Consider the following 56,978-nt stretch of genomic DNA (forward strand, 5'->3'; position numbering starts at 1 on the left):
AATCGGTGCAGCGCGCAATTGCCGACGCGAAGCTCGACGCCGAAGTCACCGGCCGCGAGAAAACCATCTTCAGTATCTACAAGAAGATGCGCGACAAGCAGTTGTCGTTCTCGCAGGTGCTCGACGTGTACGGCTTCCGCGTCGTGGTGGAAAGCGCGCTCGAGTGCTACACCTGCATCGGTGCGCTGCATGCGCTGTACAAACCCGTGCCGGGCAAGTTCAAGGATTACATCGCGATCCCAAAGGTGAACGGCTATCAGTCGTTGCACACCACGCTGGTTGGCCCGTTCGGCGCGCCGATCGAGTTTCAGGTGCGCACGCGCAAGATGCACGAGATCGCCGAAGCAGGCGTGGCCGCGCACTGGCTGTACAAGAACGGCGGCGCGGACTTGAATGACGTGCAGAAGCGCGCGCACCAGTGGCTGAAATCGCTGCTCGACATTCAGAGCGAAGCCGGCGACTCGAGCGAATTCCTCGAGCACGTCAAGATCGACCTGTTCCCGGACGCGGTCTACGTGTTTACGCCCAAGTCGAAGATCATGGCGCTGCCGCGCGGCGCCACGGCGCTCGACTTCGCGTATTCGATCCATAGCGACCTGGGCAACCAGTGCGTCGCGGTGAAGATTAACAATGAACTGCTGCCGCTGCGTACCGAGTTGAAGAGCGGCGATATCGTCGAAGTCATCACCGCACCGTATTCAAAGCCGAATCCAGCGTGGCTCGGATTCGTGCGCACTGGCAAGGCGCGCTCGGCGATCCGCCATTATCTGAAGACCATGCGTCTGAACGAGTCTGTCCAGCTCGGCGAGCGTCTGGTCGACCAGGCGTTGAAGGGCTATGGGCTGGCGCTCTCGGATGTGACGCCGGAAGCGTGGGAAAAGCTCGTGCAATGGACGGGCAACAAGAACCGTCAGGAAATTTTCGCGGACATCGGTCTCGGCCGGCGTGTCGCGGCGGTCATGGCCAAGCGCATCGAAGTGCTGATGAGCGGCCGCGACGCCGACGACGACGGCTCGCGCTCCCACTCCGATTTGCCGCCTGCGCCGCCGGTCGTCATCACCGGCACGGAGGGCATGTCGGTGCAACTGTCCGCGTGTTGCCGTCCGATTCCGGGCGACGACATCATGGGCTATATCGGCATCGGCCTCGGTATGGCGATCCACACCACGGATTGCCGTGTTGCGCAGCGAATCCACCGGCGCGATCCGGGCCGCTGGATCGACGTCGCATGGGCACCGCAACCGGGGCGTCTGTTCGACGTCGCGGTGAAGGTGCTGGTCAAGAACACCAAGGGCGTGTTCGCCCGCGTGGCGGCGGATATCACCTCGGCGGATGCCAACATCGTCCACATTGCAATGGACGAAGACCTGTCGCAGGAATCCACGGTGCTGCGCTTCGTGATCCAGGTGAGCGACCGTGTCCATCTGGCCAACGTCATGCGCCGGGTTCGCACGAACCCGGACGTCATGCGCATTGCGCGCGAACGGCCGAGCGAGGAAGGCCATCACCGTCACGACGGCGGGATGCGAATCGACCGCGAGCGGGCGGATTACTGATTGCCGGCGGTTGCCCCGAGCGGGTCTCGGGGCGCGTCCAATCTCCTTCATTCGAATCTGAACGCACCGGCTACGCGCGAGTCTCACCTGAAACTCAGGGAGAACGCTTGTGAACGTAGCTGACCTCACCGGACTGGCACTCGATTATTGGGTCGCCCGCAGCCTGCACGACTTCGTGCGCGAAATCCACTTTACCGATAGCGGCGAGACCGTCTCGATTCGCGGCAATGACCGTGGTCGTCCGTGGGATGGCCGTTTTACGCCGTCTACCTCATGGGAAGCCGCGGCGGCGGTGCTGGAGCGCGCGCAGCGGCTGGAAGTGCGTGAGCGGACTGCGCTAGGCGCGGCACACTGCGTCGCGGAATTCGAAGGCGGACACCGAACCGTGGAAGGGCGGGGCGACTCGTTGCGGGTCGCGTTGCTGCGGGCGTTCGTCGAAAGTCGTTTTGGCGATACCGTGGGCGATGTGCTGCGCGAGGCGCAGGCGGTGAGCGGTGAAGACGCGCAGCCGATCGGCGAGCAGACGGCGGGCAGTTCATTCGTCGACTTGCCGAGCCCGGACGGGCAGATCGGGGATATTCAGTCGGCGCCGCGATAAAAGGGCGTGCTTGGTTGCCGCCGAGGCCTTTGGGTGCAGAGAGACCCAGCGAAGCCGGAATCGACGGACAAAAAACAAAGGGCCTTCCGATCGGAAGGCCCTTTGTAGGTGGTGCGGCTGGCAGGATTCGAACCCACGACCCCTTGGTTCGTAGCCAAGTACTCTATCCAACTGAGCTACAGCCGCACGCTAAACGGTGATGCTTACTGCACTGAAACTGGGGCAAAACGTAAGGGCCTCCCCGGAGGGAGGCCCTCGAATAAGTGGTGCGGCTGGCAGGATTCGAACCCACGACCCCTTGGTTCGTAGCCAAGTACTCTATCCAACTGAGCTACAGCCGCACGCAGAAACGAGATTATAGCAAAGGTTTTGAAAAAGGGAAGCATGTAACTGCGATTTGTCTCATAGTCGTGATCGTGTACCCTTGATAGGCAGTCGCTTGCTGCAGTTACCGGACCATCATGAACAAGGCCTTTGTCAAAGAGTCGAGCGAAGAGAATGACGACGACCTCGACGTCGCCCAGCCGGACGTTCCCGCTGGTACGAAAAACTACATCACGCCCGCCGGCTACCGGCGCATGCGCGATGAACTACTGCATCTGATCGACGTCGATCGGCCGGAAGTGGTCAAGCTGGTGTCGTGGGCGGCCTCGAACGGCGATCGCTCCGAGAATGGTGATTACATCTATGGCAAGCGCCGGTTGCGCGAAATCGATCGGCGCATCCGTTTTCTGACCAAACGCCTGGATCTCGCGGAAATTGTCGACAGCAGCAAGCAGGAGAATGTCGACCAGGTTTTCTTCGGCGCGGCTGTCGAATATGCGACGGAAGATGGCGAGGAGCATATCGTCACGATTGTCGGCATCGACGAGGTCGATCTGGATATCGGCCACGTGAGCTGGATCTCGCCGATTGCGCGCGCGCTGCTCAAGGCGAAAGTCGGCGATACGGTTACGTTGTACACACCGGCCGGCCCGCAGCCGATCGACATACTCGACGTCAAATATCCGCCGCCTGATACGGGCGGTTGAGTCACGTCTGACAGGCGGCCCGATGTGCTCGCCTGTCGCCTCCCGCGCCATGGCATAAAAAAGGCGCCGCGAACGGCGCCTTTGAGACCGCGGATACTACCCGCAGCTTTAGAAGCGGTGACGCAGACCTGCGGTCACAGCGACTTGCTTGTTGTTGCCCGAAGCGGCCAGACCGTTGATGTCGGCATCGACCACAGCGTTTTCGTTGACTTGCTGATACTCGCCTTGCAGGTACACGTCGGTACGCTTGGACAGGGCGTACGCGGTTTGCAGGTTGAACTGGTTCCAGTGCGGACGCGTGCCAGCGAGGCTCGCGCGGGTGTACGTGTACGAACCGGCAATGCTGACCGCCGGCGTCAGCGCATAGCGAGCGTTCGCTTCAAAGTTCTGGAAGTGAGCGCTGTTGTTGCCGAAGGCAATACCTGCCGTTTGACCCGATGCACCAGCGCCGATACCGGCCAGGCTCGACAGGTTGGTTTGCGAGTACACGAGGCCGACCGTTGCCGGGCCGAACGCGTAGTTAGCACCCGCGCCCCACGTTTGCTGGCGGCCGGCGAAGAACGTGTTGTCGCTCGACACTGCGCCACCCGAATTGAATGCAGCAGCCGCGCCGGTTGCGCCGTTGCTGTTCAGTTGCAGGTAAGCAGCGGCGACGTTCAGGCCGCCCCAGTTGTACGACGCGCCTGCGCTGTACGCGCGGTTGTTCGCGAAGCCGTCAGCCTGGTTCGAGAAGCCATACAACGCGCCGAACTTGAAGCCGCCGTAGTTGGCGCTCTGGTATTTGACTGAGTTGTTGACGCGGAACGAGTTGTTCAGGTTGTCGTTGTCGAACGGATGCGCGAACTGCGTGCCGCCGTATTGCGTGCCGGTCAGTGCCAGCGGGCCAACGTAGTCAACCATGCTGTCATATTGACGGCCGAGAGTGACGGCGCCGAACTGGTCGCTCGTCAGACCCACGAACGCTTGACGGCCGAATTCGCGGCCACCTTGCTTGAGCGTGCCGTCATTGATGCCGAAGCCGTTTTCCAACGTGAAGATGGCCTTGAGACCGCCGCCCAGATCTTCAGATCCACGCAGGCCCCAGCGGCTGCCGTTCACCGAACCGCTCGTTTCCTGCCAGTTGCTGTGACCGTGCTGGTTGTTGGTATAGGTGATGCCGGCGTCGATCAAGCCGTACAACGTCACGCTGCTTTGCGCATGCGCGGCCGTTGCGAAAACGCCCGTGAGGGCGGCGACCATGAGTGTCTTTTTCATCTTGTAACTCCGAGAGCGAGAGTGGGCGTTGAACCCAGGCTTAGGGAGACCTTTCACGCGGGCGCTGCGAGAGGCGTAATCCGAGTGAGATGCGCGGTGAACAAAATCGCGCTGGTTTCCGGTTAGGCAGAGTGTAGAGAGACACTTCGCACAGTGGACATTCCGATTTCCGCAATAAAGTATTACGCGTTCGGAAACGATATACGAATGTCATTCAAGCCTTATGAATAAAGGCTTCCAGCGATTTTAGCGAGATCGGAGCGATGCGATGATGCAGTGGCGTTGCTGATTCGCGACACTAATCGATGCAAAAAAACAACGTAATAAAACGTAAAAAAGAGATTGTTGTCGTTACTGAAACAGATGATTGTTAATTATGTGAATAATCGAAATGGCACTGAGCCGGTATACTGAAATTTCTGCTTTCCGAAGCAGACTTTTTCGTTGACGAAAAAGATCTCCAAACCTTTGTCGGCGCGACTTCCCAGTCGCGCTTTTTTTTGCCTGTGTTCCGCCGATTGATGGCGGAGTCAGTGCGCAGGCGCTGCGCCATCCACCTCGTCCCAGTCGTCCGCTACCGAGACGCTCCAGTCTTCCATGACGTAGCGACGCGCGTCCATGGGTGACGACAGCAGGTTCTGCCAATGATCTCCGTGCCACATGGGATCGATTTCGAAGATGGACGGCGTGTCCGCGACCGGTGCGGATTGTTCGGAAGCCGTGTTTGCGTGCGAGTGGGTCAGCCCGGTAAAGAGGCGGCGGATTTGGTTGAACAGCATGGCAATCTCCCTAATGCGCGTTGCTACCACTACTGAATTCAATCTTCCGGCCGTGAACGCGGTGCAGCAAGTCGGACAAACACTTACGGAAAACATCTTTTGTTACATATTTTCAGCAACGTACTGAAAATTTTCCCACTATCAGGCATCTCATGGTCACGTGGGTAATATTGACTTGGTCTGATTATTTAGATCGGACTGAATATGCGCTTGAGATTTTTAAGCCAATAGCGGAGCCTTATCGTATAGCGTGATAAACGCATATCGAGAATTCGCTTGACGGAAATTCTTCGTTCCCCGTATAACGGCAATGCTGAATTTTGCCCGCTTGTTCGATTGGATGGCGTGACCGTGGTATTCGGCTTTGAGGGCAATGACCGATTTTGATAATCCTCTAGGGAAACTGAAAAATGGAAATTGGTATCGTCAAATGGTTCAACGATGCTAAGGGCTTTGGCTTCATCACGTCGGATTCGGGCGGTGAAGATCTGTTCGCGCACTTTTCGGAGATTCGCGCGGAAGGCTTCAAGTCGCTGAAAGAAAACCAACGCGTCTCGTTCGACGTCAAGGCCGGCCCGAAGGGTAAGCAAGCGGCGAACATCCAGCCGTTGTAAGCCCGTCAACGCGGCGCGGCGCTTGGCCGGGCGGCAGAACGCACGAAAGCCTTCGCAAAACGCGAGGGCTTTTTTATGCTGAATTGATATTGGTCGCAGCAATCGGTTTTAACTATCCGGTTCGGAATGTTTTGAACGGGCGGCCAAAATCTCCCGAATGGCTTCTCTGTCATTTCCCGGTGTCTGCCGTGAAAACATAATGATTTTCTGGTTTTGCGAGAGGCTTGCTGCTCACGCCAAAACAGGAACATTGCGCCTCCAAGTCAGTTGACGTAATGCGATGCGATCCGGGTACTCGGCCGCCAACTGGTGCATACTTGCCGCAAAGCCACGCGTCCAAAGTCTCCTTTTCCATGTCTGAACAGTTTTTGCCGCAACCGGCCCTGGATGGTCCGATCGTCTTCGTCGACCTTGAAACCACTGGCGGCTCGACTGCCGAGCATCGCATCACCGAGGTCGGTGTGGTCGAAATAGGGCCTGCCGGCGTATCGCGCTGGAGCAGTCTGGTCGACCCGCAGCAGCCGATTCCCTCGTTCATCCAGCAGCTCACCGGCATCACGAATGCGATGGTGCGGGGCGCGCCGACGTTCGACGCGATCGCGCCGGCTCTGTTCGAGCGTCTGAACGGCAAACTGTTCGTCGCGCATAACGCCAGTTTCGATCGCGGTTTTCTGCGCGGCGAGTTTCGCCGGGTGGGGCTGGCGTTCGATCCGGACGTACTGTGCACCGTGCGCCTGTCGCGCGCGCTGTTTCCAGCGGAAAAGCGTCACGGTCTCGACGCTCTGGTCGAGCGTCATGCGCTCGTGCCGTCCGATCGCCACCGCGCGCTCGCCGACGCCGATCTGATCTGGCAGTTCTGGCAGCGTCTGCACGGCCTCGTGCCGCTCGACGTATTGCGCACGCAGATCGAGCGCACCACGCGGCGCTACCGGCTTGCGGGCGACATCACGGAAGATCTGCTCGACACTGCGCCGGCGGGTTGCGGCGTCTACGCGTTCTATGGGGAAGAGGATTTGCCGCTGTATGTCGGGCGAAGCGTGCGCGTGCGCCAGCGGCTGCGTTCACATTTGACCGGCGAGCGGCGCTCGTCCAAAGATATCCGGCTTGCGCAGCAGGTGCGGCGTGTCGAGTGGCGCGCGACCGGCGGCGAGTTGGGCGCCATGCTCGCGGAGGCGCAGTGGATCGCGACGCTGCGCCCCGGCCATAACCGGGTGCCGCGTGTCGCGAAGAGCGATCCAGCGGACGCGCCCTGGCCGTTCGAGGGGCCGATCGTGTTCGAGGAGCGCGAGGAGGCGTCGCAGGCGCGCGCGTTTCATGTCGTCGACCGTTGGTGTTACGTGGGCCATGCGGCGTCGCTTGCGCAGGCGGCGGAATTGCATGCGTCGAGCGCGGCGGGGCCGTTCGAGCTGTCGACGTATCGCATCTTGCAGAGCCATCTTGCCCGCGGTTTGCGTGTGATGCCCTTGAGTGTGTCGAGTGGAACGGCGGTGGCGAGTCTTGCGTGAAGGCGTTCGGCAACTCAGTTTTTAGCGGTTTCGTTTTCAGCGGCTTGATTTTCAACCGATAGCCCGCCGTTCAAAGCGGGTTCAATCGCGCGCGCCGTCACCGCAGCCAACAACCAGCGTCAAACCGCGCGCTTCGTCTCGTCCAGAACTAACCTGTCGCGCCCACGCCACCCGTTTCGCACACGTGCCCAAGCGCGCGAGTCAACGCGCTCGAATGAGCCGAATCGTAGCGAGTCAGTGATTTCCAGTTAGCCAGCGATTGCGCGACGCGCGACGGACAATCCGGCGCTGCACGCAGCGGCTGCACGCGTGCAAGGCCGGCCACGAGTGATTGCGTCAATCGGTCCAACTGCGGTCTCGTGCTGGTCGCCAGATCGGGCGCGGGTCCTTGCGGCGCCTGGTTGCTACGCCATGTGGCGAACAGCGCGTTTTGCACATCCTTGCTGGCGTCGATCTGATCCTGAAAGAAAGCACGGGCGAACGCCGGGTCGACGTTCGCCGCGGCGGCGCGCTTTTCGACATCGGCGAGGAGGGCGTTCTCGCGCGGCGTGTCGGTGATGTCCTGGTGATTGGCCCACTTCCAGCGCGCCACGGGTTCCGCGAGCGCGAGGCGCTGCGAGGCCAGCGCGATCAGATTGGTGAGCGCGGTATCGTCACCATCCGCGATGGCGGGAGCGGGCGCGAATGCAAGAGCAGTCAGGAGCGCGAGCGCGCATGACGCCCCGAAGCGGTACGAACGGTTCATGGGAGATGGCAGTGGCCGAGCGGCCAACGAAGAAAAACCAGAAGAATAGACGATGCGCCGAACGTGCGTCTGTGTTCCGGCCGGAAACCGCGGACGTACACCTGAACAGGCGAGCAAAACCGGACGCCGGGCCGCACGGCCAGGCGTCGTCCGAATCAGACGGACTTACCCCGCGTTACGAATCGAGCAGAAAACGAGCGGTTAAACGTGTGCACGCACCCGCCACGCGCCGGACGCGCGGACATCGATGCTGCATCGCGCCACTGCACCGTTACTTCGAGTCGCACGACTTGCGTTGTTCGTCGAAAAAGGCGCGAACGTGCTCCGGCAGTTCAGCACCCAGAAACTCGACGCCAGCGGGTTCCGGATCCGGGCAAAAGACTTTATCCGGGGTCGGAACTTTCGGTGGTTTGGCATCCATGATCTTTCTCCTTTACAAACCGATTATCGGCCTCGGTCCCCGTTTTGCACCAGCGCCCGATGCGGGTCACATGTTGTTTGTTGCTTTAACGGCACAGGCCAACAATGGAACGGAATGTTTGAATAGAATTTATCGGTTGACTGCTAATGCACTGATTTCGCCGCCATCGGTCCAGTCAGTCCGATACTCCCCGCCATTCCCTTCCTCGCCTTGTCTCTCGGGCTGTTCAGCAAATAGCCCTCGTTTTTGCGCACTCCACATTCATATTGTGGCGATATCAAACCGATCGTCGCGGATTTTTGTGCACTGCCGCATCGCGAGGATTTTCTTCTTAAGAGGCCGAACGTTCGTTAATTACCATTCCTTCAGTACGAGCCATTCGGCCCCCTAATCTTTTGTAAACGAACGATTCTCAAGTTTCGTTGACGACTAAAAACACTTTTTAAGATTTTTTGCCTGAATAAGAAAACCCAACGTTCGGCAGCGAACGCTGGGCATTCGTCAGACGCTATTTCTACGCTGTCGGCGCGGGGATTTTCACCGACGCGGAGTATGCGGCCGGTTTATCAGTCACTTCGACCTGTCCGTGAATCCGCGCCTGATGACCGTCCGCAAACATGTAGTACGGGAACGGGCGGGCCGGTTCCGAGACGGCGTCGAGCCGCGCGACCAGTTCCGGCGCCAGCGTGAAGTCAAGCGAGCCGAGCGACTCCTGCAACTGCTCCGGCCTTGTCGCGCCGACGATGATGCTCGACACGCCGCGCTTCTGATGCAGCCAGTTCAGCGCGACTTGCGCCATCGAGCGGCCGGCGAGATTGGCGACGGACTCCAGTTCCGCCACGATGCGAAAGTTGCGCTCGGTCAGCTTGTCGAATCCCGGCGGCGGCGCGCTGGCCATGCTCGCGAGACGCCCATCGCCGGAAAAACCGCCTGCCGCGCCGCTTTGCGAAGGCCGGTACTTGCCGGACAACACGCCCATGCCGAGCGGACTCCACGGTACGAGCCCCATGCCCAGATTGGTGGCGAGATCGGCAAATTCATTTTCCGCGTTGCGTTCGATCATCGAGTATTCGAGCTGCATGGCCGCGACCGGTTCGAAGCCGCGCCAGTCGGCGAGCGTCTGCGCGCGTCCGGCGAACCAGGCGGGCGTATCCGACAAACCGACATAGCGGATCTTGCCGGCGCGGACGGCGTCGTCCATCGCGCGCATGACTTCGTCCACCGGCGTGACGCGATCCCACGTGTGCAGGTAGTACAGGTCGATGTAGTCGGTGCCGAGCCGCTTGAGCGAGCCGTCGAGCGCGCGCAGCAGATTCTTGCGATGATTGCCGCCAGCGTTCGGGTTGCCGGACTCGGCGTTGTAGCCGTACTTGGTCGCGATCACGAGCCGTTCGCGCAGGCCGCGTGCCGCGACGAACTTGCCCAGCCATTTTTCGCTGGTGCCTTCCGTGTACAGATCCGCGGTGTCGATGAAATTGCCGCCGGCGTCCACATACAGATCGAACAGCCGTTGCGCGGATTTTTCCTCGGCGCCCCAGCCCCATTCGGTGCCGAAGGTCATCGTGCCGAGCGCGATCGGGCTGACGCGCAAGCCTGAGCGGCCGAGCAGGGTATAGCGGTTCATCGTCATGTCAGTCTCCTTGGGCGGTGTCGTGGAAAAAATTGAATCGATGGCGTTATCCTGCGCCGATTCTTTTCGTGGAAAAATGCCGCTTGTCTGCAAGGATTGTGAAGTTTGGCTAAATAATGGAGATGGCGATGGATCCTGCCCAGTTGCCGGCTTTGATGGCGTTCGCGAGCGTGGCGCGTCACGGCAGCTTCACGCATGCGGCGGCCGAGACGGGCGTGACGGCTTCGGCGCTATCGCAAAGCATCCGCTCGCTCGAAACGCAATTGAGTGTGCGTCTGTTCAACCGGACGACGCGGCGCGTGGCGCTGACCGAAGCCGGCGCGCAGTTTCTCGCTCGCGTGCGACCAGCGCTGGGCGAACTCGAGGCCGCCTTCGAAGCGCTGGACGAAACCCGCGACCAGCCCGCCGGCAATTTGCGTATCAACTTGCCGCGGGTCGCGAGCGAACTATTGGTGCTGCCGCATCTCGCGGAATTCACGCGACGCTATCCGCAGATCCGTCTCGACGTGACGCTCGACGATGGTCTGGCCGATGTCGTCGGCGAAGGCTTCGATGCCGGTATCCGGCTCGGCGAACGGGTCGCGCAGGACATGGTGGCGGTGCCATTGGGCGGCGAGATTCGCATCGCGGTGGCAGGCTCGCCGGCCTATTTCGAGCGCTATGCGCCGCCCGCGACGCCAGCCGATCTCGCCGTGCATGACTGCCTGCGCTACCGGTTTGCATCGAGCGGCGGGATCTATCGATGGGAGTTCGCGCCACCCGATGATCCGGCGCGCGTGTTCGAAGTCGAGACGCGCGGCGCGCTCGTGACCAACGACCTGCGCACGATGGTGCAAGCGGCGGAGCAGCGCGTCGGTTTGCTGCACGTCATCGAGGACTACGTGCGCGAGCCACTCAACGACGGCCGCCTCGTGCGCGTGCTCGACGCATGGTGTCCGAGCTTTCCCGGTTTCTATCTCTACACGGCGAGCCGCGCGCAGATGCCGCTCAAACTGCGCGCGCTGATCGATTTCCTGAAAGAGAAGCGCGGCGCTCGCTAGCGCACACGCTCCCTTCGCCTTCAGGCTGCAAGTTGCTGCCGCAGATACTCGGCGGTGCGGCTTTCCTTCACGCGCACGATCTCGGCTGGTGTGCCGCTCGCCACGATCTTGCCGCCTGCGTCGCCGGCGCCCGGGCCGACATCGATGACCCAGTCGCTCTGCGCGGCCACCCGCATGTCGTGTTCGACCACTACCACCGTATTGCCGGCATCGACGAGTCCCTGGAGTTGCACCATCAGCCGGTCGACATCGGCGGGATGCAGGCCGGTGGTCGGCTCGTCGAGGATATACAGTGTGTCGCCGCGTTGCGCGCGTTGCAGTTCGGTGGCGAGTTTGATGCGCTGCGCTTCGCCGCCGGACAATTCGGTGGCCGGCTGACCGAGCCGCAGATAGCCGAGGCCGATGTCGCGCAGCACTTTCAGCGCGCGCATCACGCTGGTTTCGTCGGCGAAGAAATCGCAGGCGGCGTCGACGGTCAGGCCGAGCACCTCGGCGACATTTTTATCGCGCCACGTGACTTCCAGCGTCTGCGTGTTGTAGCGCGTGCCGTGGCACGTCGAGCAGGGCGCATAGACGCTCGGCAGAAACAGCAGTTCGACGCTGACGAAACCTTCGCCTTCGCACGTCGGGCAACGGCCTTGCGCCACGTTGAACGAGAAGCGGCCCGCGCCGTAGCGGCGCTTGCGGGCGAGGGGCGTGTCGGCGAACAGCTTGCGCACGTGGTCGAAGAGGCCCGTGTAGGTGGCGAGGTTGGAGCGCGGCGTGCGGCCGATCGGTCTCTGATCGACGCGCACGAGCCGCCGAAGCGCGTCCATGCCTTCGACGATGTGGCCGCCAGTCGGCGCGGTTGCGGTGGCGAGCAACGGGTCTTGCTCGTCGTCGTCCGGGTTTTCGAAAACGCGGCCGAGGTGGCTCGCGACCAGTTCCGGCAGCGCCTGGCTCACGAGGCTCGATTTGCCGGAGCCCGACACGCCGGTGACGGCGGTCAGGCAGCCGAGGGGAAATGCGGCGTCCAGCCCGTGCAGATTATTGCGCGTGATGCCGGCGAGCCGCAGCCAGCCGGCGGGTTCGCGCGACGCGCGCTCGACGGGCGCTGGCGGCGCGAACAGGTGCCGGCGCGTTTGCGACGCTTCGACCTTCGCGAGTCCGGCGGGCGGCCCGCTATAGACGACGTGGCCGCCTGCTTCGCCGGCCGCGGGACCGACGTCGACGAGCCAGTCGGCGCGCCGCATCATCTGCAAATCGTGTTCGACGACGAACAGCGAATTGCCCGCCGCCTTCAATCCCTGCAACGCGCTGAAGAGCGCTTCGCCATCGGCGGGATGCAGGCCGGCCGATGGCTCGTCGAGCACGTACACGACGCCGAATAACTGCGACGACAACTGGGTGGCGAGCCGCAAGCGCTGCAATTCGCCGGATGACAGCGTGGGCGTACTGCGCTCGAGTGCGAGATAGCCCAGACCCAGATCGACCAATGTCGTCAGGCGTTCGAGCAGTTCGGCTGATATGCGTTGCGCGGCGACGCGTTTTTCCTCGGACAGGTTGGGCGTGCGCCGCACATCGGGCGAGGCTTTGTGCGCCGAGCCGCCGGCGGCGATCCTTCTATCGACGGCATCGCGCATGGCGCTCTTGCTGAGCACGCTGCCTTTGGCGGCGGCGGTTTGGCCCGAGTGTGTTGCATCGGCCTGCGGCCATTCGCCGCGCGCAATCGGTTCGAGCATCTCGGCAAGTCTGGCCAGCGGCAACTGGGCGAACTCGCCGATATCGAGTCCCGCGAACCTCACCGACAGCGCTTCTTTCTTGAGCCGCTTGCCATGACACGTCGGGCAGACGCTGCCGACCATGAACTGCGACACGCGTTTTTTCATCAGCGCGCTTTGGGTGTTCGCGAACGTGTGCAACACGTAGCGGCGCGCGCCGGTGAAGGTGCCCTGATAGCTCGGCTCGTCCTTTCGCTTGAGCGCGGCGCGGGTTTCCTTCGGCGTGAGGCCGGCGTAGACGGGCGCGGTCGGCTGTTCGTCGGTGAAGAGAATCCAGTCGCGGTCTTTCTTCGGCAAGTCGCGCCACGGCTTATCGACGTCGTAGCCGAGCGTCACCAGAATGTCGCGCAGATTTTGTCCGTGCCAGGCGGGCGGCCATGCGGCGATCGCGCGCTCGCGAATGGTCAGCGAGTCGTCGGGCACCATCGATTTTTCGGTGACCTCGTACACGCGGCCAAGTCCGTGGCAAGTCGGGCAGGCGCCTTGCACGGTGTTCGGCGAGAAATCTTCGGCGAACAGCATGGCTTGCTTCGGCGGATAGTCGCCGGTGCGCGAATACAGCATGCGTACGAGACTCGACAACGTGGTCACGCTGCCCACCGACGAGCGCGCGCTCGGCGTGCCGCGTTGCTGCTGCAAGGCGACCGCGGGCGGCAGGCCCTCGATGGCGTCGACTTCGGGCACGCCGACCTGCTCGATCAGGCGCCTGGCATACGGCGCGACCGATTCGAAATAGCGCCGCTGCGCCTCGGCGTACAACGTGCCGAATGCCAGCGACGATTTGCCCGAGCCGGACACGCCGGTAAAGACGACCAGCGCATCACGCGGAATCTGCACGTCGACGTTTTTCAGATTGTGTTCGCGAGCGCCGCGCACGCGCACGAAGCCGGCGAATGCGGGGGCGTCGGAGGGCGGTGTCGAGCGAGATTTGTTGCGGATGGCGTCCATATCGATGAATAGCGGATAAGCGTGGCCCGGCGGATCGGGCGCACGATTGTGAGGCTGCACGGAACATGCCCGACGATGAAGTGGCGATGATGCCAGTGAAGGCGAGGCGCGCACACCCCGTCAACCCAGCAATCACCGCCTATCATTGAAGCGACTATCCGCGCCCAGAGTGCGGTGGATAACGGACGCGCCACGACTGGCGCGGAAGATGGCAGTCTTCGCCCTTCAAAGAGTTCGCCATGGAAAACGCTGTGTACTGGAAAGGTCGTCAGGTCGGAATCGAGTGTGACGGCCGGATTTTGTGGTTCTCTTCGGCGCCGCAGGAAGCGGTCGTGGCCTATGGCACTCAGCAGCCAGAGCCGGCGTGTGTGGAAGATTCCGTTGTGGCACGCAACCTCGGCATGACGGCGCAATTCGATCGGCCGGGTTTTCGTGGTTGAGCGGTAGCGCGGTTTGCTTGCGCCGTGGCGTTGCGCGGACTCGGGAAAGCACACGCAGAAAAACAAAAAGCCCAGTCGCAAGGACTGGGCTTTTTGCTTGAATCTTGTGGTGCCGGAAAGAGGAATCGAACCCCCGACCTTCGCATTACGAATGCGCTGCTCTACCGTCTGAGCTATTCCGGCATCAGGAGAAACGAGATTATAGGGACTTCTTTATCAGCTTGGCAAGCCCCTGAACTCACTTTTTTGTTTCGAGATGGTAGCGGGTAACCCGGTCCACCTCGTTCTTCGAGCCGAGGAACACCGCCACGCGCTCGTGCAGGCTTTTCGGCTGGATGTCCAGAATGCGCTTCTCGCCGTTGGTCGCGGCGCCGCCCGCCTGCTCGACGATGAACGCCATCGGATTCGCTTCGTACATCAGACGCAGCTTGCCCGGTTTGTCCGGCGTGCGCTTGTCGGCCGGATACATGAAGATGCCGCCGCGATTCAGGATACGGTGCACGTCCGCCACCATCGACGCGATCCAGCGCATGTTGAAGTCGCTTTGGCGCGAACCGTCCTTGCCAGCCTTCAACTCGCCAATGTACTGCTCGACCGGCGGATACCAGTGACGCTCGTTCGAAGCGTTGATCGCGTATTCGCGCGTTTCGACCGGAATGCGCATGTCGCTTTGCGTGAGCACCCACGAGCCGAGTTCGCGGTCGAGCGTGAAGCAGTTCACGCCGTTGCCCGTAGTCAGCACCAGCACGGTTTGCGGACCGTAGACCGCATAGCCCGCGGCGACCTGTTGCGTGCCCGGTTGCAGGAACGACTGCTCGGTGGGCTGCTGGCCGTCCGGGCATCGCAGCACGGAGAAGATGGTGCCGATCGACACATTGACGTCGATATTCGACGAGCCGTCGAGCGGATCGAACACGAGCAGGTATTCGCCCTTCGGATAGTTCGCCGGGATCGGGAAGAACTGTTCCATTTCCTCGGACGCCATGCCGGCGAGATTGCCGCCCCATTCATTCGCTTCGAGCAGGATTTCATTCGACAGGATGTCGAGCTTCTTCTGCACTTCGCCTTGAACGTTCTCGCTGCCCGCCGTGCCGAGCGCATCGCCCAGCGCGCCCTTGCTGACGTGGTAGCTGATCGCTTTGCACGCGCGCGCGACGACTTCGATCAAAAGGCGCAGATCGGCCGGCAGGTTGTTGGTTTCGCGCTGCTGCTCGATCAGGTACTTCGTGAGAGTGGTACGACGTTGCAAAGCCATGCTGTACTCCGGGAAGGCTTGAGGAATATTCCGATTTTAACCGTTCGTTGTGCCGCTTCCGTGCTTTTACGCGAGAACCGTGCAGGGCGACGCCGCCGGGCACGCCGGTGCGGCTGAAATTCAGGCTTTGCGGCGCGCCTTGCCGGCCGTGAGCTTGCCGCTCACGCTCGCCGCAAGCGCTGCGGCACGGGCGTGTTCGGTCGAAACCTTCGGCATTTTCGGGCGATCCGCCTTCGGCATGGGTTCGATCTCCCGTTCGATCTGTTCGCCCGCGGCCGCGGTGGCGACACGCAGGTCGTAGGCGATTTGCAGGTTGAGCCAGAACTGCGCGCTCGCGCCGAAGTAGCGCTCGAGCCGCAGCGCGGTATCGGCCGAGACGGCGCGCTTGCCGCGCACGACGTCGTTGATGCGCGGCGCCGGTACGCGCAGCGCGAGCGCGAGCGCGTTGACGGACATGCCGAGCGGTTCGAGGAACTCGCTGCGCAGAATCTCGCCCGGATGGATTTCCGGGATGCTCTCGCCGGTGTCGATGTCCGAGAAATCGATGCTGCCCAGATCGGAGCGTTTGATGACCATGCCGGTCTCCCAATAATCAGTGATAGTCGACAATTTCGACATTCAGCGCCTCCCCGTCGACGAAATGAAAACAGATGCGCCATTGCGCATTGATCCGAATACTCCATTGCCCGCTGCGCTGGCCTTGCAGCGCTTCTAGCCGGTTGCCCGGCGGCGCATGCAGGTCGCGGATCGATTCCGCGGCGTCGATCATGAACAGCTTGCGGCGCGCGAGCGCCTGCATGTGAAGCGGCAATGAGTACACGAACTTGCCCTGAAAGATTCTCGCCGTAGCTTTGTCGCCGAATGTCGTGATCATGGGATGATATAACGCATCGCGTTAAACGTAAACCGTTAAGTGAATGCGTTTACTTTCACCCCGCCGACGCGAGTCGAACAGTCGTCCAGATGGCTAATGTGATTGCCGCGCGCAGTCGCGCCGGCGAACGCAGGGCAAAAAAAAGCCGGCAACATGTGCCGGCTTTTCGATGCGACAGGGCTGCTCAGACGGGCATCACGCCAATGCTTTCTCCACGATCTCGCGCACATCGCGCGATTTCACCTGGGACGCCACTTTTTCCAGCGCCGCGCGCATGCCGTCGCGCAGCGTCGGCGTGAAGCGGCGCCACAGTTCCAGCGAGCGGGCGAGGCGAGCGGCCACTTGCGGATTGATGGCGTCGAGCGCGATCACCTGATCAGCCCAGAACGCGTAGCCCGAGCCGTCTTCCGCATGGAACTGCGCCGGATTCGCCGCGCAGAAGCTGAAAATCAGCGAGCGCGCGCGGTTCGGGTTCTTCAGGTTGAAAGCCGGATGCGCCATCAGCTTGCGCACGATGTCGATCACCGGACGTTGCGCGCTGCCTCGCTGCGTGGCCTGCAAGGCGAACCACTTGTCGATCACGAGCGGCTCCTTTTCGAAGCGCCGATAGAAGTCGTCCAGCGCCTGCTGCGCCTCGGCGCTGCCGCCCTTGGCCGCCGACGCATTGAGCAACGCGGAGAGTGCCGCCGAGCGGTCGGTCATGTTGTTCGCCGCATCGTATTGCGCGGACGCGAGACGTACCGCTTCAGCCGGATCGTCGAGCTCGGCGAGATACGACAGCGCGAGATTCTTCAGCGCGCGATGACCCGACGCTTCGGGCGTGGCTTCGTACTCGCCCGGCGTGCGATGCTGCTCGTATACCTTGAGCCAGTCGCTCTTGAGCGCGTTAGCGAGACGCTTGCGCACGAACTGCCGCGCGGCGTGCACGGCGGCCGGATTCGATTCGGCCATCTGCTCGGCCAGGTAGGCTTCCGAAGGCAGCATCAACGCGAGTTCGCGGAACGAAGGCGAGAGCGTTTCGTCGGTCAGCACGCGGGCGAACGCGGCGACCACGGAGTCGTCGACTTGCAGCGGCACGCCGGTGGCGGCGCGTCCGGCGAGCGTCAGCAGTTCGCGCGTGGCGAGCCGCTGGCCGGCTTCCCAGCGGTTGAACGGATCGCTGTCGTGGGCGAGCAGGAACGCCAACTGTTCCGCCGAGTAGTCGTATTCGACGATCACCGGCGCCGAGAAATTGCGCAGCAGCGAAGGCAGCGGTTCCTGCGCCACGTTGACGAACGTAAAGGTCTGTTCGGTCTGCGTGAATTCGAGCACGCGCGTGGTGAAGGCCGAGGCCGTGTTTTCGCCTTGCAATTGCAGCGGCAGGTCGCGGCCGTCCTTGCCGATCAAACCGATCGCGAACGGAATCAGCAGCGGACCCTTTTGCGTTTCGCGCGCGGCCGGCGCGCCTTCGCCGTAGCCTTGCGTGAGCGTCACGCTGTAGCGTTGCTGCGCGGCGTCGTAGTGCGTGCGCACGGACACGCGCGGCGTACCCGCCTGGCTATACCAGCGCTCGAACTGCGTGAGATCGCGGCCGTTCGCATCAGCAAGCGCGTGACGGAAATCGTCGCAGGTCACGGCCTGGCCGTCGTGACGCTTGAAGTACAGGTCCATGCCCTTGCGGAAACCGTCGCGGCCGAACAGCGTCTGATACATCCGCACGACTTCCGAGCCTTTCTCGTAGACGGTCATCGTGTAGAAGTTGTTGATCTCGACGTAGCTTTCCGGGCGCACCGGATGCGCCATCGGACCCGCGTCTTCGGCGAACTGCATCTGGCGCAGCACGCGAACGTCTTCGATACGCTTGGTGGCGCGCGCGGCTTCGTCGGTTGCACCGCCTGCCATGTCGGCCGAGAACTCCTGATCGCGGAACACGGTCAGCCCTTCCTTCAGGCTCAACTGGAACCAGTCGCGGCACGTCACGCGGTTGCCGGTCCAGTTGTGGAAATATTCGTGGCCGACCACGGCCTCGATGTTCGCGAAGTCGGTGTCGGTTGCCGTTTCGGGGTTCGCCAGCACGTACTTCGTGTTGAAGATGTTGAGCCCCTTGTTCTCCATCGCGCCCATGTTGAAGTCGCTCACCGCGACGATCATGAAGCGGTCCAGATCGAGTTCGAGTCCGAAGCGTTCCTCGTCCCAGCGGATCGAATGAATCAACGAATCCATCGCATGACGGGTCTTGTCGAGGTCGTGCGGTTCGACCCAAACCTGCAGCAGCTTTTCCTTGCCCGAGCCGCTCTTCACGCGCTCTTCCAGCGCGACCAGCTTGCCGGCGACCAGCGCGAACAGATAGCTCGGCTTTCTGAACGGATCCTCCCAGCGCGCGAAGTGGCGGCCGTCCGGCAAATCGCCTTCTTCGAGCAGGTTGCCGTTCGACAACAGCACCGGATAATCGGCCTTACTGGCGCGCAACGTGACCGTGAAGGTCGCCATCACGTCCGGACGGTCGAGGAAGTAAGTGATGCGGCGAAAGCCCTCGGCCTCGCACTGCGTGAAGAAGTTGCCGCCCGACACATAGAGGCCCGACAGCGTGGTGTTCGCAGCCGGATTACAGAGGCTCGTGAGCGTCAGTTCGAACTGATCCGGCACGTTGTCGAGCCGCAGGCCGTGTTCGTGCGCGTGGGCGTTGGCGAACGGCTGGCCGTCGATCTCAGCGCTGACGAACTCCAGTTGTTCGCCCATCAGTTCCAGGTGCGCGGCGCGTGACGCCTCCGGATTGCGGCGCACGCGCATCGTGTTCCGCACAACCGTGCGTTCGGGGACCAGATCGAACTCCAGTGCGACGGTGTCGATCAGGAAGGCGGGCGGCGCGTAGTCGGCGCGGCGAATCACATTGGGCGTTGCGGTATCGGCCATGGCGTTCTGTAGTGTTGGAACTCGAGTCGGCGAGCGCGCTTCTGGCGTGCGGGCCGGGCATGTCGAGCCATTGTACAAAGCCTCGGCGAATTGTGCGGAGCGAACTTTTTACCGAGTTGCCTGGTCAGCGTATTATCGGGCGCCCGCGTGCGGGAAAGCCTGTGCGTCGACGAGGCCGGGTTTGACGGACAATACAGAGGCAACTCAGAAGCTTCACGAGGTAGACCATGAAAATCGATCGATGGACCCGCCGCGCCGCGCTGCTGATAGCCGCGCTGACGGTGCTGCTTTCCGGCTGCACGACCTACGTCACCACCCAGGTCACGGCCTTCTCTGACTGGAGCGGTAACGACGCCACGCGAACCTATGCGTTCACGCGAGCGGCGGACCAGCAGAATAATCTCGAACTCAGCACCTACGAGCGCTTTGTCGCGAACGAACTCGCCACGCATTCGTTCCGCCAGGTCGACGCCGCACAGGCGCGCTATCTGGTCGGGCTCTCGTATGGAATCCGTTCGGACATGGTGACGGTCTCAGAGCCCGTTTATTACAACCCGTGGCCGGCGCCGTACTGGGGCTATGGCCGGCCGTTCGATCCGTGGGGCCCGTGGGGCGCATTCCCAACCACTTACGTGAACCAGAGCTATCCGATCTTCACGCACCTGCTGGGTGTGCGGATTACGGAGCGGGCAAGCGGCAAGGAGGTCTACAACGTGACGGCGCGCAATACGGGCGGCGAGTCGTCGCTGGTTCGGGCCATGCCGTACCTGGCGCGTAGCGCGCTGGCCGATTTCCCGCTTGGCAACGGCGTGGTTCATACGGTGAAGATTCCGGTCGATAAGAGTGGCGGGCCATCGAACGAAATGGTGGCGACCGGTACGGCGCCCGCCGCCGCGCCGATGCCGGCGTCCGGTGCGAAAGTCGTTCAGTAGATAGTACCTGGCTGGCGGCGCGTGGAAACCGCGACGTCGGCGGCAAGCAAACGGCCCCACAGGTCATCCTGCCGGGCCGTTCTGTTTTTCAGCGCCAGAAAAGTGCGGAGCTCCGCGTCTGATAGCGGATCCCGGCATCCGCGCTACCGCAATTGGATCCATAAATGGCGGACTCGACCCGGCCATGCATCGCGCATTTCGGGATGAGGCCGGCTAACAACGCGAGCGCCTTCCAATGTGAAACACTTTTTAAGAAAGTAAATTGAAAGCATTAGTGCATTTCGGCGGAATATTTCCGTGGGCGGACCGCCGGTAAGCGGCGCTGCTGATGGGCGGGGGGTCCGTCCGCAGCGCGCAAAATGGTGCCTGTGGCCCGTGCCATCGCAGTTCAGCCGGGCGTCGCATGAGAGATACGGATACAGATGGATACGTCTTTTGTGGCTGATTTATCCCAGAATATTCAGTATGATTCCGGCGACCATAGGGAGCCTGAGACAATCCTTCAGACTAATTCGCAGAGGCGCCTAAATAATCGGGGCCAAGTGCCGTTAATTCGCTGAACCCTATATAAGAAGATTGGATTGACCCCGGCTGAAGAATTGCCGGTCCGCGCGGCGCGTACACGCTGTGACGGTGCCGTATTCCGTCAGGCGCTTCAGCCTCTCCTCGCTTCTACGCGCGAACACCGATATGCCCGATCTGCACTGGACCATTCCGGTCGCTCGCTGGTCTAGCTGGCCTGCTGCCGCATCTGCCGCACCCGATATCGGCTTCATCGAGCCGATCGTGCGGCGTCGTCTGAGCACTCTGTCCAGAGTGGCGCTGAAGGTTGCGCACGATTGTGTCGCCAAAGACGCGGTGCGGGTCGTGTTCGCCTCGCGCCACGGGGAGTTGCGGCGCACGACGGATATTCTGCGCGCCATCAGCGCGGGCGAGCCGGTGTCGCCGACCGCCTTCAGCCTCTCGGTGCTCAATGCCATGACCGGCGTGTTCGGCATTGCGCGCGGCGACCGCTCCGCGGCGAGCGCGATCTCGGCCGGCGCGGAAACGCTGGGTTACGCGCTGCTGGAAGCGCACGCGCAATACGCCACGCAGCCGGATTCGCCGATGCTGCTGGTGTACGCCGACGAAGCAGCCGACCCGGCGTACGGCATGATCGAAGACGAAGTACAGGGTGGCGCGATCGCGATCCTGCTCGATAGCGAAACGGCGACGGGCGAGTTGGTGTGCACGGTGTCTCGCGCGGACCAGTCAGAATCCGAGCCGGCGAACGAAACGAGCGCGAGCGCCGCCGCCTCGGAAACCCTCTTCGCGACCCAGAGCCAGGCCCTGCAGCACTGCCTGGAAACCGGCCTGCCCGCCGCCTGGCAAAACGCCGGCGCCACCTGGCATTGGAGTTGGCATGGCCGCGCGGCTTGATTACTTCTGGCGATTTTGCGCCACCGGCATGGCTTTCGTGGTCTTCGGCGTGTGCGGCGTGCTGTTCTCGGTGGTGGTATTTCCGCTCGCCTGGGTGTGGCCGCACCGCGCCTCGCGCCAATTCGCGGTGACGAGCGTGATTCACTGGTTTTTCCGCGCGCTGGTCGCGGTATTGCAACGAATCGGCGTGATGGAACTGGAAGTCTCGGGCGTGCAGGCGTTGCGCGCGGGCGGCCCGGCGATCGTGGTCGCGAATCACCCGACCTATCTCGACGTGATGGTGCTACTGTCGCTCACGCCACATGCCTGCTGCGTGGTGAAAAACGCGCACTGGAGCAACCCGTGTTTCTGGGGCATCGTGCGCTCGGCGGAGTACGTCAGCAATGCCGATCCCGCGGAACTCGTCGAGGCCGGCGCGAAGCAACTGGCCGCAGGCTATACCATGATCATTTTTCCGGAAGGCACGCGCAGCCCCGCGCCGAACCGGCTGCATGCGTTTTCGCGCGGTTTCGCGCACATGGCGCTGAAGGTCGGCGCGCCGATCGTCCCAGTGCTGATGGATTGCGACCCGCCCGCATTCACCAAGCAGATGCGCTGGTACGACGTGCCGGCGCGCGCGTTCAGAATACGCGTGAACGTACTCGAGCCGCTCGGCGTCGACCAGCTCACGGCCCATGACACTCCACCGGCTCTCGCGGCGCGCAGCGTGACGAGCGCCGTCGAAGCACACATTACTCAGCACCTGTTCGATTATGGATTCTTTAAAACTGGAAATTAAACAGCTCCTGATCGAAGCTCTCGATCTGGAAGACCTGAGCCCGGCCGATATCGACGACGATGCCCCGTTGTTCGATACCGACGGCATCGGTCTCGATTCGATCGATGCGCTCGAAATCGGCATCGTGCTGCGCAAACAATACCAACTCACCATAGCGGCGAACGACGAGCGCACGCGCGAACACTTCCGCTCGATCAGCACGCTGGCGGCGCTGGTGGCGAGCCAGCGCGAAGCGGTGCACGCTGTGAACGAAACAACCAGAAAGGGGGAGTAAATCGTGTCCGAGGCAGAGATTCTGGAGCGCATTCGCGCCATCTTCAAAGAGAACTTCGCAATCGAGCCCGAGCGAGTCACGCCGGAGGCGCATCTGTTCGAAGACCTCGATCTCGACAGCATCGACGCCGTCGACCTCGCGATCAAACTGCAGGAAATGACCGGGCGCCGCATCAAGCCGGAAGAGTTCAAGTCGGTGCGCACCGTCGGCGACGTGATCGGTGCGGTCGAATCGCTGCTGGCGGCTCAAGGCTGATGCCCGCCGTGCGCTCGCGAACGCAAGCGGCGGCGGATCGGGCCGCCGATGCCTCGCCCGGCACTGAGCGCCACCTGGGCAAAACCGCCGTGCAGGTGCTGTTGAAGCTCGCGTACCCCGCGCTGATTCTGTGCGCGTGGAAATGGGACACGCCGCGCTACGTCGGCTGCATGCTGTTTGCGATCCTGTGGCTGCAGCGCTGGGCCGGCAGCGGCCCGGTCGCGACCTCGCTCCGGCGGCTCTCCACGATCGACTGGACCGTGGTGGGTTTGCTGAGCTGCGCGTCGGCGGCGATCGTGTTGACCAATAGCGAGCTGCTGCTGCGTCTTTACCCGTCGCTCGTCAATGTGGGGTTGTTGATCGCGTTCGGGGCGACGCTCGTGCACGGCCCGTCGATGATCGAAAAATTCGCGCGCCTCGGCAATCCGAATTTGCCGCCGGGCGCGGTGCGTCATACGCTGCGCGTGACCCAGGTGTGGTGCGCGTTCTTCGCGCTGAACGGCGTGTTTTCCGCTTATACGGCGTTGTACTGGAGCCGCGCGAGCTGGTCGCTCTACAACGGCGCGATCGCCTATGTGCTGATCGGCGTGCTGCTGGTGGCCGAGATCATCTGGCGTTATCTGGTCGTGCTGCCGCGCGCCGCGCGTTCGGAGGCGGCATGATCGCGTTGCATGATCTGTTGTCGGTGGCCGGTGAGGCTTCTGCGGTGTCCGTACCGGTATGCCGTGACGGCGCCACGGTGCTCGATCGCGCGGCGTTTCGCGCGCGCGTCGCCGCGCTGATCGCGCTCGTGCAAACCCAGGATGCGCAACGTTACGCGTTGTGCATCGACGATCCGTTCGATTTCGCCTGCGCGCTCTTTGCGCTATTCGCGTGCGGCAAGGAGCCGGTGATTCCGGCCAACTCGACGCCGGGTTATCTCGCCGATCTCGCCGACGCGTATGAAGTCGTGCTGACTGATGCGGATTTGCCGCCGTTCGCGTTCGCCGCCGGAGCCAACGTCGGTGTCAACGCCGAAGCTGAAGTCAACGCCGAAGCTGAAGTCAACGCCGAAGCTGAAGTCAACGCCGAAGCTGAAGTCAACGCCGTAACCAATGCCGACGCCGACCTCAACACGGGAGCCGACGTTAACGCAGGAGCGGCAGACAACACAGCGGCGGCAGACAACGCCGGAGCCCACACCAACGCCGCCAACGCCGAGGCCGCTTCCGCGCACACGTCCCGCGCCGCTTACCTAATCGACCCCCAAGCCCCGCTCACGCTCTACACTTCTGGCAGCAGTGGCCGCCCCAAGCCGATCCGTAAGACGCTCGCGCAATTCAACGCCGAAGTGCACACGCTGGAAAAGCAGTGGGGCGCGCTAGTCGGCGACGCGACGATGCTCGCGAGTGTCCCGCATCACCACATCTACGGTTTGCTGTTCCGCGTGCTGTGGCCGCTCGCAGCCGGCCGCGCGTTCGACCGCGCGGTCAGCATCGAGCCTTTGCATCTGCAAGCTCAGATCGAACGATGCGGCGCAGCGGTGATCGTTTCAACACCCGCACAACTGTCGCGCTGGCCCGCGTTGCCCGGCTTCGCCGATCTGACGCCGGCGCCGCGCGCGTTCTTTTCATCGGGCGGCCCGCTCGCGCTCGAAGCCGCGCAGGAATACGCCGCGGCCTACGGCGCCGCGCCGCTCGAAATCTACGGGAGCACGGAAACCGGCGGCATCGCGTGGCGGCGCCAGGATCGGACCGATGCCTGGCAACCGGTGTCGGGCATCGAAGTGCGCTGCGACGAAGACGGCGCGTTGAACGTCCGCTCGCCGCATCTCGATCACGCCGGCTGGCATCGCACCGACGACAAAATCGCCTTCGACACCGAGGGCCGTTTCCGTCTGCAAGGCCGGCTCGACCGCGTGCTCAAGCTCGACGGCAAACGCGTCTCGCTGCCGGAACTGGAAGCGCGCCTCGCGCTGCATCCGTATGTTGCGCAAGCGGCGCTCGTGCCGCTGGAAGGCGCCTCGCGCGAGCGCGTCGGCGCCGTCGTGGCGCTGACCGAAGCGGGCGGCGCGGCCTTGCGCGACGAAGGCCGCGTGACGCTCGCGAAAGTCCTGCGCCGGCATCTCGCCGAATATTTCGACGTCGTGGTGCTGCCGCGCCACTGGCGTTTTCGCGTCACGCTGCCGTTCGACGCGCGCGGCAAACTGCCGGTGGCCGCGGTGGCGGCCGCGTTCGAACCGCGCGTCGAAGGCATGGAAGTGCTGGCCGAAGCGCGCAGCGGCGACACGCTGCACTACGAGTTGCGCGTGCCGCCGACGCTCGTGCATTTCGCCGGCCACTTTCCCGGGCTGCCGATTCTGCCGGGCGTCATCCAAATCGACTGGGCGATGCGTCTGGCCGCTGAGCACGTGCCGGCCGTGCGCGCGGTGGCGTCGATCGATCGTCTGAAGTTCATGGCGCCGGTATCGCCGGGCGCGGTGCTCAAGCTCACGCTCGCGCACGATGCGGCGCGTCGGCGCGTGCAGTTCGCGTACCGCGTGAACGGCCGTGAATGCGCGTCCGGCGTGATCGTCTACGGGGAGGCAGCGTGATGAGCTTCTCCCCGTGCATCGTCATTCCGATCTACAACCATAAGGCCGCGATCGGCGCGACCGTGGCGCATCTGGCGGTTCACGGCCTGCCGTTTTTCGTCGTCGACGACGGCAGCGACGAGGCCACCCAGCAGGTGCTCGCCGCGCTCGCGCAGCAGTACGCGGGACAGCTCACGCTGCTGCGCCTGCCGGTCAACGGCGGCAAAGGCGCGGCGGTGATGGCGGGGCTGCGCGCCGCGCGCAAGGCGGGCTACACGCACGCGTTGCAGATCGACGCCGACGGCCAGCACGACGCCGCCGACGTGCCGCGTTTCATCGAAGCGTCCCACGCCGAACCGGGCGCGGTGATTCTCGGCCGCCCGGTCTACGACGAGAGCGTGCCGAAAGCGCGTCTCTACGGCCGTTATTTGACGCACGTGTGGGTGTGGGTCGAAACGCTTTCGCTGACGATCCGCGACTCGATGTGCGGCTTTCGCCTCTATCCGCTGGCGCTGGCCTGCAATCTGATCGACAGCGTGCAACTGCCCACGCGCATGGACTTCGACATTGAGATCCTCGTGCGTCTGTATTGGTGGCGCGCGGCGTTCCGCTCGATTCCAACGCGTGTCACCTATGCGAGCGACGGCGTCTCGCATTTCGACGTGCTGTGGGACAACGTGCGCATCAGCCGCAGTCATACGCGGCTCGTGTTCGGCATGCTGTGGCGTCTGCCGATGCTACTCGCGCACAAGGTAATGCCGCGTCGCTCCGCACTTGCAGATGCGCCGGCCAAAGAAAGCGAACAGGACTGGTGGCGTATCGCCGAACGAGGCAGCCACCTCGGCATGTCGCTGCTTGCGCTCAGTTGCAAGCTGTTCGGCCGACGCTTCACCGCGCTGTGGCTGCATCCGATCGTCGCGTATTTTCTGCTGACGGGCCGTGCCGCACGCGAGGCCTCCAGCAACTACTTCAAGCATCTCGGCGCGGCTGCGCCGCACGGCGACACGCCGCGTCCAGGCTGGCTGTCCGCGTATCGTCATATGCTGGCGTTTGCACAGTCGGGGTTCGACAAGCTCGCGGCATGGTCGGGCCGCGTGAACAACGCCGACGTCAAATTCGAAGATCCTTCGGCATTCGAGGCGTTGGTGGCGAGCGGCAAGGGCGCGCTCGTGATCGGCGCGCATCTCGGCAATCTGGAAATGACCCGCGCGCTCGCCGCGCAGGGCGCTTATGCGAAGGTCACGGCGGTCGTCTATACGGAGCACGCGCGCCGTTTCAATAGCGTGCTGGCCTCGGCGAATAGCGAGTTCGCGAAGCATCTGCTCGAAGTCAGCGACTTCGGCCCCGAGACCGCGATGATGATGCAGGAGCGCGTCGATGGCGGCGAGCTGCTGGTGATTGTCGGTGACCGCGTGCCCGCGCATGAAGCGGGCCGCACGACCGAGGCGCAATTCCTCGGCTCGACCGCGCCGTTCGCGCAAGGTCCGTATGTGCTCGCGCATGCGCTGGGCTGTCCCGTCTACCTGTTCTTCTGTCTGAAAGAGCGCGACGGCTACCGTCTGTATTTCGAACCGTTCGCCGAGCGCATCGAACTGCCGCGCCGCGAACGCGCGCAGCATCTCGCCGCGTGGGCGCAGCGCTATGCCGCGCGTCTCGAACATTATTGCCGCAAGGCACCTTACCAATGGTTCAACTTCTTCGATTTCTGGGCCAGCCCCAAGCGAGGCGCGAATGGCCGAACATGATCTGATCGATGTGCCGAATGCCGGCGCGAACGCAAACACAGCGGCAGTCGTGATCGGCGGCCGCAAGCTGACGATCGAAGAGGTCGTCGCGATTGCGCAGCATGGCGCGCCGGTCGCCTTGAGCGCCGACCCGGCGTGGCGCGCGCGTATCCAGCGCGGCGCGGATTTTCTGCGCCGCCACCTGGCCGCGGGCGCGACTGTGTACGGCGTCAACACCGGTTACGGCGACGCCTGCGTGGTCGACGTGCCGATGGAACTCGTCGAAGCCTTGCCGCTGCAACTCACGCGCTATCACGGCTGCGGCATGGGCCAATATCTCGACGACGCGCAAACGCTCGCGGTGATCGCCGCGCGACTCAACTCGCTTGCTTACGGTTTTTCCGGCGTGCGTCCCGTGTTGCTCGAACGTCTGGCCGATCTGGTCAATCATCGCGTGTTGCCGCGTATTCCGTCGGAAGGCTCGGTCGGCGCGAGCGGCGATCTCACGCCGCTCTCGTATGTGGCCGCCGCGCTCGCGGGCGAACGCGAGGTGATGTTCGAAGGACATCTGCGTGACGTGCGCGAAGTGTGGACCGAACTCGGTCACGTGCCGCTCACGCTCGCGCCGAAAGAAGGGCTCGCGCTGATGAACGGCACGGCGGTGATGACGGGTCTCGCCTGTCTCGCGTTTGCGCGCGCCGATCATCTGACGCGGCTCACCGCGCGCCTGACGGCGCTATGCACGGTCGCGCTCGACGGCCGCGCCGCGCACTTCGACGCGATGCTGTTCGAAGTGAAGCCGCACGCCGGTCAGGCGCAAGCCGCGGCATGGATTCGCGATGATCTGTCCGGCCGCGACGACACGCCGGGCCACCGTCTACAGGACCGTTATTCGATTCGCTGCGCGCCACACGTGATCGGTGTGGCGCGCGATGCGCTTTCGTGGGTGCGTCGCGATGTCGAGAACGAACTGAACAGCGCGAACGACAACCCGCTGATTGATCCGGACAACGAACGCGTGCTGCACGGCGGCAACTTCTACGGCGGGCATATCGCCTTCGCGATGGACTCGCTGAAGGTCGCGGTCGCCAATCTGGCCGATCTGATGGACCGGCAACTCGCGCTGTTGGTCGACGTGAACTTCAACAATGGCTTGCCGCGTAATCTGTCGGGCGCGGCGCCCGCGCGCGCTGCGATCAATCACGGTTTCAAGGCGGTGCAGATTTCGTCGTCCGCATGGACCGCTGAAGCGTTGAAGAACACGATGCCCGCCAGCGTCTTTTCGCGTTCCACCGAGGCGCACAATCAGGACAAGGTCAGCATGGGCACGATCGCCGCGCGCGACTGCCTGCGCGTGCTGGAACTGACCGAGCAGGTCGCCGCCGCGCATACGCTCGCGACGGTGCAAGCCGCGCGTCTGCGCTTGAAGATCGACAGCGCCACGCCGGTGCCGGCGCCGCTGCAGGCGTTCATCGACAGCGTGAGCGCGCAGTCGCCGTTCGTCGACGAAGACCGCGCGCTCGAACACGAACTGCGTGCACTGACCGCGCGCATTGCCGCGTGCGATCTGGCGAGCGACTATCGCGGAGGATCGAGCGCATGACCGGTTCCCGCAAAGTGCTGAGCGCGAGCGCGACGGTGGAAGTGCCGTTCCACGATGTCGACGCGATGAACGTGTGCTGGCACGGCCATTATCTGAAGTACTTCGAGATCGGCCGCGCGGCGCTGTTGCGCGCTTTCGACTACGACTATCGCGAGATGCAGGCTTCGGGTTATCTGTGGCCGATCGTGGAAGCGCATCTCAAGTACGTGAAGCCGGCCACCTACGGTCAGCAGATCGAAGTGCGCACGCAACTGCTCGAACACGAAAACCGCCTGAAAATAGGCTATGAAATCGTCGATTGCGCGACCGGCGCGCGGCTGACCAAGGGTTATACGATCCAGGTCGCGGTCGATGCCGCCACTCAGGAGTTGCAGTTCGTCTCGCCGCCGGTCGTGTTCGACAAGCTGGAGCGCGTATGGGGGCGATGAATTTCCGTGCCGTTGTCGTGGGCACGCTGAGCGCATTGAGCGTGTTTGCCGCGACAGTCGTATCGACGGAACCCGCATCGGCCGCATCGACGAAAGAAGTCACGCCCGGCAATCCCGCGCTCGTCTCGCAGATCGCCGCGCATCTCGCGCAAGCCAAGGGCGTGCGCGCGCAATTCGCGCAGACGCAAACACTCGCCGCGATGAAGCAGCCGTTGGTGAGCACCGGCTCGCTGCTGTTCTTCCGCGAACGCGGCGTGATCTGGCGGATCGACACGCCCTACAAAGCCACCTATGTGATCACCGATGCCGGCGTCGCCGAAGTCAACGCCAACGGCCAGCGCGTCACGGCTCACAGTGCGCAGGGCGCGCGCGGCGTCGCGCAGGTCTCGAAGATGATGCGCGCGATGCTCGGCGGCGATCTGTCGGCGCTGTACTCGCAATTCGACGTGCAGGCCGAAGGCAGCGCCGCGCAATGGCGCATGCAACTCACGCCGAACCAGCCGCAGATCGCGCAGTCGATCAAAGGTCTGGAGATGAACGGCGGCGACTATCTGCAGCGCTTACGCATCACGCTCGCGAACGGCGACGTCACCCAACTCGACTTCACGAAGAGCGCGGCCGTCACCGAACTCAGCGCGGCTGAACGCGGTCTGCTCGGGGCGCCGTGATGGAGATGCTGCAACAGCGATCCGCGAAACAGACGTGGGGCATGCGCGCCGCGTGGCTGCTGCTCGCGCTCGTTGCTGCGCTCTATTGCGGCTGGCGGTTCGCGGGACCGTCGCCCCTGCAAACCAATCTGCTCGCGCTGTTGCCGGCGACCGAGGCCGACCCTGTCGCCGAAAAGGCAGTCGATACGTTGGCGAGCGCGCTCGGCGATCGCACGGTTTTCTTGGTCACCAGCAATGACGACGCGCACGCGAAAGCCGCGGCGAAACAACTCGGCGCGTCGTTGCAAAAGAGCGGCGCGTTTGGTTCGGTGACGGCGGAATTGCCGCCGTTCGATCTGTCGCAGATCGCATCGCTGTACATGCCGTATCGCTTCGGCTTGCTGGCGCCTGCGGATCGCGTCGCGCTCGCGGGCGGTGCTGCTGGCACCACGTTACATGACGCGCTCGCCCAGCGCATCTACAGCCCATTACGCGGCGGACTCACCACGCCGCTCGTCGACGATCCGTTCGGCTGGCTCGAACACTGGCTCGGCGGCCTGCCGCTTGCGACGTCGAATCTCGAAGTCGAAGACAACATGCTGGTTGCGCATCAAGGTGCGGCCACCAGCGTGCTGATTGTCGCGACGCTGCCGGGCTCCGCGTACGAAACGAAGACGCAGCACGCGGTACTTGCAGCGCTCGCTCAAGGCGAAAGCACACTGAGGCAGTCGTTTCCCGATGTATCGGTCGCGCGAACCGGCGCCGTGTTTTACGCGGAATCGGCGCGCAGCGCATCGGAACATGAAGTGCATCTGATCGGCGTCGCGTCGCTGTGCGGCATCGCGCTTCTGATGATGTGGGTGTTCCGCTCACCGCGTCTGCTACTGCTCGGCTTCGTATCGACTGCGCTTGGCATTGTCTGCGCACTTGCGGTGACGATGCTGGTGTTCGGCAAGCTGCATTTGCTGACGCTCGTGTTCGGCGCCAGTCTGATCGGCGAGGCCGTGGACTATTCGATTCAGTACTTCGTGGTGTATCTCGGCGCGCAGCGCGACTGGGACGCGCGGCGCGGCGCGCGCGCGGTGCGTCCCGCGTTGAGCGTGGCGCTCGCCACGAGCCTGCTCGGCTATGCGATTCTCACGTGGGTGCCGTTTCCCGCGCTCAAGCAGATCGCCTGCTTCGCGATTGCCGGTATTACGACGGCGTTCGCCTCCGTGCTGTGGCTGCTGCCCGCGCTGCTCACGCGCGCGCCCAAACGCAGCCCCAAGCGTGTGTTTGCAGGCGCGGCGCGCCTGCTGACGGTGTGGCGTCGCACGATCGGCGGCAGGCGGACATGGTTCGTCGCGGCGCTGTTGCTGCTGTTAGCGATTCCCGGCTGGCTGCGTCTGACCAGCGACGACGATATCCATCTGCTGATCCAGCGCGATCCGGCGCTCGTCGCGCAGGAAGACAAGGTGCGCGCGGCGGTCGGCGTGGATAACAGCGCGCAGTTTTTCGTCGTGCGCGGCGAGACGCCGGAACTCGTGCTGCAACGCGCGGAAGCATTGGGCACGAATCTGGATGCGTTGAACGGCACCGCGAACAAGGTCGGCAGCTATCAATCGGTCGCGCAGTTCGTGCCGTCCGCGAAACAACAGGATGAAGATCGCGCGTTGCTCGCGCAACACGTGTTCAACGACCGCGCGGCGTTGCGCGCCACGCTCCTGCAAGCCGGCTTCAAGGACGAAGTCGCCGACGCCTGGCTCGCCGCGTACGCCAAACCGCAAGCGCCGCTCACGATCGATACGTGGCTCGCGGCGCCGTGGTCGCAACCGTACAAACATCTCTGGCTCGGCGAAGTCGATTCGTCGACGAAAGCCTACGCAGCGGTCGTCATTCCGCAGGGCGTCACGCCGCAGAATGAACCCGCGCTGATCGCGACCGCGCAGGGCTTGCCCGGCGTCGTGTTCGTCGACAAGGCCGCCAGCGTGTCGAAGCTGTTCGGCGCGTATCGCGTGGATAGCGGATGGTGGCTCGGCGGCGCGCTCGCCCTTGTACTCGTCCTGCTAATGTTGCGGTACAAGGTGCGCGGCGGTATCGCCGTGACCTTGCCGGTGCTGCTCGCCGTGGGCGTCACGCTCGCCGTATTCGGCTATGCGCACGTGCCGCTCAATCTGTTCAACTGGCTCGCGCTGATGCTCGTGCTCGGCGTGGGCGCAAACTATGCCGTGTTCCTGCGCGAAGGCTGCCTGCGCGCGGACGCGGATCTCGGCGCGGTGTGGACGGGCGTGTTGTTGTCCGCGGCCACCACGTTGTTGTCGTTCGGCATGCTCGGCATGAGCGCAATGCCCGCGCTGAAGAGTTTCGGCGCGACGCTCGCGCTCGGTATCGCTGTATCGGTATTGCTCGCGCCGATCGGCATGCCATCGGAATCAAGGAGGGCCGAATGAAAGCGCCATCAGTTTATTTGCACGCGCCCGGCATGATCAACGCGCTCGGCGGCGACCTCGAGAGCATTGTCCCGGCGCTCGCCGCTGGTCGTTCGCCCGGTATGGCGAACGCGCATACGGGGATCGGTGAAGCGTTCGTCGGCAGCGTGCTCACGCCGCTGGACCTTGCGCCGCCCACCGAACTCTCCCGTTACGACTGCCGCAATAACCGCCTGTTGCTCGCCGCGCTGACGCAGATCGCGCCCGCTGTGGACGCGGCACGGGAGCGCTACGGCGCGCATCGCATCGGCGTGGTGCTCGGCACCAGCACGTCGGGCATCGAGGCCGCCGAAGCGGCGTTCGTCTATCAGGCGCAAGCGGGCGATCTGCCCGCGAACTTCAACTACCGGCAAATGGAAATCGGCACGGCCGCGCCGTTCGCCGCCGCCGTGCTCGGCTTGCATGGTCCGGCGTTCACCATCTCGACCGCGTGCACGTCGAGTGCGAAGGCGTTCGCGTCCGCGCGCCGGCTGCTGCAATTGCAACTGTGCGACGCCGTCGTGGTGGGCGGCGTCGATTCGTTGTGCGAGCTGACGGTGCAGGGTTTCGCATCGCTCGAATCGACCAGCAATGTGCGCAGCAATCCGATGAGCCGCAACCGGTGCGGGATCAACGTCGGTGAAGGCGCAGCCGTGTTCCTCATGAGCCGCGACGAAGCGGCGGTGCGGCTCGCGGGCGTCGGCGAATCGAGCGACGCGCATCACATTTCGTCGCCGGACCCGCAAGGCGTGGGCGGTGAACTCGCTTTGCGCGCGGCGCTTACCGATGCGGGCATCGAGTCGTCGGCGATCGGCTATGTGAATCTGCACGCCACCGCCACGCGCAAGAACGATGAAATGGAAGCGGGTTTGATGTCGCGAGTGTTTCCGCAAGGCGTGGCGACGAGCGGCACCAAGCCGTTGACCGGCCACCAGCTCGGCGCGGCGGGCGCCACCGAACTCGGCTTCACGTGGCTTTCGCTGGCGCATGACAACGTGCCGTTGCCGCGTCATCTGTGGGACGGCGAAGCCGACCCCGCGTTGCCGGCGCTGGACCTGGTCGTTAGCGAACGCTTCATGCCGCAAAGCGGCGCGCAATACGCGATGAGCAACTCATTTGCTTTCGGCGGCAGCAATGTCAGCCTGATCCTCGCCCGATGAGCCACGCGATGAACCCGACGCCCACCGTTGACGAACTGGTCCAGCAGCCGATCGAAGCGATCATCCCGCATCGCGGCACCATGCTGCTGATCGACGCCGTGGACACGTTCAGCGAAGAAACGCTAAGCGCGCGCGCCACGGTGCGCGCCGACGCCTGGTATGCCGACGCCGACGGCGCCATGCCCGCGTGGATCGGCATCGAACTGATGGCGCAGGCGATCGCCGCGCACGTCGCGTTGCTGGCCATGCGCAGCGGCGGCCGCGCGCGGCCCGGCGTGCTGCTCGGCTCGCGCAGCTACAAGGCATTGCAGCCGTCGTTCGCGGGCGGCGCGCAGTTGTCGATCCACGTCATGGAACTGCTGCGCAGCGAAGAAGGCCACGGCGCCTACGAATGCACGATCCGGCACGGCGACGCGGGTTGTGCCGAAGCCGTCATCAAGGTGTTTCAACCGCGCGATTTTCAGTCATTCATCGAAGGGAGTTTCAGTTCATGAGCCGGCGTGTTCTCGTTACGGGCGCAAGCCGCGGCATCGGCCGCGCGATTGCGTACAAGTTGGCCGCCGACGGCTTCGCGGTGTCCGTGCATTGCCGCACGGGACGCAGCGAAGCGGACGCAGTAGCGACGGGCATCGCCGCGCAGGGCGGCACGGCGCGCGTGCTGCAATTCGACGTGCGCGAGCGTGCCGTATGCCGCGAAGTGCTCGAAGCGGACGTCGCGGCGCACGGCCCGTACTACGGCATCGTATGCAGCGCTGGCGTGACCCGCGACGCCGCGTTCCCCGCGCTCACCGAAGAGGATTGGGACATCGTGATCGAAACCGGTCTCGACTCGTTCTATAACGTCGTCCATCCGTTGACCATGCCGATGGTGCGCGCCCGCAAGGGCGGCCGCATCGTCACGATCGCTTCGGTGTCCGGCGTGATGGGCAACCGCGGCCAGGTCAATTACAGCGCGGCGAAGGCCGGCCTGATTGGCGCGAGCAAGGCGCTCGCCGTCGAACTGGCTTCCCGTAACATCACCGTCAATTGCGTGGCGCCGGGTCTGATCGAGACCGGCATGCTCGACGAGATGCCGCTCGAGCAGGCGCTGAAGACGGTGCCGATGAACCGCGTCGGCCAGCCTGCCGAGGTGGCGTCCGTGGTCAGCTTCCTGATGTCGGATGCGGCCTCGTATGTCACGCGTCAGGTGATCGGCGTCAACGGCGGGATGATCTGATGAAGCGCGTCGTCATTACCGGCATGGGCGGCGTCACGGCGTTGGGCGATAGCTGGGACGTGATCGAAACGCGCTTGAAGAGCGGCGTGAACGCCGTGCGCCGCATGCCCGAGTGGGATTACTTCGAATCGCTGCATACGCGGCTCGCATGCCCGCTGCCGGGGTTCACGATGCCCGCGCACTATCCGCGCAAGAAGACCCGTTCGATGGGGCCGGTGTCGATGTACTCGGTGCGCGCCAGCGAACTGGCACTCGCCGACGCGGGCCTCGCTGACGACGCCACCATCAAGGACGGCCGCATGGGCGTCGCCTATGGTTCGTCGTCGGGCTCGGTGCAGCCGATCCGCGCGTTCGGCACGATGCTCGAAACCGGCTCGATGAGCGACGTCACATCGAACAGCTACGTGCAGATGATGCCGCATACCACTGCGGTCAACGTCAGCCTGTTCTGGGATCTGAAAGGGCGCATCATTCCGACCTCGTGCGCGTGCGCGTCGGGCAGCCAGGCGATTGGCTACGCGTATGAAGCGATCCAGACCGGCAAGCAGACGCTGATGCTGGCCGGCGGCGCGGAGGAACTGTCGGGCCCTGCCGTCGCCGTGTTCGACACGCTATACGCCACCAGCACGCGCAACGACGAGCCGCATCTGACGCCGCGCCCGTTCGACGCCGCGCGCGACGGCCTCGTGGTCGGCGAAGGCGCGGCCACGCTGGTGCTCGAGGAATACGAGCACGCGGTGGCGCGCGGTGCGCGGATTCACGCGGAGATCATAGGCTTCGGCTGCAACTCGGACGGCGCGCATATGACCCAGCCGACCGCCGAAACCATGGCACTCGCGATGCAACTCGCGCTCAACGACGCCCAACTGCCGCCTGAAGCGATCGAGTACGTGAACGCGCACGGCACCTCGACGGATCGCGGCGACATTGCCGAGAGCCATGCGACCGCGCAGACCTTTGGCGCGCGCATGCCGATCAGCTCGCTCAAGAGCTATGTCGGCCACACGCTCGGCGCATGCGGCGCGCTCGAAGCATGGTGGACCATCGAGATGATGAAGCGCAACTGGTACGCGCCGACCTTGAACCTGGAGAACGTCGATCCGGCCTGCGCGCCGCTCGATTACATCGTCGGCACGGGCCGCGAAATCGACGCCGAATACGTGATGAGCAACAACTTCGCGTTCGGCGGCATCAATACTTCGCTCATTTTCAGGCGCGTTCGATGAGCGTTGCGCTGCAACGCGTGGTCGTGACCGGCATGGGCATCGTGTCGTGTCTCGGCAATACGCTCGACGAAGTCTCCGCTGCCTTGCGCACGGGCCGCTCGCGGATCGAGCGGATCGACGCGTGGCGTGAGCGCGGTTTCGGCTCGCAGGTGGCGGCCGTTGCGTCGGTCGCGCACGAGCCGCCGTTCGAGCGCAAGCTCGAACGCTTCATGGGCGACACCGCGCGGTTTGCCTGTCATGCCGCGCGCAAGGCGATCAGCGACGCAGGGCTCGACGCTGCGGAGTTGCGCTCGCCACACGCCGGCACGGTGATCGGTTCGGGCGTCGGCACGATGTCCACCTACGACGCGGCCATGGCGATCGCGCATGCCCGCGGCGTCGACAAGGTGCCGCCGTACACGGTGCCCCATGCGATGAGCAGCACCGCGTCGGCCAATGTCGCGCAGGTGTTCGGGCTCGAAGGCGTCAGCTACTCGCCGTCGTCGGCGTGTACGACTTCGGCGCTCGCGATCGGCCAGGCGATGCAACTGATTCAGACCGGCCGCCAGCAGATCGTGCTGGCCGGCGGCAGCGAGTCGCTGCATGACAACATGACGTTGATGTTCGACGCGATGGGCGCGTTGTCGCGCCGCTTCAACGACACACCGCAGAAGGCATCGCGGCCGTACGACACGGAGCGCGACGGTTTCGTGATCGCGTCGGGCGGCGGCGTGCTGGTGCTCGAAGCGCTCGATCACGCGCTCGCGCGCGGCGCGCGGATCTATGCGGAGCTCACCGGCTTCGGCGACTGCACGGACAGCGGCGGCATGGTCACGCCGCGTGCGGCGGGGATCGCGCGGGCCATGCGCGGCGCGCTCAACGAAGCGGGCAAGCGGCCTGACTACGTCAACACGCACGCACCGTCGACGCCGCTCGGCGACCTCGAAGAACTGCACGCGTTGAATGAGGTGTTCGGCGCGGCGTTCGATCATCGCGTGCCGGCGTTTTCGTCGACCAAGGGCATGACGGGGCATCCGCTCGGCGCGTGTGGCGCACACGAGGCGATCTACACGCTGCTGATGATGCGCGACGGCTTCATCGCGGGCACGGCGGATATCGACACGCCGGAGTCGGCTCTGGATGGCATGCCACTCGTGCGCACGACGCGCGCGGCGCGCATCGGCACGGCGATGTCGGTGTCGTACGGGTTCGGCGGCAGTTGCGCGAGCCTGATGTTCGAAGCATGGCAGGGCGGCTGAAACGGTCGCGACTTTATAAAAAACGAGGGCGAAAAAAAATGAAAAGAGCAGGTGTACTGGGTGCGCTGGCAGTCATGGCGCTGACGCTGGCGGGTTGCGCCACGCAGGTGAAGTCGCTGCCGCTCGCGGCGGCGGGCGGCCAATCGCGCGGCAACGTGCCGGTGTATTTCGGTCAGCAGGACCACCCGGCAGTCAAGAGCCGGTTGGGCGACGTGTCGTACTCCGTGCGGATCGCGCGCAAGGTCGCCGGTCCCGACGACGCCTGCCACGAAGCGCTCGCCGAAGCCGTGCAGAAGCTGCGCGGGGCGGCCAGCGAACGCCACGCCAATGCGGTGATCGATGTATCGACGCGTTTTCATAGCACCGAGAGCAACTCGTCGACCGAATTCACCTGCGGCGTTAGTCCGAGCGCCGCCGCGATCGCCGTAAGCGGTCAGCTCGTCGTGCTGGAATCGAACTGAGCCTCACCGGGTCGATTGAAATAGAACTCACAGAGCAACAACAACCACCAAGGAGTCTCAATGAAACGCCATCTGCTGTTTGCCGCATTGTTTGCGTCGTTTGCCACGCTGAGCGCCACGCCGGCTTTTGCCCGCGATACGGTCAACAACTATCCGGTCGATCAGGCCTTGCAAAGCGAACCGGGCAAAGTGAGCGACGACGTCGCGCTGTATTTCGCGGGTCAGCGCCATCCGGCCGTCGTGAAAACGATGGGCGAATTCGCCACCAACAAGAAGACCAACGCGTTCGGCAAGAGCGATTTGCAAGCCTGCCAGCACGTGTTCCTGTCGGCGGTGATCGAGTTGCAGGAACGCGCGCGCAAGGAAGGCGGCAACGCGGTGATCAACATCAAGAGCAACTACAAGAACGAAGTGCGTGAGAGCGCGACTGAATATACCTGTGGTGCAGGCGCGGTGATCGCCGGCGTCGCGTTGACGGGTGAAGTGGTGACGCTGCGCAAGTAAGAGGTAGTCGGCGCAAGTCAGCGCGGAGAAGCGCGTGTGCGCGCGAGGAAAGCGGGAAGGCGGCGTGCGCCGCCGCCTCGCGCTGTTTTACCGCATCAGGCTCGCGCCTTGCTGCGCATTAACCGGCTTTGACTGCCGCGACATTGACCAGCGTCTCACGACGCTTGCCGGGTTGCGGATGGGTCAGGCCGAGCCGTTCGAGAAGACCGAAGTCTTTCGCCCGGCTCCACCAGAGGTAGGGCAGAGAGACGTTGCGCTCGCTGAAGCTGAAGCCGCCGCGGCGGATCATGTCGAGGTAGCCGTCGGCGCTTTTTTGCACGTGCATCGGATGACGGAACAGCAACCGGATCACCCACGATTTGATGTACGCGTCGGTGGATTCGGCGAACAGCAGCACGCCGCCCGGTTTGAGCACGCGGCGGAACTCGGCGAGCGCGCGGTCCTGCTCGACGAGGTGATGGAAGGTTTGATGGCAGAACACGATATCGGCGCTCGCGTCGGGAAGCGGCAAGCTCGCGCAGTCGCCGTGCAGCAGTTCGATATCTGCTAGCTTGTCGCGACAGGCGCTCGCTGCCTGAGCGGCGAGTGTCAACGACGGCTCGTGGAAGTCGATGCCGACAAGGCGGCGCGGCTTGAACGCCTCGGCGAGCAGACGGAAGGAAATGCCCTGGCCGCAGCCGACGTCGACGATCACCGGCGCCTCGGGCAACGGCGTATCGATCAGGCGTTTGAGGTCGTTGATCGCGACCCGTAGCACATGATGTTCCCAGGTGTAGGTACGCAGGAACCAGATCCCGAAAGCCGTTTCCGGCACGAAAGGCACACTGGATGTTTCGGATGGCGACACGCTGGGCTCCCCGGCGGAATGGCGTTGTGACTACGCCCAAGGGTTTTCCTCCGGGGCGTCGAAACGCAATTGTAACGAGACGTAAGGATGCAGCGAAACGCTGTTCCGGGCAAGCCAAACGATTGAGGCAAATTTGAGTACACATTCGTCAAAGCGCACGACCGTCGATGTCGTGATCATCGGTGCCGGACCGGCAGGGGCGGTTGCGGCGGCATTGCTGCGCAAGGCCGGGCGCTCCGTGCTGGTGCTGGAGCGGCAGCACTTTCCGCGCTTTTCCATCGGCGAGAGCCTGCTGCCGCAAAGCATGGCCTACCTCGAAGAGGCCGGCATGCTGCGGGCCGTGGTCGAAGCGGGCTTCCAGTACAAGAACGGCGCGCATTTCATCTACCGCGGCCAGTCGTCGGCATTCGACTTCCGCGACAAGCATTCGCCCGGTTGGGGCACCACCTATCAGGTCGAGCGCGCGGTGTTCGACGATATTCTGATTCGCTGCGCGGCGGAGCAGGGCGCCGACGTGCGCTTCGGGCATACCGTGCGGGCGGTTCACACCGGCGTTACGCCTTTGGTCGATGTGATCGACGAAGCGGATCACGCCTATCAGATCGAAGCGCGGTTCGTCTTCGACGCGAGCGGCTTCGGCCGCGTGTTGCCGCGCCTGCTGAACCTCGAAGCGCCGACGCGGATGCCGACCCGCGCCGCGATCTTCACGCACGTGCAGGACGGCATTCCGGCCGGCATGACCGACCGCAACAAGATTTGCGTGGCGACGCATCCGGAACACCGCGACGTGTGGTTCTGGATGATTCCGCTGGCGGGCGGCCGCTCGTCGATGGGCTGTGTCGCCGAGGCGAGTTTCCTCGACGTTTCCGATGCGGAGCGCGACGCGAAGCTGCGCGCGCTGATCCAGCAGGAGCCGACGCTGAACCGCCTGATCGGCAACGCGCCGTTCCTGATGCCGGTGCGCCACATCGGCGGATATGCGGCGAACGTGGAGCGTCTGCATGGACCGGGCTACGCATTGCTCGGCAACGCGGGCGAGTTTCTCGATCCAGTGTTTTCGTCCGGCCTGACGATCGCGCTGCGCTCGGCGCATCTCGCGGTGGAAACCTTGAACCGGCAACTGGACGGCGAACAGGTCGACTGGTCGGCCGCTTACGACGTGCCGTTGCGCAAGGGGATCGATACGTTTCGCGCGTTCGTCGAGCGTTGGTATTCGGGCGCTTTGCAGGACATCATTTTCTATCCGGAGCAGACGCCGTCGATTCGCCGCATGATCAGCTCGGTGCTGGCGGGCTATGCGTGGGATGAGTCGAACCCGTATGTCGCGGATCCGGTGCGTCGATTGAATGCGTTGCATGAGGTGTGCATGCAGCGGTGAGCGTGCTGCTGCAGGCTGTGGGCGAATGAAAACGGCGTTTCGAAATTGAAGCGCCGTTTTTTATTGGGCCGCGTGCATCCGCTCTGGCGGCGATTGTACGTAACGTTAAGAACTGTCAACGATTGATTTCAAGATGAGCCCTTGTCGTTAGGATTGCATTTCAATCAAAACCAGGGGACACACGAATGCCTGCGTACGATCGATTTGGTGCTGCCAACTATGTCAGCTCCCATGCTTCGGCGACGAGCACGGGGAATTGCGCAAAGTTTGTACGGCGGGGGATCGAGCGAGGCGGGATCATGATTGATCGGACACGGGACGCAAAAGACTATGGACAATCATTGATCAGCGCCGGGTTCTATGAAGTCAATTCCGCTTCACCTCAAAAGGGCGACGTCGTTGTGATTCAACCCATTGCGAACCACCCTGCCGGGCATATGGCGATGTTTGACGGGCAAATCTGGGTATCGGACTTCAGGCAATATCACGGGTTCTACCCGAGTCAGCAATACCGGGCCGTACAACCGCCGTACAAGATCTACCGCCACAACTGAACGGAATCGTGAAAACATATCTGGCAGTTTTAGCCGCCGTGTTAAGCATGGTATTAGGTGTGCTTTTACACCCGCTAGCTATGGCGCACGGGGAGCCCGCCACGCCTGAGGCAAGCGCGAAGCTTTTTTACGCCTGGTACATTAAGCGCGATTCGGAAAATCGAGGGTTTCCCTTGCTGGATAAAGAAATTTATCGATACGTTGCAAAGCCAACGGTCGATTTTCTGCGCGCGGAGTACAAGGCAAACACGTTCGCCGGAGACAGCGACCCTTTTACGAGAGTTCAGGATTACGACGAGAAGGATTGGGCCGCACACATTGAAGCGCGTCCAGCACTGATATTCGGCGATACCGCTGTTGTTCCCGTCGTTCTTGGACGCGACACCAAGGCCACTCGTCAGACGGTTTTGGCGTTTATGAGGAAAGAGGCTGACGGGCAGTGGAAAGTCATCAAGGTCGACGACCTCAGCGGTTACGAATAGCCGTTGTTTTGGGTGATGAGCGCGTGGGCCACGGTTAACTGCGCAGCCTTGCTTTGGCTTGCGAAGCGCTTCCCATTCGTCCGATAAGTGGTCTGTGAGCAAACTGACCTACATGTCAACTACCAATGAAAACGGCGCTTCGTTACCGAAGCGCCGTTTCTTCATTCAGCCGCGTAAATCAATCAGTCAGCTCAAGCCGCGATCCTGGCCGCTCCCGACGCATGCTGCCGCGCGTCGTCGCGACGATGCACGCGCTTGCCGGCCGCATACGTCTCATAGATCGCGCGATCGTCACCGAGCAGCGCGAACGCAAACAACAGTTCCTCGAGCGTTTCAGTTCGCGCGGTGCGGCGCGCGAGCAGCGGCGTCGCGCGCGGATCGAGCACGACGAAGTCCGCTTCCGACTTCGGCTTCAACGTGCCGACCTTGTCCGCCAGATCGAGCGCTTCGGCCGCGCCGGCGGTCGCCAGATAGAACATGCGCGTGGCCGTCAGATGATGGCCCGTCAGACGCGCCACCTTGTGCGCTTCGTTCATGGTTTGCAGCATCGAGAACGAGGTGCCGCCGCCGACGTCCGTCGCCAGCGCGATCGGCATGCCGGCTTCATCGGCCTTGTCGAAGTCGAACAGGCCGCTGCCGAGGAACAGGTTCGAGGTCGGGCAATGCGAGGCGACCGTGCCGGTTTGCGCCATGCGTTTGCGGTCTTCCTCGTCGAGGTGGATGCAGTGGCCGTACACGGCGCGGCGGCGCAGCAGACCGTAGTGATCGTAAATGTCCAGATAGCTGCGGTGACCGGGGAACAGATCGGCGACCCATTTCACCTCGTCGGTGTTTTCCGCGACGTGGCTCTGGATGAAGATGTCCGGATGCTTGCCCGCCAGCACACCGCACGCTTCCAGTTGCGCCTCGGTTGAAGTCGGCGCGAAACGCGGCGTGAGCGCATACATCTGGCGGCCGCGATTGTGCCAGCGGCCGATCAGCTCGGCGCTGTCGTCATAGCCCGATTGCGCGGTGTCGCGCAGGAACTCGGGGCAGTTGCGGTCCATCAGCACCTTGCCGGCCACCATGCGCAGATTGCGCGCTTCGCTCTCGGTGAAGAGCGCGTCAGCCGATTCCTTGTGGACCGTGCAATACACCAGCGCGGTGGTCGTGCCGCACGCCAGCAATTCGTCGACGAAAAAGCTCGCCGTGTCGCGCGCATAAGCCGGATCCGTGAAGCGGCGCTCGGTCGGGAACGTGTACGTCTCGAGCCACGGCAACAAGCCCGGCGCCGGCGACGCGATCATGTCCGTCTGCGGATAGTGAATGTGCGTGTCGATGAAGCCCGGCACGATCAGCTTGTCGCGCATTTCCTGCACCTGGGTGCCAGGCGCGAGTTGCGGCGCGAGCGCCGCATAGGCGCCCGCCGCGACGACATGGCCGTCTTCGACGATCAGCAGGCCGTCCTCGTTGAAGACCGCCGCGTTGGGCGATTGCGCGGGATCGCCGTTGAAGGTCAGCAGTTGCGCGCGGAATGCTGATTGGGCTGCTTTAGCCGATTGAGTCATGGAAAAACCGTCTCCGATTGTGGGAAGCTGCACAGTCCGGACGACGGTTCAATCATTGGCTCTCAAGTGAGCCCGTGCCGCCGCCGGCTGCGATATCTCGGCCCGTCAGTGCGGACCGCTTGGGTGCCAGTGCGCGTCGAGCTTCGCGATCAGTTCGCTGCGTTGCTCGGGCGTGACGAACGACGCTTCGAAGCTGTTGCGGATGATCGTGTAGACCTCGGCATCGTTGAGCTTCAACGCGTCGATGGTGGCGAAATAATTGGCATTCACGTAGCCGCCGAAGTAAGCCGGATCGTCGGAATTCACCGTCACGGCCACGCCGCGATCGAGCAGGTCCTTCAACGTGTGCTTGGTCAGGTCGTCGAACACGCACAGTTTCAGGTTCGACAGCGGACACACGGTCAACGCCACGCGCGAATCGGCCAGACGCGCGACGAGTGCCGGATCTTCGATGCTGCGCACGCCGTGATCGACGCGGTCCACTTTCAGCAGATCGAGCGCTTCATAGATATACGAGGGCGGGCCTTCTTCGCCGGCATGCGCGACGAGTTTCAGGCCGAGCGCGCGCGCTTTGGCGAATACGCGTTCGAACTTCGAAGGCGGATGGCCGCGTTCCGACGAATCGAGACCGACACCGATCAGGCGATGCTTGTACTGCTCGAACAAAGGCCGCGCTTCTTCGAAAGTGGCGAGCGCGTCTTCTTCGGACAGATGGCGTAGGAAGCACAGAATCAGCTTGCTCGTCATGCCGCGCTTTTCCGCGTCCGCGAGCGCGCGTTCGATGCCGGCGACGACGGTCGCGATCGGCACGCCGCGTTCGGTGTGCGTCTGCGGATCGAAGAAGATTTCGCTGTGAATCACGTTGTCGGCGAGACAGCGTTCGACGTAGGCCATCGTCATGTCGTAGAAGTCCTGCTCGTGCAGCAGCACGCTCGCGCCCGCATAGTAGATGTCGAGGAACGATTGCAGGTCGGTGAACGCATACGCGGCGCGCAAGGCGTCGATCGAGTCGTAGGCGAGCTTCACGCCGTTGCGTTCGGCGAGCGAGAAGATCAGTTCGGGTTCGAGCGAGCCTTCGATATGAATATGCAGCTCGGCCTTCGGTGCCAGCGCGGTTTTCTCGGCCAGCGGCGTGGGAATAATGGTCGTTGTAGTCATGGTCGGTCAGTTTTTCGTTGGAGTCGGTTCGCGCCGGATGCGTAAGCGATGTGTCGACGTGCCGCGCATCAAACCGTCTGCGTGGCGTGATGCACGCCCGCGTTCGCCTCGACGGCCTGAAGCACCTGCGCTGCCGCCGAGATCGCGATGATCTCCGGCGACTTGTCGACAATGCCGTCCACGCCGAGCGGGCACTTCATCCGCGCGATCAGCGACGGATCGAGACCGCGCGCGGCCAGCCGGTGTTCGAACTGCTTGCGCTTGCTGTGCGAGCCGATCATGCCGAAGAACGCGAAGTCGCCACGCCGCAGAATGCGCTCGGCCAACTCGAGATCGAGCGCATGGTTATGCGTCATCACGATGAAGTACGTGTTCGGCACGGCCTGGTCGATGGCTTCGTCAGGAGCGTCGTTCGGGTCGATCTTCACGTTCGGCGCATGCAGCGTATCCGCCGGCGGAAATTGCGCGTCGCGTTCGTCCACCCAGCGGACCGCGCAAGGCAGCGTGGCCAGCACGCGAACCAGCGCGGCGCCCACATGACCGGCGCCGAACAGCACGACCGAGAAGTCGCCTGGCGCGATGGTTTCGGTGAGCAGCGCGCCGCTGTCGTCGAAACCGGCTCCGTCCCATAGCAGGCAGTCCGCGGCGTCGACGCCCGGCTCGGGGTCGGACAGCATCACCGCATCCGGTGCGGGGCCGAATGATACGCTACGCACCGTCGACTGGCCCGCGGCCACGCGTTTCGCGAGCGTCGTGATCCAGCCGAGATCGCCCACGTCGAGCCGCTCGAACGCGAGAATCACGGCGCCGCCGCAGCATTGGCCGAGACTCGGGCCGAGCGCGAAACGCTCGAGACGGCGCATATGCGGCGAGCGCATGCCGTCGCGCAATACCTGGCGCGCGGTCTCGATGGCTTTCCATTCGAGGTGGCCACCGCCGATGGTGTGTTTCGCCGAGTCGCGCGTGACGATCATCTTGGTGCCGGCCTCGCGGGGCGCCGAACCTTCGACGCGCGCGACCGTCACCAGCACGGCGGCGTCGCCGTGCGCGAGCAGTTGTTGCAGGTCAGGTAGCCAGGCTTGCATCCGGCGTTCTCCATACATGGCCGCGCGGGGTGTCCGTGCGGCCGGTTGAGTGTGGCCTCGCGCGTTCGTGTCGCGTCAGGCCGTGGGGCTGTTTGTTCAAACTGTCGTGACGGTTGTTGCGGGCTCCGGTGCCGGTTGCGGCGCGGCCGGTGCTTGCAATGCGTCGAGTGCGTCGAGAATCGCTTCGGGCGTGGCCGGTGCGCGCAACGCCGGCGCCTGTCGCGCGTCCGGCACGGCGGCCGCGATCGCGTCGCGAATCGCGAGGAACACCGAGAACGGCAACAGCAACGGCGGCTCGCCGACGGCCTTCGAGCGGAACACGGTCGGCTCGGCGTTGCGGTTCTGATAGAGCTGCACGTGGAACGCCGTGGGCGTGTCGCTCACTGCCGGAATCTTGTAGGTGGACGGCGCGTGCGTCATTAGACGGCCATCGCGGTTCCACCACAGTTCCTCGGTGGTGAGCCAGCCCATGCCCTGAATGAAGCCGCCTTCCACCTGGCCGATGTCGATGGCCGGGTTGATCGACTGACCGGCATCGTGCAGCACGTCCGCGCGCACCAGTTTCCATTCGCCCGTCAGCGTGTCGATCACGACTTCCGAGACCGCCGCGCCGTACGCGAAGTAATAAAACGGGTGACCGGTCAGCGTTTTCGCGTCCCAATGCACTTTCGGCGTGGTGTAGAAACCGTCCGACCACAATTGCACGCGCGCCAGATACGCAGCGCCGACCAGTTGTTCGAACGGCATCGCGCCGCCGTTCACCGACACTTCGCCGTTGGCAAATTGCACGTCCTTCGCCGTGCCGCCGAGTTGTTTGGCCACGAGTTCGGCGAGCCGCGCGCGAATCGTTTGTGCCGCGGCTTCGGCCGCTTTGCCGTTCAGATCGCTGCCGGTGGAAGCCGCGGTTGCCGACGTGTTCGCGATCTTGGAGGTGTCGGTTGCCGTGACCCGCACGCGCGAAAGCGGCAAGCCGAACTCGTTGGCGACCACTTGCGCGACCTTGGTGTTGAGCCCCTGGCCCATCTCCGTGCCGCCGTGATTGACGAGCACCGAGCCGTCTTTGTACACATGCACCAGCGCGCCGGCCTGATTCAGAAACGGCACGTTGAACGAAATGCCGAACTTTACCGGCGAAAACGCGATGCCGCGCTTGAGCACCGGACTGCTCGCGTTGAAGGCCGCGATCGCCCGGCGGCGCGCGCGATAGTCGCTGGTGCCGAGCAACTCATCGGTCAGCGGCGCGATGATATTGTCTTCGACACGCTGTCCGTATGGCGTCGTGTCGCGCTCGCCGATGCCGTAGTAGTTGGCCAGGCGTACGTCGAGCGGATCGCAGTTCAACTGACGCGCGATGCTGTCGAGCATCACTTCCATCACGAGCGCGCCTTGCGGTCCGCCGAAGCCGCGAAATGCGGTGTTCGATTGCGTGTTGGTCTTGCAGCACAGCGCGACGATGTCGACGTCGGACAGGTAATACGCGTTGTCGAAGTGGCAGACGGCGCGCGTGGCGACGGCGCCGGAGAGATCAGCGGAATAGCCCGCACGCAACGCGATTTCGACGCGCGCGCCGAGAATACGGCCGCTGTCGTCGAAGCCCGCTTCGTACGCGTAGGCCGCGTCGTGGCGCTTGCCGGTGATCATGAAATCGTCGTCGCGGTCGGCGCGCAGTTTGACCGGGCGGCGCAGCAGTTTCGCGGCGAGTGCGGCCACGCAGGCGAACACTGCCGATTGCGATTCCTTGCCGCCGAAGCCGCCGCCCATGCGCCGGCATTCGCACACCACATTGTGCTGCGGCCAGTCGAGCATATGCGCGACCACTTGCTGCATCTCGCTCGGGTGCTGCGTCGAACTGTAGACCAGCATGCCGTCCAGTTCCTTCGGCACCGCGTACGCGATCTGGCCTTCCAGATAGAACTGTTCCTGGCCGCCCACTTCGAATGTGCCGCTGATCCGGTTCGGCGCCGCGGCGATCTTCGCATCCGGCTCGCCGCGTTTCAGATGCAGCGGCGGCAGCACGAACTGCCTGGCAGCCTTTGCTTCGGCGGGCGTGAGGATGGCTTCGAGCGGTTCGTAGCGGATCACGTCGTCGCTCTTTGCCAGCGCGGCGGCGCGGCGGGCGAGTTCGTGGCTTTCGGCGATCACGGCGAACACCGGCTGGCCGAGGTACAGCACCTCATTTACCGCGAGAATCGGATCGTCGTGCAGTACTGGACCGCAATTGTTTTCACCGGGGATGTCTTCAGCGGTCAGCACAGCGATGACGCCCGGCGCCTTCCTCACCGCGTCCAGATCCATCGACACGATCCGCGCATGCGCATGACGCGACAGGCCGAGCGCCGCGTGCAGCGTGCCTTGCAGTTCAGGGACGTCGTCCGTGTAGGTGGCTTCGCCGCTCACATGCAGCGCGGCCGATTCATGCGGCAACGACACGCCGATCGACGCGTCGCTTTCGTGAGCGACGTGCCTGACAGCATGTTCAAGGAAAGCATCGGTCCGGTTCATCACGACGGCTCCTTCGCAACGGCGGCGTCCGGCGCACCGGCTTCGAACGCGAACGCATTCACGTCGAAGAGGGCGAGCGGCGCGTCATCGCGCGTTTCGAGGTGAAAGCGCCACAGCACGTTGCGCGCCACCTTCAGTCGATACGCGCTCGAAGCGCGCATGTCGGTGAGCGGCTGGTAATCGGCGACGAGCGCGGTCATGGCTTGCCGCGCGGTGCTTTCGTCCCATGTTGCGCCATTCAGGACGGCTTCGGTTTGCGCGGCCCGCTTCGGCGTGGCCGCCATGCCGCCGAACGCGACGCGGGCTTGCTGAATGACGCCGTTTTCGCCGAGGTGCAGCGCGAACGCCGCGCACACGGCCGAGATGTCCTGATCGTAACGCTTCGACACTTTGTAGGTGCGAAAGCGCAGATTGCCGGCCGGCCGCGGCACGCGCAGCGCCGCGACGAATTCGCCGGCGGCGAGCGCGGTCTTCTGATAGCCGAGGTAGAACGCGTCGAGCGGCAGCGTCCGCGTTTTCGGACCGTGGCGCAGCACGACTTCGGCGCCGAGCGCGAGCAGCGCCGGCATCGAGTCGCCGATCGGCGAGCCGTTCGCGACGTTGCCGCCGAGCGTGCCGGCATTGCGGATCGGCAGAGACGCAAAACGCGTCCACAGTTCGGCGAGTTCGGGGTAATCGACGGCGAGCGCGGCGTACGCGTCTTCCAACGTGGCGGCGGCGCCGATCGTCAGCGTCTGCGCATCGCGTTCGATTGTCTTCAATTCGGCGACGTTGCCGATGTACAGAATGTCGCCGAGATCGCGGAATTGCTTGGTGACCCACAGGCCGACGTCGGTGCTGCCCGCAAGCAGACGCGCTTGCGGATGCTCGGCGCGGAGTTTCGCGAACGCATCGAGCGAGATCGGCGCATAAAAGGCGGGCGAGCCGAAGGTGGCGCCGCGCGTGTCGGGGGCGTGGTATTCGAATGTGTCGCGTCGTTGCAGTTCGCGCAGCTTATCCGCGACGGCTTTGCGGTCCAGCGTCACGCGCGGGTATTGCGGATAGTCGAACATCTTTTGCGAGGCGTCGACGATCGGCCGGTAGCCGGTGCAGCGGCACAGATTGCCGGAGAGCGCGGCGTTGATTTCATCGCGGGTGGGCAGGCCGGCGGTGGCCGGCTGGTTTTCGTACAGCGCCCACATCGACATCACGAAGCCGGGCGTGCAGAAGCCGCATTGCGAGCCGTGACAGTCGACCATGGCCTGTTGCACCGGGTGCAGGGCGCCGTCGGCGGCGCGCAGGTCTTCGACGGTGAAAAGCGCCTTGCCGTCCAGCGTCGGCAGGAACTGGATGCAGGCGTTGACCGCTTTCAGCGCCAGGCCGCCGTGCGCGTCCAGTTCGCCGATGACGACCGTGCAGGCGCCGCAGTCGCCTTCCGCGCAGCCTTCCTTGGTGCCGGTGCAATGCAAATCCTCGCGCAGGTGCTGGAGCACGGTGCGCGACGCAGGGACGCCCGCAACCTCACGGACGGACCCCTGGTGATAAAAGCGGATGGTTTGCGTTGTCATGGCGAATCCGAAAGACAGTGCGGACCGGGCGCGCGTTACGCATGGGGTCGCGCCAAAGCCGGCCTCGCGCACGTAGATCGCCATCCATCTCCGAAGATAGCATTACCTTGTCCCAAAAATATTTCCCATGTCGCATGAAGCTTATTCGGACGCGGTCATGAGATATGTACGATTCACGCTAAGGCGGGAAGTTGCGTGAAACGGGGCGGAGGGCGGAAAAGAAGGCGGAGCGCGGCGCGGCGAGGAATTGACGGGGGCTTGCCGGCCGCTCGGGGCGTAAAGCGGCGGGTCAATCCGGCGCAATAGGGGACGAAAGCGCGGTAAATCGCTGACAAAAAACGCCGGATTTCGGCGGCTGCTCATGGCAGCGCGAAAACCGGCGCTATTCAGTTTGGCAAAACGGCGAGGCAAAACCGGCGGGCCAAATCCCGATCAGGCAATCCGGCGACGATTGCGGACCAGCGTCAGCGCCAACGGGATGAAAGCGATCACGAATGCCACCAGCGACCATTGCGGCAGCGTGAGGCCGAGAATCGGCGGATAGGCCGTTTCGCATAGACCAGCGACCTTGAATACGCCTGGCAGCCAATGCGCGGGCGGCAAACTGTCGACCAACGGCTGCAGCGCGTCGAAGCCACAGCTAAAGCCCGGATTCGCCTGAACATACACATGGCGCGCGGCCGTAACGATACCGGCCAGCGCCGACAAGGCCGCCATCACTTCTAGCAGACGCACGCCGCGCCAGCTATTAAAGCGCGCGCCGAGGAATGCGAAAATCGCAATCAGCAGGAAGAAATACCGCTGGATGATGCACAACGGACAAGGGTCTTCGTGCAGAAAATACTGCAGATACAGCGCGCCGCCCACGAGGGCAACGCAGATCAGGCCAAGCAGAACCAGCAGGGAGCGCTCGCGGCGCAGCATTGCAGTGTCGTTATTCATGGATCGTGTAGCTGTCTCGAAACGAAAAGGGCGGGTGCCCGCGATTCTAGCGCGAACCCCGCCCCCCAGCTTATCCTGCTTTTACGACGTATTTCCTGATCAGCGAATCGCCTTGAGCACCGCTTCGGCGCCGCGGCCGATGGCCAGCAGGGCGTCGTCGGCGTGCGGCGCGCCGGCCAGCATCAGGCCGACGGGCGCGTCGCCGCGCAGGTGGCACGGCAGCGACAGCGTGCAGGTGTCGAGGAAGTTGAACACGCTCGGGTTGCGCAGGATCAACGCGTTGGTGCGGCCAAAGGCGTCATCGTCGTCGACCAGGTCGGCGACGCGCGGCGGCACCACCGGCACTGTGGGCGCCACGACCGCATCGAAACGCTGCCACAGCGTGCGGGCGGCCTCGGCGAGCATCGCCTCGCGTTCGGCGAGCAGATCCAGATAGTCGGCGGCGCTGGCCGGCTGGCCCTTCAGAATGCGCACCAGCACGCGCGGATCGTATTGGTCGCGATGCTTTTCCAGCAACGGACGATGCCACGCATACGCTTCGATCGGCGAGAACCCGAAGCGGTTGATCTCGGGCAAACGGTCGAGCGGCGCGAAACGCACTTCGCTGACAATCGCGCCGGCCGCTTCCAGATGCTTGAGCGCGGTGTCGATCGCCGCGGCGACCGCCGGCTCGACGCCGTCGGTGACGAAATTGGTCAGCACGCCGAGGCGCACGCCTTCGAGCGGACGGGCGGCCGGAATGCGCGGCTCGAGCCCGGCCAGCATGCGGTCGACCAGCGCGCAGCACGCCACGGAGACGCCGATCGGCCCGAACGAATCGAGGGTCGACGAAAGCGGCACGCCGCCCTGTTTGGGGATGCGATCGGCGGTCGGTTTGAAGCCGGTCAGGCCGCACAGCGCCGCCGGAATGCGGATCGAGCCGCCGGTATCGGTGCCGAGCGCGATGGCCGCCATGCCGTCCGCGACGGAAGCCGCCGCGCCCGACGACGAGCCGCCCGAAATCCGCTCATCGCCTTTCACGCCGCGCTGGTACGGCGACAGCGGATTGCCGTAGTGCGGGTTCAGGCCGAGTCCGGAAAACGCGAACTCGCTCATATTGGTTCGGCCGACGATCACGGCGCCCGCGCGCTTCAAACGCGCGACCGCGACGGCATCCGACTTTGCGGCGGGGGCGTCGGCGAGCACGGCGGAACCGGCGCGGGTCGGCTGGCCTTCGATATCGAACAGGTCTTTGACGGACACCGGAATCCCGGCGAGCGGCGAAAGCACGGTGCCGGCGGCGCGCAGACGGTCGTGCGCGTCGGCGGCGGCGCGCGCGCTGTCGGCGTCGACGTGCATGAAGACGGCGGCGCCCTGGCCGGCCGGATCGGCGATCCGTTCGAGCGCAGTCTCGACGAGCGCGCGGCTCGTGGTGCGTCCGGCGGCGAGGTCGGCGGCAAGTTGGGCTAGCGGCGGAAAGGGCGTGAATTCAGTGGCCATGATGTCGGTAGGAATCCGGTTGAACCGGCCAAAGCCGGTCATTGGGCTAAATGCGATGGCTTAAATGCGTTCGGCTAAATGCGAGTGAAGAGCGTCGCGCGAAACGCTTCGATATGCTTTTGCACCGATTGACGCGCGCCTTCGGCATCGCGTTCGCGCAGCAGGCGAAACAGTTCGAGATGTTCCTCGTGCACGTCTTCCAGATGATGCGGCTCGGACAGCGAAATGAACCAGAAGCGCAGCGAGCGCTCGTGCAGCCCGCGCAGGATGTCGGCCAGCACCGGGTTGCGCGAGGCGGCCGAGATCGCCAGATGAAACTCGCGGTCGATATCCATCATGCCTTCGATATCGTGCGCGGCGACGCACACGGCCGAGCGGTCCAGCAGCGCTTGCATCGCGTCGTAGTCGTGCTGTTGCGCGTGGCGCGCGGCCAGTTCCACGCAGTAGCTTTCGTTCACGAGGCGCACGTCGATGATCGCCAGCACGTCGTCGAGCGAAACCGGACGGACCATGATGCCCTTGCGCGGCATGATGGTCAGCATGCCTTCGTGCACCAGCCGATGCAGCGCCTGATGAACCGGCGTCCTGCCGATGCCGGTCAGCGCCATCAGTTCCGCTTCGTTGAGCACCTCGCTCGGCCGCAGGCGCATGGTGATGATCTCGCGCTTGACGAACGCATAGGCCTGCTCGGCGAGACTCGCGGCAGCGGTCGCGCGGGCGGGCAGGGAAGGGCGGGCAGTCTGCAAAAGCGTCATGTGAAGTGGAAGCGGGCCATGTCGTCCGCATTGTAGAGCAAGGTTTTGCGTGAACGATTCGGGTCGGGCGTGCGACGCGGGTTGTGGGTGATCGGCCGGCGCTCGCCAGACGCGGGGCGCCTGAATCGCAGCCCCGTGCCCGCGCCGTCCGCGTACGCGTCCACCACAGCCTGTCAGGCGCGGCTCGGCGAAACCGCCGCCGCATGCTGAACCTTGACGCGCGGCATCATCAGCGTAACCAGCCCGCCGACGATCAGCGCCCCCGCGATCAACACGAGCCCGAACGTCACGCTATGCGTCGCGTCCTTGACGATGCCGAGCACATACGGGCTCACATAGCCCGCGAGGTTCGCGATCGAGTTGATCACCGCAATCCCGGCAACCGCGGCCGTGCCTTGCAGGAAGGTCGTCGACATCGACCAGAAGATGCCGAAGCCCGCGAGGATGCCGATATACGCGATCGACAAACCGGTGACGGCAAGCGGAATGGAGTTCGTCACCGAGGCGCTGCCGAGCAAACCCGCCGCGCCGATGAAGCAGCACACGGCGTAGTGCCAGCGCCGCTCGCCGGTGATGTCCGACGAACGCCCGATCAGGATCATGCCGATGCCCGCAGCGAGATACGGAATCGCGGTGACGAAGCCATTGGTGACGAGGTTCGTGACGCCTAGATCCTTGACGATCTGCGGCAGCCAGAACGAGAAGCCCGCATTGCCCGTGACGAGGCAGAAATAGATCAGCGTGAGCAGCCAGAAGCGGCCGGAGCGCAACGCCACCGCGAGGCTATGCTCCGCGCCGGCCGCCGCGGCCGCGCTGTTTTCCCGCGCGAGACGGCCGAGAATCACCCGCTTTTCGTCGTCGCTGAGCCAGGCGGCTTCGGCGGGCGTGTTGCGCAGCACGGCGAGCGCCCAGAAGCCGGCGAGAATGGACGGAATGCCTTCGATCAGAAACATCCACTGCCAGCCGCGCAAACCGTGCGCTTCATGCAATGCCGACATCAGAAAGCCCGACAACGGCGCACCGATGATGCCGGCCACCGGAATCGCCGCCATGAACACCGCGACCATGCGCGCGCGCCGGTCGGACGGAAACCAGAAGGTCAGATAGAGCACCACGCCCGGCACCAGGCCGGCTTCGGCGACGCCGAGGCAAAAGCGCAGCACGTAGAACATCGTTTCCGAGCGCACGAACATCATCAGACACGACAGCAGGCCCCACAGCATCGTGATGCGGGCGATCGTGGCGCGCGCGCCGAACTTCTTGAGCAGCAGATTGCTCGGCACTTCGAACACGAAGTAGCCAAAGAAAAAAATCCCCGCGCCGAGTCCGTACGCCGCGTTCGACAGGCCGAGGTCGCCGGTGAACTGCAGCTTCGCGTAACCGATGTTGACGCGGTCCAGATACGACAGCACATAGACGAGGAACAGGAACGGCATGATGCGCCAGGTGATCTTGCGCAGGGCTGCGGCTTCGAGCCACGCGTCGGAAGACGCGTCGGCGGCGGATAGCGAAGGGGAGCTCATGGGTGCCTCATTCGACGATAGGTAGCGCGCACACGCGATAGGCGTGGCGCAGCGTGCGGTTCAGGATCGGGTCGTGCAATTCGAGTTCGAGCGCCTCGCCGTCAGCCATGCCGACGATGCCGCCCTGTACCGCCAGCGTGCCGCAGAACATGGCCGCGCCTTGCGCGAGCGGCGCGCGCGTGAGCAACTCGGCGGCTGGCAGCAGCGATGCCACGCTGCCTTGCTGATAGACGCGCCGCTCGCCGTTTGTCACGGCGTAAGCGAGCAATTCCAGCTGGTCCCAGTGACCGGAGACATCGTCGAAGCGCCACGCGTCACGCGCGACCGGTTTCGGGCAGACCTGCTTGGAGACGGTGACGCCGTAGGCCTCGACCTCGCGGTCGGTGTGATCCGAACCGACGGTGACGAGCAAGCCTGCTTTCGACTGCACCAGCACGCATTCGGCTTCGCCGCTCGACTTCACGCCGACCACGTCGATCTGCTCGGCCTGCGTCAGCAGTTCCGCGCCGAGGCGGTAGAAGCAGGGCGTGGTGGACGGCCGCTTCACGCCGAGTTCAGCCAGTTCGGCAATGTGATGCTCGATTGCGGCCTGGTCGCGGCCGGCCCAACCGGCAATGGTCAGACGATTCACGTCGGTGATCTCGGCGCGACTGCCGCCGGAACGGTCTACAACGTTGAAGGACAACTGCTGCATTTGCTCGACTCCCCAGAAAATATGCTTCAAATATTATTGTGATATTTCACATGAGTCCAGCGTGTCAAAAACATTCTTTTGAGCGCCGGATGAGATCTGCGGCCCGGCGATAGTCCAACGCCGTACGAACGCCGGCGCGCGGCGGCTTGTCGCATTCGTTTGTTAAACTGCGTTTTCCAACATTACTTTTTGTAAGGGACGCATTCATGCACCATGGCATCGGCTTCATTCAGGACCTGGCGGTCGTGATGGCGCTCGCCGGCGTCGTCACCGTGCTGTTCCATCGCCTGAAACAGCCGGTGGTACTCGGTTACATCGCCGCCGGCGTGATCATCGGGCCATACACGCCGCCGTTCCAGTTGATCCACGACGAGCAGACCATTCAGACGCTCGGCGAACTCGGCGTGGTGTTCCTGATGTTTTCGCTCGGCCTCGAATTCAGTCTGCGCAAACTCTTCAAGGTCGGCGCGACGGCGATCGTCGCGGCGCTCTCCGAGATCGTGCTGATGCTGTGGATCGGTTACGAGATCGGCAGCGCGTTCGGCTGGAGTTCGATGGATTCGCTGTTCCTCGGCGCGATCCTCGCCATCTCGTCGACTACCATCATCGTCAAGGCGCTCTCAGAACTCGGCCTGAAGCGCGAGAGCTTCGCGCAACTGGTGTTCGGCATTCTGATCGTCGAGGACATTCTCGCCATCGCGATGCTGGTGCTGCTGTCGGGCATTGCGCAGACGGGGCAATTGAGCGCGGGCGTCGCCATGGTCACGCTCGGCAAGCTGCTGCTGTTCATGACGGTGTCGCTGGTGGTCGGCATTCTGGTCGTGCCGCGCGCCTTGAACTACGTGGCGCGCGCGAAGAGCGACGAGATGCTGCTCGTTTCGGTGCTTGGGTTCTGCTTCGGCTTCTGTTTGCTGGTCGTGAAGCTCGACTACAGCATCGCGCTCGGCGCGTTCCTGATCGGCGCGATCATGGCCGAATCGCGCCATCTGCATCGGATCGAGCATCTGATCGCGCCGCTGCGCGACGCGTTTTCCGCGATCTTCTTCGTGACGATCGGTTTGATGCTGAACCCGGCCGTGCTAGTCGACTACGCGTGGCCGATCGCGGTGATCACGGTGGCGGTGATCGTCGGCAAGATCGTGTCGTGCGGGCTCGGCACCTTTCTCGCCGGCAAGGACGGCCGCACCGCGATGCGCGTCGGCATGACCGTCTCGCAGATCGGCGAGTTCTCATTCATCATCGCGTCGCTCGGTTTGACGCTGAAGGTGACGAGCGCGTTCCTCTATCCGATTGCGGTGGCGGTGTCCGCGTTGACCACGCTGTTCACGCCGTATCTGATCCGCGCGGCCGACCCGCTGACGCAGCGCCTCGGTCAAGCCATGCCGCGTACGCTCGCGAATGTGTTCGGCATGTACGGGCAATGGTTGCGCAGCCTGAGTACGGGAAGCGGTGAACCCACGCTGTTCAGCATGACGCGGCGGATCATCCTGCAGATTGCGGTCAATCTGGCGCTCGTCGCCGCGATTTTTCTGATCGTGTCGTATAGCGCGCCTTATACCAGCGCGTGGCTCGCACATTGGGTGAGTTCCGAGCCGATGCAGCGCGTGGTGCTATGGAGCTTCGCACTGGTGGTGTCGATGCCGTTTCTGGTGGCCGTGTATCGCAAGCTCAAGTCGCTTGCCTTGCTGCTCGCCGAGGTCAGCGTGCAACCGGCGACGGCGGGGCGCTTCACGAGTGCGATCCGCTACGCGATTTCCGATCTGGTGCCGGTGGTCTCGATGGTTGGCGTGTTTCTGCTGGTCGCGGCGCTTTCCGGCGGCATTCTGCCGCCGACCGGCCTGCTTGCCGCGGTGCTGGTCTGCGCCGCGTTGCTGCTGGCGCTGGTGTGGCGCTGGTGCGTGAAAATCCATGCGGCGATGCAGATCGCCTTGCGCGAGACCTTCGAGGAGCAGCCGGATCCTTAAGTCAGACTTGCCGCGCGGTTCTCCAGGTTGAGTTCCTCATAGGCGCCATAGGCGGCCGCAACAATGTGAGCAATTGTGTGCGGGTTTGCGGCGCTTGCCTCGCTAGCGGATAATCAGGGCATATTCATTCGTTCGCGTGGAAGGCGCCTGTCTGACTGTCATGAGCGAAAACAAACCTGAAAATGCCGGCAAGCCCGGCAATCCAACGCCGCCTTCGCCGTCGCCCGCGCCGTCCGGCACGCCCGGCGTGTCGGCATCTGGCTCCGCGCCAGCCGACCCGGCGGCCTCGCTACCCCTCTCGCACGAAGATGCCATC

52 protein-coding genes and 3 tRNA genes (2 of these 55 cut by a window edge) are annotated in these 56,978 nt (G+C 63.7%); 31 read left to right on the forward strand and 24 right to left on the reverse strand.

Annotated features, from left to right (window positions below):
• Both PQR32_RS27375 and PQR32_RS27380 read left to right on the forward strand, forming a co-directional pair.
• Positions 1–1,556: the 3' portion of a RelA/SpoT family protein gene (locus PQR32_RS27375; protein ID WP_408234251.1), read on the forward strand. 802 nt of this gene lie to the left of the window's left edge; only the last 1,556 of its 2,358 coding nucleotides appear in the window; its start codon lies beyond the left edge, outside the window; it ends in the stop codon at positions 1,554–1,556.
• Between the two features lie 109 nt (positions 1,557–1,665).
• Positions 1,666–2,154 carry a phage protein NinX family protein gene (locus tag PQR32_RS27380; protein ID WP_408234254.1) on the forward strand — a complete coding sequence of 163 codons (489 nt, stop codon included), beginning with the start codon at positions 1,666–1,668 and terminating at the stop codon, positions 2,152–2,154.
• A 109-nt stretch (positions 2,155–2,263) separates the two neighbouring features.
• Here PQR32_RS27380 and PQR32_RS27385 read toward each other — a convergent pair.
• A tRNA-Arg gene (locus tag PQR32_RS27385) sits at positions 2,264–2,340 on the reverse strand.
• Positions 2,341–2,418: 78 nt separating this feature from the next.
• Positions 2,419–2,495, reverse strand: a tRNA-Arg gene (locus PQR32_RS27390).
• A gap of 120 nt (positions 2,496–2,615) precedes the next feature.
• On the opposite strand from PQR32_RS27390, the gene greB reads away from it, so the two are divergent.
• The gene (gene greB / locus PQR32_RS27395; RefSeq protein WP_408234257.1) at positions 2,616–3,185 is read left to right on the forward strand and encodes a transcription elongation factor GreB; all 570 of its coding nucleotides are present in this window, start codon (positions 2,616–2,618) and stop codon (positions 3,183–3,185) included.
• A 108-nt stretch (positions 3,186–3,293) separates the two neighbouring features.
• On the opposite strand, the gene PQR32_RS27400 is transcribed toward greB, so the two are convergent.
• Complete coding sequence (locus tag PQR32_RS27400; RefSeq protein ID WP_408234260.1) at positions 3,294–4,439, reverse strand: porin; 1,146 nt, start codon at positions 4,437–4,439, stop codon at positions 3,294–3,296.
• Between the two features lie 530 nt (positions 4,440–4,969).
• A complete protein-coding gene (locus PQR32_RS27405; RefSeq protein WP_408234263.1) occupies positions 4,970–5,218 on the reverse strand; it encodes a hypothetical protein in 249 nt (82 codons plus the stop codon).
• A 410-nt stretch (positions 5,219–5,628) separates the two neighbouring features.
• Between PQR32_RS27405 and PQR32_RS27410 the strand changes: the two genes are divergently transcribed.
• Together PQR32_RS27410 and PQR32_RS27415 are read left to right on the forward strand one after the other, a co-directional pair.
• On the forward strand, positions 5,629–5,832 hold the full coding sequence (locus PQR32_RS27410; protein WP_408234266.1) for a cold-shock protein: 204 nt from the start codon (positions 5,629–5,631) through the stop codon (positions 5,830–5,832).
• Between the two features lie 353 nt (positions 5,833–6,185).
• Positions 6,186–7,337, forward strand: a complete 1,152-nt coding sequence (locus PQR32_RS27415) for an exonuclease domain-containing protein (protein WP_408234269.1) — start codon at positions 6,186–6,188, stop codon at positions 7,335–7,337.
• A gap of 148 nt (positions 7,338–7,485) precedes the next feature.
• Here PQR32_RS27415 and PQR32_RS27420 read toward each other — a convergent pair whose 3' ends face one another.
• The 3 genes from PQR32_RS27420 to PQR32_RS27430 all read right to left on the reverse strand — a co-directional run bounded on the left by PQR32_RS27420 (position 7,486) and on the right by PQR32_RS27430 (position 10,133).
• Positions 7,486–8,082, reverse strand: a complete 597-nt coding sequence (locus PQR32_RS27420; protein ID WP_408234272.1) for a chorismate mutase — start codon at positions 8,080–8,082, stop codon at positions 7,486–7,488.
• 271 nt (positions 8,083–8,353) lie between these two features.
• A complete protein-coding gene (locus PQR32_RS27425) occupies positions 8,354–8,503 on the reverse strand; it encodes a hypothetical protein (RefSeq protein WP_007180815.1) in 150 nt (49 codons plus the stop codon).
• Positions 8,504–9,017: 514 nt separating this feature from the next.
• A complete protein-coding gene (locus PQR32_RS27430; protein ID WP_408234275.1) occupies positions 9,018–10,133 on the reverse strand; it encodes an aldo/keto reductase in 1,116 nt (371 codons plus the stop codon).
• A 128-nt stretch (positions 10,134–10,261) separates the two neighbouring features.
• Between PQR32_RS27430 and PQR32_RS27435 the strand changes: the two genes are divergently transcribed.
• The gene (locus tag PQR32_RS27435) at positions 10,262–11,173 is read left to right on the forward strand and encodes a LysR family transcriptional regulator (RefSeq protein ID WP_408234278.1); all 912 of its coding nucleotides are present in this window, start codon (positions 10,262–10,264) and stop codon (positions 11,171–11,173) included.
• Positions 11,174–11,193: 20 nt separating this feature from the next.
• Here the strand turns inward: PQR32_RS27435 and PQR32_RS27440 are convergent, their stop codons facing one another.
• Positions 11,194–13,881, reverse strand: coding sequence for an excinuclease ABC subunit UvrA (locus tag PQR32_RS27440; protein WP_408234382.1), 2,688 nt, complete (start codon positions 13,879–13,881; stop codon positions 11,194–11,196).
• A 239-nt stretch (positions 13,882–14,120) separates the two neighbouring features.
• On the opposite strand from PQR32_RS27440, the gene PQR32_RS27445 reads away from it, so the two are divergent.
• Entirely contained in the window at positions 14,121–14,321 is a 201-nt protein-coding gene (locus PQR32_RS27445) for a hypothetical protein (RefSeq protein WP_408234281.1), read from the forward strand.
• A 107-nt stretch (positions 14,322–14,428) separates the two neighbouring features.
• Here the strand turns inward: PQR32_RS27445 and PQR32_RS27450 are convergent.
• The 5 genes from PQR32_RS27450 to pepN all read right to left on the reverse strand — a co-directional run bounded on the left by PQR32_RS27450 (position 14,429) and on the right by pepN (position 19,342).
• Positions 14,429–14,504 (reverse strand) — tRNA-Thr (locus tag PQR32_RS27450).
• A 55-nt stretch (positions 14,505–14,559) separates the two neighbouring features.
• Positions 14,560–15,576 (reverse strand): class 1 fructose-bisphosphatase, encoded by a 1,017-nt coding sequence (locus PQR32_RS27455; RefSeq protein ID WP_106283319.1) that lies wholly within the window; start codon positions 15,574–15,576, stop codon positions 14,560–14,562.
• A 120-nt stretch (positions 15,577–15,696) separates the two neighbouring features.
• Positions 15,697–16,152, reverse strand: coding sequence for a HigA family addiction module antitoxin (locus PQR32_RS27460; RefSeq protein ID WP_408234284.1), 456 nt, complete (start codon positions 16,150–16,152; stop codon positions 15,697–15,699).
• A 16-nt stretch (positions 16,153–16,168) separates the two neighbouring features.
• On the reverse strand, positions 16,169–16,450 hold the full coding sequence (locus tag PQR32_RS27465; protein ID WP_408216208.1) for a type II toxin-antitoxin system RelE/ParE family toxin: 282 nt from the start codon (positions 16,448–16,450) through the stop codon (positions 16,169–16,171).
• A 195-nt stretch (positions 16,451–16,645) separates the two neighbouring features.
• Positions 16,646–19,342 carry an aminopeptidase N gene (gene pepN / locus PQR32_RS27470; RefSeq protein ID WP_408234287.1) on the reverse strand — a complete coding sequence of 899 codons (2,697 nt, stop codon included), beginning with the start codon at positions 19,340–19,342 and terminating at the stop codon, positions 16,646–16,648.
• A 227-nt stretch (positions 19,343–19,569) separates the two neighbouring features.
• Here pepN and PQR32_RS27475 point away from each other — a divergent pair, with 227 nt between their 5' ends.
• The 19 genes from PQR32_RS27475 to PQR32_RS27565 all read left to right on the forward strand — a co-directional run bounded on the left by PQR32_RS27475 (position 19,570) and on the right by PQR32_RS27565 (position 38,205).
• Positions 19,570–20,274, forward strand: a complete 705-nt coding sequence (locus PQR32_RS27475; protein WP_408234290.1) for a DUF4136 domain-containing protein — start codon at positions 19,570–19,572, stop codon at positions 20,272–20,274.
• A gap of 690 nt (positions 20,275–20,964) precedes the next feature.
• A complete protein-coding gene (locus PQR32_RS27480) occupies positions 20,965–21,693 on the forward strand; it encodes a beta-ketoacyl synthase chain length factor (protein ID WP_408234293.1) in 729 nt (242 codons plus the stop codon).
• On the forward strand, positions 21,677–22,471 hold the full coding sequence (locus PQR32_RS27485) for a lysophospholipid acyltransferase family protein (protein WP_408234296.1): 795 nt from the start codon (positions 21,677–21,679) through the stop codon (positions 22,469–22,471). The genes PQR32_RS27480 and PQR32_RS27485 overlap by 17 nt, the downstream gene beginning before the upstream one ends.
• Positions 22,446–22,745 (forward strand): phosphopantetheine-binding protein, encoded by a 300-nt coding sequence (locus PQR32_RS27490; RefSeq protein WP_106283313.1) that lies wholly within the window; start codon positions 22,446–22,448, stop codon positions 22,743–22,745. Before PQR32_RS27485 ends, PQR32_RS27490 begins: the two co-directional genes overlap by 26 nt.
• Positions 22,746–22,748: 3 nt before the next feature.
• Positions 22,749–23,000 carry an acyl carrier protein gene (locus PQR32_RS27495; protein ID WP_007180827.1) on the forward strand — a complete coding sequence of 84 codons (252 nt, stop codon included), beginning with the start codon at positions 22,749–22,751 and terminating at the stop codon, positions 22,998–23,000.
• On the forward strand, positions 23,000–23,662 hold the full coding sequence (locus PQR32_RS27500; RefSeq protein WP_408234300.1) for a COG4648 family protein: 663 nt from the start codon (positions 23,000–23,002) through the stop codon (positions 23,660–23,662). The genes PQR32_RS27495 and PQR32_RS27500 overlap by 1 nt, the downstream gene beginning before the upstream one ends.
• The gene (locus PQR32_RS27505) at positions 23,659–25,572 is read left to right on the forward strand and encodes an ApeI family dehydratase (RefSeq protein ID WP_408234303.1); all 1,914 of its coding nucleotides are present in this window, start codon (positions 23,659–23,661) and stop codon (positions 25,570–25,572) included. Before PQR32_RS27500 ends, PQR32_RS27505 begins: the two co-directional genes overlap by 4 nt.
• Positions 25,572–27,296: a glycosyltransferase family 2 protein gene (locus PQR32_RS27510; protein ID WP_408234306.1), complete on the forward strand. Its 1,725-nt coding sequence runs from the start codon at positions 25,572–25,574 to the stop codon at positions 27,294–27,296. Before PQR32_RS27505 ends, PQR32_RS27510 begins: the two co-directional genes overlap by 1 nt.
• Complete coding sequence (locus PQR32_RS27515) at positions 27,283–28,878, forward strand: HAL/PAL/TAL family ammonia-lyase (protein ID WP_408234309.1); 1,596 nt, start codon at positions 27,283–27,285, stop codon at positions 28,876–28,878. The genes PQR32_RS27510 and PQR32_RS27515 overlap by 14 nt, the downstream gene beginning before the upstream one ends.
• On the forward strand, positions 28,875–29,306 hold the full coding sequence (locus PQR32_RS27520; protein WP_408234312.1) for an acyl-CoA thioesterase: 432 nt from the start codon (positions 28,875–28,877) through the stop codon (positions 29,304–29,306). Before PQR32_RS27515 ends, PQR32_RS27520 begins: the two co-directional genes overlap by 4 nt.
• Positions 29,294–29,974: a LolA family protein gene (locus tag PQR32_RS27525; RefSeq protein ID WP_408234315.1), complete on the forward strand. Its 681-nt coding sequence runs from the start codon at positions 29,294–29,296 to the stop codon at positions 29,972–29,974. Before PQR32_RS27520 ends, PQR32_RS27525 begins: the two co-directional genes overlap by 13 nt.
• Positions 29,974–32,382 (forward strand): MMPL family transporter, encoded by a 2,409-nt coding sequence (locus PQR32_RS27530; protein WP_408234317.1) that lies wholly within the window; start codon positions 29,974–29,976, stop codon positions 32,380–32,382. Before PQR32_RS27525 ends, PQR32_RS27530 begins: the two co-directional genes overlap by 1 nt.
• Positions 32,379–33,560 carry a beta-ketoacyl-[acyl-carrier-protein] synthase family protein gene (locus PQR32_RS27535; protein ID WP_408234320.1) on the forward strand — a complete coding sequence of 394 codons (1,182 nt, stop codon included), beginning with the start codon at positions 32,379–32,381 and terminating at the stop codon, positions 33,558–33,560. Before PQR32_RS27530 ends, PQR32_RS27535 begins: the two co-directional genes overlap by 4 nt.
• An 8-nt stretch (positions 33,561–33,568) precedes the next feature.
• A complete protein-coding gene (locus PQR32_RS27540) occupies positions 33,569–34,054 on the forward strand; it encodes a hotdog family protein (RefSeq protein WP_408234323.1) in 486 nt (161 codons plus the stop codon).
• Positions 34,051–34,776, forward strand: a complete 726-nt coding sequence (locus PQR32_RS27545; RefSeq protein ID WP_012434023.1) for a 3-ketoacyl-ACP reductase FabG2 — start codon at positions 34,051–34,053, stop codon at positions 34,774–34,776. Before PQR32_RS27540 ends, PQR32_RS27545 begins: the two co-directional genes overlap by 4 nt.
• Positions 34,776–36,002: a beta-ketoacyl-ACP synthase gene (locus PQR32_RS27550; RefSeq protein ID WP_408234325.1), complete on the forward strand. Its 1,227-nt coding sequence runs from the start codon at positions 34,776–34,778 to the stop codon at positions 36,000–36,002. Before PQR32_RS27545 ends, PQR32_RS27550 begins: the two co-directional genes overlap by 1 nt.
• Positions 35,999–37,240, forward strand: a complete 1,242-nt coding sequence (locus PQR32_RS27555; protein ID WP_408234328.1) for a beta-ketoacyl-[acyl-carrier-protein] synthase family protein — start codon at positions 35,999–36,001, stop codon at positions 37,238–37,240. The genes PQR32_RS27550 and PQR32_RS27555 overlap by 4 nt, the downstream gene beginning before the upstream one ends.
• 38 nt (positions 37,241–37,278) lie before the next feature.
• Positions 37,279–37,701 carry a signal peptidase gene (locus PQR32_RS27560; RefSeq protein WP_408234331.1) on the forward strand — a complete coding sequence of 141 codons (423 nt, stop codon included), beginning with the start codon at positions 37,279–37,281 and terminating at the stop codon, positions 37,699–37,701.
• 60 nt (positions 37,702–37,761) lie between these two features.
• Complete coding sequence (locus tag PQR32_RS27565) at positions 37,762–38,205, forward strand: excinuclease ABC subunit A (RefSeq protein WP_408234334.1); 444 nt, start codon at positions 37,762–37,764, stop codon at positions 38,203–38,205.
• Positions 38,206–38,323: 118 nt separating this feature from the next.
• Here the strand turns inward: PQR32_RS27565 and PQR32_RS27570 are convergent, their stop codons facing one another.
• Positions 38,324–39,052, reverse strand: a complete 729-nt coding sequence (locus PQR32_RS27570) for a class I SAM-dependent methyltransferase (protein WP_408234337.1) — start codon at positions 39,050–39,052, stop codon at positions 38,324–38,326.
• A 133-nt stretch (positions 39,053–39,185) separates the two neighbouring features.
• Here PQR32_RS27570 and PQR32_RS27575 point away from each other — a divergent pair, with 133 nt between their 5' ends.
• The 3 genes from PQR32_RS27575 (at position 39,186) to PQR32_RS27585 (ending at position 41,466) form a co-directional block, all read left to right on the forward strand.
• Positions 39,186–40,430 carry an NAD(P)/FAD-dependent oxidoreductase gene (locus tag PQR32_RS27575; RefSeq protein ID WP_408234340.1) on the forward strand — a complete coding sequence of 415 codons (1,245 nt, stop codon included), beginning with the start codon at positions 39,186–39,188 and terminating at the stop codon, positions 40,428–40,430.
• Positions 40,431–40,729: 299 nt separating this feature from the next.
• Positions 40,730–40,984, forward strand: a complete 255-nt coding sequence (locus PQR32_RS27580) for a hypothetical protein (protein ID WP_408234343.1) — start codon at positions 40,730–40,732, stop codon at positions 40,982–40,984.
• An 8-nt stretch (positions 40,985–40,992) separates the two neighbouring features.
• Positions 40,993–41,466: a DUF3828 domain-containing protein gene (locus PQR32_RS27585; RefSeq protein WP_408234346.1), complete on the forward strand. Its 474-nt coding sequence runs from the start codon at positions 40,993–40,995 to the stop codon at positions 41,464–41,466.
• A 191-nt stretch (positions 41,467–41,657) separates the two neighbouring features.
• On the opposite strand, the gene guaD is transcribed toward PQR32_RS27585, so the two are convergent.
• The 10 genes from guaD to PQR32_RS27635 all read right to left on the reverse strand — a co-directional run bounded on the left by guaD (position 41,658) and on the right by PQR32_RS27635 (position 54,698).
• On the reverse strand, positions 41,658–43,013 hold the full coding sequence (guaD, locus tag PQR32_RS27590; protein ID WP_408234349.1) for a guanine deaminase: 1,356 nt from the start codon (positions 43,011–43,013) through the stop codon (positions 41,658–41,660).
• A 105-nt stretch (positions 43,014–43,118) separates the two neighbouring features.
• Positions 43,119–44,171, reverse strand: coding sequence for an adenosine deaminase (locus PQR32_RS27595; protein ID WP_408234352.1), 1,053 nt, complete (start codon positions 44,169–44,171; stop codon positions 43,119–43,121).
• Between the two features lie 68 nt (positions 44,172–44,239).
• Positions 44,240–45,256: a xanthine dehydrogenase accessory protein XdhC gene (gene xdhC / locus PQR32_RS27600; RefSeq protein ID WP_408234355.1), complete on the reverse strand. Its 1,017-nt coding sequence runs from the start codon at positions 45,254–45,256 to the stop codon at positions 44,240–44,242.
• A gap of 96 nt (positions 45,257–45,352) precedes the next feature.
• Positions 45,353–47,758: a xanthine dehydrogenase molybdopterin binding subunit gene (gene xdhB, locus PQR32_RS27605; protein WP_408234358.1), complete on the reverse strand. Its 2,406-nt coding sequence runs from the start codon at positions 47,756–47,758 to the stop codon at positions 45,353–45,355.
• The gene (xdhA, locus tag PQR32_RS27610) at positions 47,758–49,305 is read right to left on the reverse strand and encodes a xanthine dehydrogenase small subunit (RefSeq protein ID WP_408234361.1); all 1,548 of its coding nucleotides are present in this window, start codon (positions 49,303–49,305) and stop codon (positions 47,758–47,760) included. The genes xdhB and xdhA overlap by 1 nt, the downstream gene beginning before the upstream one ends.
• Before the next feature lie 432 nt (positions 49,306–49,737).
• On the reverse strand, positions 49,738–50,247 hold the full coding sequence (locus tag PQR32_RS27615) for a disulfide bond formation protein B (RefSeq protein WP_132373482.1): 510 nt from the start codon (positions 50,245–50,247) through the stop codon (positions 49,738–49,740).
• Positions 50,248–50,346: 99 nt separating this feature from the next.
• A complete protein-coding gene (locus tag PQR32_RS27620; protein ID WP_408234385.1) occupies positions 50,347–51,726 on the reverse strand; it encodes an amidase in 1,380 nt (459 codons plus the stop codon).
• A 74-nt stretch (positions 51,727–51,800) separates the two neighbouring features.
• Positions 51,801–52,481 (reverse strand): GntR family transcriptional regulator, encoded by a 681-nt coding sequence (locus PQR32_RS27625; protein WP_408234364.1) that lies wholly within the window; start codon positions 52,479–52,481, stop codon positions 51,801–51,803.
• A 173-nt stretch (positions 52,482–52,654) separates the two neighbouring features.
• The gene (locus tag PQR32_RS27630; protein WP_408234367.1) at positions 52,655–54,004 is read right to left on the reverse strand and encodes an MFS transporter; all 1,350 of its coding nucleotides are present in this window, start codon (positions 54,002–54,004) and stop codon (positions 52,655–52,657) included.
• 7 nt (positions 54,005–54,011) lie between these two features.
• Positions 54,012–54,698, reverse strand: a complete 687-nt coding sequence (locus tag PQR32_RS27635; RefSeq protein WP_408234370.1) for a DUF2848 domain-containing protein — start codon at positions 54,696–54,698, stop codon at positions 54,012–54,014.
• A 206-nt stretch (positions 54,699–54,904) separates the two neighbouring features.
• On the opposite strand from PQR32_RS27635, the gene PQR32_RS27640 reads away from it, so the two are divergent.
• The gene (locus PQR32_RS27640; protein WP_408234373.1) at positions 54,905–56,662 is read left to right on the forward strand and encodes a cation:proton antiporter; all 1,758 of its coding nucleotides are present in this window, start codon (positions 54,905–54,907) and stop codon (positions 56,660–56,662) included.
• Between the two features lie 160 nt (positions 56,663–56,822).
• Positions 56,823–56,978, forward strand: partial view of a gamma-glutamyl-gamma-aminobutyrate hydrolase family protein gene (locus PQR32_RS27645; protein WP_408234376.1) — the beginning only. It continues 1,344 nt past the right edge of the window; the window shows 156 of its 1,500 coding nt (coding positions 1–156); it begins with the start codon at positions 56,823–56,825; its stop codon lies off the right edge, out of view.

Origin of the sequence: Paraburkholderia dipogonis, from assembly GCF_046027395.1 — a bacterium.
GTDB lineage: Bacteria > Pseudomonadota > Gammaproteobacteria > Burkholderiales > Burkholderiaceae > Paraburkholderia > Paraburkholderia dipogonis_A.

Coding starts and splice junctions, on each gene's coding strand:
- PQR32_RS27445 (WP_408234281.1), top strand. CDS start 14,121: ATGGAAAACGCTGTGTACTGGAAAGGTCGTCAGGTCGGAATCGAGTGT.
- PQR32_RS27425 (WP_007180815.1), bottom strand. CDS start 8,503: ATGGATGCCAAACCACCGAAAGTTCCGACCCCGGATAAAGTCTTTTGC.
- PQR32_RS27540 (WP_408234323.1), top strand. CDS start 33,569: ATGAACCCGACGCCCACCGTTGACGAACTGGTCCAGCAGCCGATCGAA.
- PQR32_RS27405 (WP_408234263.1), bottom strand. CDS start 5,218: ATGCTGTTCAACCAAATCCGCCGCCTCTTTACCGGGCTGACCCACTCG.
- PQR32_RS27535 (WP_408234320.1), top strand. CDS start 32,379: ATGAAAGCGCCATCAGTTTATTTGCACGCGCCCGGCATGATCAACGCG.
- PQR32_RS27420 (WP_408234272.1), bottom strand. CDS start 8,082: ATGAACCGTTCGTACCGCTTCGGGGCGTCATGCGCGCTCGCGCTCCTG.
- PQR32_RS27550 (WP_408234325.1), top strand. CDS start 34,776: ATGAAGCGCGTCGTCATTACCGGCATGGGCGGCGTCACGGCGTTGGGC.
- xdhB (WP_408234358.1), bottom strand. CDS start 47,758: ATGAACCGGACCGATGCTTTCCTTGAACATGCTGTCAGGCACGTCGCT.
- xdhA (WP_408234361.1), bottom strand. CDS start 49,305: ATGACAACGCAAACCATCCGCTTTTATCACCAGGGGTCCGTCCGTGAG.
- PQR32_RS27500 (WP_408234300.1), top strand. CDS start 23,000: ATGCCCGCCGTGCGCTCGCGAACGCAAGCGGCGGCGGATCGGGCCGCC.
- pepN (WP_408234287.1), bottom strand. CDS start 19,342: ATGGCCGATACCGCAACGCCCAATGTGATTCGCCGCGCCGACTACGCG.
- PQR32_RS27435 (WP_408234278.1), top strand. CDS start 10,262: ATGGATCCTGCCCAGTTGCCGGCTTTGATGGCGTTCGCGAGCGTGGCG.
- PQR32_RS27475 (WP_408234290.1), top strand. CDS start 19,570: ATGAAAATCGATCGATGGACCCGCCGCGCCGCGCTGCTGATAGCCGCG.
- PQR32_RS27490 (WP_106283313.1), top strand. CDS start 22,446: ATGGATTCTTTAAAACTGGAAATTAAACAGCTCCTGATCGAAGCTCTC.
- PQR32_RS27595 (WP_408234352.1), bottom strand. CDS start 44,171: ATGACTACAACGACCATTATTCCCACGCCGCTGGCCGAGAAAACCGCG.
- PQR32_RS27460 (WP_408234284.1), bottom strand. CDS start 16,152: ATGGTCATCAAACGCTCCGATCTGGGCAGCATCGATTTCTCGGACATC.
- xdhC (WP_408234355.1), bottom strand. CDS start 45,256: ATGCAAGCCTGGCTACCTGACCTGCAACAACTGCTCGCGCACGGCGAC.
- PQR32_RS27635 (WP_408234370.1), bottom strand. CDS start 54,698: ATGCAGCAGTTGTCCTTCAACGTTGTAGACCGTTCCGGCGGCAGTCGC.
- PQR32_RS27525 (WP_408234315.1), top strand. CDS start 29,294: ATGGGGGCGATGAATTTCCGTGCCGTTGTCGTGGGCACGCTGAGCGCA.
- PQR32_RS27520 (WP_408234312.1), top strand. CDS start 28,875: ATGACCGGTTCCCGCAAAGTGCTGAGCGCGAGCGCGACGGTGGAAGTG.
- PQR32_RS27530 (WP_408234317.1), top strand. CDS start 29,974: ATGGAGATGCTGCAACAGCGATCCGCGAAACAGACGTGGGGCATGCGC.
- PQR32_RS27410 (WP_408234266.1), top strand. CDS start 5,629: ATGGAAATTGGTATCGTCAAATGGTTCAACGATGCTAAGGGCTTTGGC.
- PQR32_RS27560 (WP_408234331.1), top strand. CDS start 37,279: ATGAAAAGAGCAGGTGTACTGGGTGCGCTGGCAGTCATGGCGCTGACG.
- PQR32_RS27400 (WP_408234260.1), bottom strand. CDS start 4,439: ATGAAAAAGACACTCATGGTCGCCGCCCTCACGGGCGTTTTCGCAACG.
- guaD (WP_408234349.1), bottom strand. CDS start 43,013: ATGACTCAATCGGCTAAAGCAGCCCAATCAGCATTCCGCGCGCAACTG.
- PQR32_RS27630 (WP_408234367.1), bottom strand. CDS start 54,004: ATGAGCTCCCCTTCGCTATCCGCCGCCGACGCGTCTTCCGACGCGTGG.
- PQR32_RS27555 (WP_408234328.1), top strand. CDS start 35,999: ATGAGCGTTGCGCTGCAACGCGTGGTCGTGACCGGCATGGGCATCGTG.
- PQR32_RS27515 (WP_408234309.1), top strand. CDS start 27,283: ATGGCCGAACATGATCTGATCGATGTGCCGAATGCCGGCGCGAACGCA.
- PQR32_RS27465 (WP_408216208.1), bottom strand. CDS start 16,450: ATGATCACGACATTCGGCGACAAAGCTACGGCGAGAATCTTTCAGGGC.
- PQR32_RS27565 (WP_408234334.1), top strand. CDS start 37,762: ATGAAACGCCATCTGCTGTTTGCCGCATTGTTTGCGTCGTTTGCCACG.
- PQR32_RS27620 (WP_408234385.1), bottom strand. CDS start 51,726: ATGGCCACTGAATTCACGCCCTTTCCGCCGCTAGCCCAACTTGCCGCC.
- greB (WP_408234257.1), top strand. CDS start 2,616: ATGAACAAGGCCTTTGTCAAAGAGTCGAGCGAAGAGAATGACGACGAC.
- PQR32_RS27455 (WP_106283319.1), bottom strand. CDS start 15,576: ATGGCTTTGCAACGTCGTACCACTCTCACGAAGTACCTGATCGAGCAG.
- PQR32_RS27415 (WP_408234269.1), top strand. CDS start 6,186: ATGTCTGAACAGTTTTTGCCGCAACCGGCCCTGGATGGTCCGATCGTC.
- PQR32_RS27625 (WP_408234364.1), bottom strand. CDS start 52,481: ATGACGCTTTTGCAGACTGCCCGCCCTTCCCTGCCCGCCCGCGCGACC.
- PQR32_RS27485 (WP_408234296.1), top strand. CDS start 21,677: ATGGCCGCGCGGCTTGATTACTTCTGGCGATTTTGCGCCACCGGCATG.
- PQR32_RS27615 (WP_132373482.1), bottom strand. CDS start 50,247: ATGAATAACGACACTGCAATGCTGCGCCGCGAGCGCTCCCTGCTGGTT.
- PQR32_RS27430 (WP_408234275.1), bottom strand. CDS start 10,133: ATGACGATGAACCGCTATACCCTGCTCGGCCGCTCAGGCTTGCGCGTC.
- PQR32_RS27440 (WP_408234382.1), bottom strand. CDS start 13,881: ATGGACGCCATCCGCAACAAATCTCGCTCGACACCGCCCTCCGACGCC.
- PQR32_RS27545 (WP_012434023.1), top strand. CDS start 34,051: ATGAGCCGGCGTGTTCTCGTTACGGGCGCAAGCCGCGGCATCGGCCGC.
- PQR32_RS27480 (WP_408234293.1), top strand. CDS start 20,965: ATGCCCGATCTGCACTGGACCATTCCGGTCGCTCGCTGGTCTAGCTGG.
- PQR32_RS27580 (WP_408234343.1), top strand. CDS start 40,730: ATGATTGATCGGACACGGGACGCAAAAGACTATGGACAATCATTGATC.
- PQR32_RS27640 (WP_408234373.1), top strand. CDS start 54,905: ATGCACCATGGCATCGGCTTCATTCAGGACCTGGCGGTCGTGATGGCG.
- PQR32_RS27505 (WP_408234303.1), top strand. CDS start 23,659: ATGATCGCGTTGCATGATCTGTTGTCGGTGGCCGGTGAGGCTTCTGCG.
- PQR32_RS27510 (WP_408234306.1), top strand. CDS start 25,572: ATGAGCTTCTCCCCGTGCATCGTCATTCCGATCTACAACCATAAGGCC.